The sequence below is a fragment of the Streptococcus sp. TATVAM-FAB8 genome (assembly GCF_046592795.1).
Lineage (GTDB): Bacteria > Bacillota > Bacilli > Lactobacillales > Streptococcaceae > Streptococcus > Streptococcus ruminicola.
Genome location: NZ_JAWVPQ010000015.1, coordinates 1 through 42,661 on the forward strand (window position 1 = coordinate 1; position 42,661 = coordinate 42,661).

Annotated in this window: 45 protein-coding genes and 1 riboswitch; of the genes, 41 read left to right on the forward strand and 4 right to left on the reverse strand. The window is 36.8% G+C overall.

Annotated elements, in window-relative coordinates:
* Nucleotides 1-815: Rgg/GadR/MutR family transcriptional regulator (locus SFC32_RS07630; protein WP_411216646.1), on the reverse strand; the 815-nt coding region annotated here is incomplete at its 3' end.
* Nucleotides 816-951: 136 nt separating this feature from the next.
* Nucleotides 952-1,041, forward strand: a riboswitch (TPP riboswitch).
* A gap of 168 nt (nucleotides 1,042-1,209) precedes the next feature.
* Between SFC32_RS07630 and thiW the strand changes: the two genes are divergently transcribed.
* The 10 genes from thiW to tpx all read left to right on the forward strand — a co-directional run bounded on the left by thiW (nucleotide 1,210) and on the right by tpx (nucleotide 8,805).
* Nucleotides 1,210-1,791 carry an energy coupling factor transporter S component ThiW gene (gene thiW / locus SFC32_RS07635; RefSeq protein WP_014334806.1) on the forward strand — a complete coding sequence of 194 codons (582 nt, stop codon included), beginning with the start codon at nucleotides 1,210-1,212 and terminating at the stop codon, nucleotides 1,789-1,791.
* Nucleotides 1,788-2,501, forward strand: a complete 714-nt coding sequence (locus tag SFC32_RS07640; RefSeq protein ID WP_411049663.1) for a class I SAM-dependent DNA methyltransferase — start codon at nucleotides 1,788-1,790, stop codon at nucleotides 2,499-2,501. The genes thiW and SFC32_RS07640 overlap by 4 nt, the downstream gene beginning before the upstream one ends.
* Nucleotides 2,455-3,144 (forward strand): HAD family hydrolase, encoded by a 690-nt coding sequence (locus SFC32_RS07645; protein ID WP_411049662.1) that lies wholly within the window; start codon nucleotides 2,455-2,457, stop codon nucleotides 3,142-3,144. Before SFC32_RS07640 ends, SFC32_RS07645 begins: the two co-directional genes overlap by 47 nt.
* Nucleotides 3,137-3,817, forward strand: a complete 681-nt coding sequence (tenA, locus tag SFC32_RS07650) for a thiaminase II (protein WP_411049661.1) — start codon at nucleotides 3,137-3,139, stop codon at nucleotides 3,815-3,817. The genes SFC32_RS07645 and tenA overlap by 8 nt, the downstream gene beginning before the upstream one ends.
* Entirely contained in the window at nucleotides 3,810-4,607 is a 798-nt protein-coding gene (thiD, locus tag SFC32_RS07655) for a bifunctional hydroxymethylpyrimidine kinase/phosphomethylpyrimidine kinase (protein WP_411049660.1), read from the forward strand. Before tenA ends, thiD begins: the two co-directional genes overlap by 8 nt.
* Nucleotides 4,608-5,405: a hydroxyethylthiazole kinase gene (thiM, locus tag SFC32_RS07660; protein WP_411049659.1), complete on the forward strand. Its 798-nt coding sequence runs from the start codon at nucleotides 4,608-4,610 to the stop codon at nucleotides 5,403-5,405.
* The gene (thiE, locus tag SFC32_RS07665; RefSeq protein ID WP_074602024.1) at nucleotides 5,398-6,030 is read left to right on the forward strand and encodes a thiamine phosphate synthase; all 633 of its coding nucleotides are present in this window, start codon (nucleotides 5,398-5,400) and stop codon (nucleotides 6,028-6,030) included. The genes thiM and thiE overlap by 8 nt, the downstream gene beginning before the upstream one ends.
* 111 nt (nucleotides 6,031-6,141) lie before the next feature.
* A complete protein-coding gene (locus tag SFC32_RS07670) occupies nucleotides 6,142-7,422 on the forward strand; it encodes an O-acetylhomoserine aminocarboxypropyltransferase/cysteine synthase family protein (protein WP_411049658.1) in 1,281 nt (426 codons plus the stop codon).
* A 116-nt stretch (nucleotides 7,423-7,538) separates the two neighbouring features.
* Entirely contained in the window at nucleotides 7,539-8,198 is a 660-nt protein-coding gene (locus SFC32_RS07675) for a DNA alkylation repair protein (protein ID WP_411049657.1), read from the forward strand.
* A 115-nt stretch (nucleotides 8,199-8,313) separates the two neighbouring features.
* Nucleotides 8,314-8,805 (forward strand): thiol peroxidase, encoded by a 492-nt coding sequence (gene tpx, locus SFC32_RS07680; RefSeq protein ID WP_411049656.1) that lies wholly within the window; start codon nucleotides 8,314-8,316, stop codon nucleotides 8,803-8,805.
* Between the two features lie 44 nt (nucleotides 8,806-8,849).
* On the opposite strand, the gene SFC32_RS07685 is transcribed toward tpx, so the two are convergent.
* On the reverse strand, nucleotides 8,850-9,398 hold the full coding sequence (locus tag SFC32_RS07685; protein ID WP_074964617.1) for a TetR/AcrR family transcriptional regulator: 549 nt from the start codon (nucleotides 9,396-9,398) through the stop codon (nucleotides 8,850-8,852).
* 145 nt (nucleotides 9,399-9,543) lie between these two features.
* Here SFC32_RS07685 and SFC32_RS07690 point away from each other — a divergent pair, with 145 nt between their 5' ends.
* The 25 genes from SFC32_RS07690 (at nucleotide 9,544) to SFC32_RS07810 (ending at nucleotide 34,723) form a co-directional block, all read left to right on the forward strand.
* Complete coding sequence (locus SFC32_RS07690) at nucleotides 9,544-10,245, forward strand: ABC transporter ATP-binding protein (RefSeq protein ID WP_074563760.1); 702 nt, start codon at nucleotides 9,544-9,546, stop codon at nucleotides 10,243-10,245.
* 10 nt (nucleotides 10,246-10,255) lie between these two features.
* On the forward strand, nucleotides 10,256-12,892 hold the full coding sequence (locus SFC32_RS07695) for an FtsX-like permease family protein (RefSeq protein ID WP_411049655.1): 2,637 nt from the start codon (nucleotides 10,256-10,258) through the stop codon (nucleotides 12,890-12,892).
* 112 nt (nucleotides 12,893-13,004) lie between these two features.
* Entirely contained in the window at nucleotides 13,005-13,601 is a 597-nt protein-coding gene (locus tag SFC32_RS07700) for a restriction endonuclease subunit S (RefSeq protein WP_411049654.1), read from the forward strand.
* Between the two features lie 71 nt (nucleotides 13,602-13,672).
* Complete coding sequence (locus SFC32_RS07705; RefSeq protein ID WP_039696847.1) at nucleotides 13,673-15,010, forward strand: DUF2130 domain-containing protein; 1,338 nt, start codon at nucleotides 13,673-13,675, stop codon at nucleotides 15,008-15,010.
* 87 nt (nucleotides 15,011-15,097) lie between these two features.
* Nucleotides 15,098-15,337, forward strand: a complete 240-nt coding sequence (locus SFC32_RS07710; RefSeq protein ID WP_411049653.1) for a DUF1858 domain-containing protein — start codon at nucleotides 15,098-15,100, stop codon at nucleotides 15,335-15,337.
* On the forward strand, nucleotides 15,330-16,691 hold the full coding sequence (locus SFC32_RS07715; protein WP_411049652.1) for a DUF438 domain-containing protein: 1,362 nt from the start codon (nucleotides 15,330-15,332) through the stop codon (nucleotides 16,689-16,691). The genes SFC32_RS07710 and SFC32_RS07715 overlap by 8 nt, the downstream gene beginning before the upstream one ends.
* A 74-nt stretch (nucleotides 16,692-16,765) precedes the next feature.
* Complete coding sequence (gene truB / locus SFC32_RS07720; protein ID WP_411049651.1) at nucleotides 16,766-17,647, forward strand: tRNA pseudouridine(55) synthase TruB; 882 nt, start codon at nucleotides 16,766-16,768, stop codon at nucleotides 17,645-17,647.
* 13 nt (nucleotides 17,648-17,660) lie between these two features.
* Entirely contained in the window at nucleotides 17,661-18,593 is a 933-nt protein-coding gene (locus tag SFC32_RS07725) for a bifunctional riboflavin kinase/FAD synthetase (protein WP_411049665.1), read from the forward strand.
* A 42-nt stretch (nucleotides 18,594-18,635) separates the two neighbouring features.
* The gene (locus SFC32_RS07730) at nucleotides 18,636-19,040 is read left to right on the forward strand and encodes a Spx/MgsR family RNA polymerase-binding regulatory protein (protein ID WP_006532216.1); all 405 of its coding nucleotides are present in this window, start codon (nucleotides 18,636-18,638) and stop codon (nucleotides 19,038-19,040) included.
* Between the two features lie 81 nt (nucleotides 19,041-19,121).
* Nucleotides 19,122-19,397, forward strand: coding sequence for a UPF0223 family protein (locus SFC32_RS07735; RefSeq protein WP_006532215.1), 276 nt, complete (start codon nucleotides 19,122-19,124; stop codon nucleotides 19,395-19,397).
* Nucleotides 19,387-20,151 carry an inositol monophosphatase family protein gene (locus SFC32_RS07740; RefSeq protein ID WP_158913893.1) on the forward strand — a complete coding sequence of 255 codons (765 nt, stop codon included), beginning with the start codon at nucleotides 19,387-19,389 and terminating at the stop codon, nucleotides 20,149-20,151. Before SFC32_RS07735 ends, SFC32_RS07740 begins: the two co-directional genes overlap by 11 nt.
* A 97-nt stretch (nucleotides 20,152-20,248) precedes the next feature.
* Nucleotides 20,249-21,073: a ZIP family metal transporter gene (locus SFC32_RS07745; protein WP_411049650.1), complete on the forward strand. Its 825-nt coding sequence runs from the start codon at nucleotides 20,249-20,251 to the stop codon at nucleotides 21,071-21,073.
* A 118-nt stretch (nucleotides 21,074-21,191) separates the two neighbouring features.
* The gene (locus SFC32_RS07750) at nucleotides 21,192-21,518 is read left to right on the forward strand and encodes a putative quinol monooxygenase (protein WP_166044208.1); all 327 of its coding nucleotides are present in this window, start codon (nucleotides 21,192-21,194) and stop codon (nucleotides 21,516-21,518) included.
* Nucleotides 21,519-21,564: 46 nt separating this feature from the next.
* Nucleotides 21,565-21,897: a thioredoxin domain-containing protein gene (locus tag SFC32_RS07755; RefSeq protein ID WP_411049649.1), complete on the forward strand. Its 333-nt coding sequence runs from the start codon at nucleotides 21,565-21,567 to the stop codon at nucleotides 21,895-21,897.
* Nucleotides 21,898-21,910: 13 nt separating this feature from the next.
* Nucleotides 21,911-23,266 carry a glutathione-disulfide reductase gene (gorA, locus tag SFC32_RS07760; protein ID WP_411049648.1) on the forward strand — a complete coding sequence of 452 codons (1,356 nt, stop codon included), beginning with the start codon at nucleotides 21,911-21,913 and terminating at the stop codon, nucleotides 23,264-23,266.
* Nucleotides 23,267-23,397: 131 nt separating this feature from the next.
* On the forward strand, nucleotides 23,398-24,708 hold the full coding sequence (locus tag SFC32_RS07765) for an RsmF rRNA methyltransferase first C-terminal domain-containing protein (RefSeq protein ID WP_411049647.1): 1,311 nt from the start codon (nucleotides 23,398-23,400) through the stop codon (nucleotides 24,706-24,708).
* Nucleotides 24,709-24,851: 143 nt separating this feature from the next.
* A complete protein-coding gene (locus tag SFC32_RS07770) occupies nucleotides 24,852-25,718 on the forward strand; it encodes a phosphate ABC transporter substrate-binding protein PstS (RefSeq protein WP_411049646.1) in 867 nt (288 codons plus the stop codon).
* Nucleotides 25,719-25,727: 9 nt separating this feature from the next.
* Nucleotides 25,728-26,645 (forward strand): phosphate ABC transporter permease subunit PstC, encoded by a 918-nt coding sequence (gene pstC / locus SFC32_RS07775; RefSeq protein ID WP_039696856.1) that lies wholly within the window; start codon nucleotides 25,728-25,730, stop codon nucleotides 26,643-26,645.
* Nucleotides 26,635-27,522: a phosphate ABC transporter permease PstA gene (pstA, locus tag SFC32_RS07780; protein WP_039696857.1), complete on the forward strand. Its 888-nt coding sequence runs from the start codon at nucleotides 26,635-26,637 to the stop codon at nucleotides 27,520-27,522. Before pstC ends, pstA begins: the two co-directional genes overlap by 11 nt.
* A gap of 10 nt (nucleotides 27,523-27,532) precedes the next feature.
* On the forward strand, nucleotides 27,533-28,336 hold the full coding sequence (pstB, locus tag SFC32_RS07785; RefSeq protein ID WP_039696858.1) for a phosphate ABC transporter ATP-binding protein PstB: 804 nt from the start codon (nucleotides 27,533-27,535) through the stop codon (nucleotides 28,334-28,336).
* Between the two features lie 11 nt (nucleotides 28,337-28,347).
* A complete protein-coding gene (pstB, locus tag SFC32_RS07790; RefSeq protein WP_039696859.1) occupies nucleotides 28,348-29,106 on the forward strand; it encodes a phosphate ABC transporter ATP-binding protein PstB in 759 nt (252 codons plus the stop codon).
* A 30-nt stretch (nucleotides 29,107-29,136) separates the two neighbouring features.
* The gene (gene phoU, locus SFC32_RS07795) at nucleotides 29,137-29,790 is read left to right on the forward strand and encodes a phosphate signaling complex protein PhoU (RefSeq protein ID WP_039696860.1); all 654 of its coding nucleotides are present in this window, start codon (nucleotides 29,137-29,139) and stop codon (nucleotides 29,788-29,790) included.
* A gap of 230 nt (nucleotides 29,791-30,020) precedes the next feature.
* Entirely contained in the window at nucleotides 30,021-32,564 is a 2,544-nt protein-coding gene (locus SFC32_RS07800) for a M1 family metallopeptidase (protein WP_411049645.1), read from the forward strand.
* Between the two features lie 166 nt (nucleotides 32,565-32,730).
* Nucleotides 32,731-33,405: a response regulator transcription factor gene (locus tag SFC32_RS07805; protein ID WP_074563738.1), complete on the forward strand. Its 675-nt coding sequence runs from the start codon at nucleotides 32,731-32,733 to the stop codon at nucleotides 33,403-33,405.
* Complete coding sequence (locus SFC32_RS07810) at nucleotides 33,395-34,723, forward strand: sensor histidine kinase (RefSeq protein ID WP_411049644.1); 1,329 nt, start codon at nucleotides 33,395-33,397, stop codon at nucleotides 34,721-34,723. The genes SFC32_RS07805 and SFC32_RS07810 overlap by 11 nt, the downstream gene beginning before the upstream one ends.
* Nucleotides 34,724-34,808: 85 nt before the next feature.
* Here the strand turns inward: SFC32_RS07810 and rpsT are convergent, their stop codons facing one another.
* Complete coding sequence (gene rpsT / locus SFC32_RS07815) at nucleotides 34,809-35,060, reverse strand: 30S ribosomal protein S20 (RefSeq protein ID WP_004231769.1); 252 nt, start codon at nucleotides 35,058-35,060, stop codon at nucleotides 34,809-34,811.
* 75 nt (nucleotides 35,061-35,135) lie between these two features.
* The gene (gene coaA / locus SFC32_RS07820; protein ID WP_411049643.1) at nucleotides 35,136-36,056 is read right to left on the reverse strand and encodes a type I pantothenate kinase; all 921 of its coding nucleotides are present in this window, start codon (nucleotides 36,054-36,056) and stop codon (nucleotides 35,136-35,138) included.
* Nucleotides 36,057-36,187: 131 nt separating this feature from the next.
* Between coaA and SFC32_RS07825 the strand changes: the two genes are divergently transcribed.
* The 6 genes from SFC32_RS07825 to SFC32_RS07850 all read left to right on the forward strand — a co-directional run.
* The gene (locus SFC32_RS07825) at nucleotides 36,188-36,778 is read left to right on the forward strand and encodes a class I SAM-dependent methyltransferase (protein ID WP_205399000.1); all 591 of its coding nucleotides are present in this window, start codon (nucleotides 36,188-36,190) and stop codon (nucleotides 36,776-36,778) included.
* A 504-nt stretch (nucleotides 36,779-37,282) separates the two neighbouring features.
* On the forward strand, nucleotides 37,283-37,948 hold the full coding sequence (deoC, locus tag SFC32_RS07830) for a deoxyribose-phosphate aldolase (protein WP_411049642.1): 666 nt from the start codon (nucleotides 37,283-37,285) through the stop codon (nucleotides 37,946-37,948).
* A gap of 193 nt (nucleotides 37,949-38,141) precedes the next feature.
* A complete protein-coding gene (locus tag SFC32_RS07835) occupies nucleotides 38,142-39,206 on the forward strand; it encodes a BMP family protein (protein WP_039696865.1) in 1,065 nt (354 codons plus the stop codon).
* Nucleotides 39,207-39,353: 147 nt separating this feature from the next.
* Nucleotides 39,354-40,898 carry an ABC transporter ATP-binding protein gene (locus tag SFC32_RS07840; protein WP_039696866.1) on the forward strand — a complete coding sequence of 515 codons (1,545 nt, stop codon included), beginning with the start codon at nucleotides 39,354-39,356 and terminating at the stop codon, nucleotides 40,896-40,898.
* Complete coding sequence (locus tag SFC32_RS07845; protein ID WP_074564775.1) at nucleotides 40,891-41,943, forward strand: ABC transporter permease; 1,053 nt, start codon at nucleotides 40,891-40,893, stop codon at nucleotides 41,941-41,943. Before SFC32_RS07840 ends, SFC32_RS07845 begins: the two co-directional genes overlap by 8 nt.
* Nucleotide 41,944: 1 nt before the next feature.
* Nucleotides 41,945-42,661 (forward strand): ABC transporter permease (locus SFC32_RS07850; RefSeq protein ID WP_411216647.1); only part of this gene is annotated, 717 nt, incomplete at its 3' end.

Below are 42,661 nucleotides of genomic sequence, written 5' to 3' on the forward strand. Positions count from 1 at the left end.
TCGGCAGCTGATTGGCAATCTAAAATCTTTAAAATTTGGATTGCATCATTCATTTGTTTCAATCCATCTTGTTTATGCCCTTGCTTGTAATCAAACAAGCCCTTTGCCCATAAATAAATCGTACGGTAATATGCTTCGCTTTCTTTGTAAAAATGATTTTGGATTTGTTTGTTAAAATAATTAGCATTAATAAAATCATTTTCATCAATGCAAAGCATAAAACCATTTAGTAACATTGTATGAATAATTTTTCGGTTTTCACCTAGTTCTCCTAAAAAATCAGTTTTTCGGAGACACTCTCTAGCATACATTGTAAATAGTTCAGGAGATAACAGAGTAGAACAAATCGAAAAGAGAGATAGTTCATGGTTTCCCCAGATTTCAGTATTAAAAAGATAATTATAAAGGAACGTTTCTTCTTCAGATGTTAGTTCTGTTGTTTCATCAAAGGCTTTCATGTGAGCTTTGATGATTATGGTGTAAAGCATTTTTGTATCTCTATTATTCTGCTTATTTTGCTCACTTTCATATAATTTCTGTAAACCACCTTGATCAAGCTTTTCTTCTAAAGAATAGATTTTTTCTTGTAATTCTACTAAATCACTTTTCAAAAATCCTCTAGTTAGATAAAGAAATTCATTAATTTCAATATGTGCGTTTTCAAGAGCTATCAATAATTTTTGAGCAGAAAGGTCATGTTTCCCACTTTCAAATTTTGAAAGCATCGAAGGTGAGAAGTATCCACCAGTAGCATTTGCTAGCGAAATATGTCTTGCTTCTCTTAATTCTTTGAAGGCCTGTCCTAAATATTTCATGTATTACTCCAGTTTATTAAGAATTCTTTTGAACAAATTATACCTCTTTTTATCAATTCACTGCAAAAATTGTGTCATTTTTCTGAAAATTATTGCGCTTTCAAGTTGAATGTGTTATAGTTATTCTGTAAATTTAATAAGACATTTGGGGTGCGTAAAAGCTGAGATTATACCCATTGAACCTGATGCAGTTAGAACTGACGAAGGGAAATGTGTGAGCAACAAAAAGCTGTTTTTTTGTTGTGCAAAAATCGATATAAGATAGTTCTTTTGTAAAGTCAAAAGAGCTGTTTCGCAGTTTTTAAATAGATAAACTCCATTTGAGATTTTTCAAATGGAGTCTTTTTATTTCTGTGAGCTTTTGGTGCATGTTAGTGTCAGGAAAGGAATTTTTATGGCGAATAATCGTGTACACCGTTTAACTGTTTTGGCTATCATGATTGCTTTGGATTTTTTGCTAACACCGCTGTTTCGGATTGAAGGCATGGCATTTATGTCCAGTGTGATGAATATCATTGCGGCAACTTTCATGACGCCTATTTATGCTGTAGCTATGGCATTAATTGTTGCTATTATGCGGATTTTAACTCAAGCTGGTGTGGCTAGTGTAGCTCCATTAGCTATTATTGGATCTGTCCCAGGAGCTTTTTTAGCCACTTATTTTTACCGTTTAACGAAAAAGCCTGTCATGGCATGGTTCGGAGAGTTTCTTGGAACAGGGATTATTGGTTCGCTACTTTCTGCACCAGTTATGGTTTGGTTTTGGACCATGTCAGCTCATGGGGATGACGAGTTACTTGCAAAAGCAAGTCAGGCACAATCTTTGGTCTTTTTTACCCCACGATTTGTTTTGGCGACTTTGATTGGAGGCTTTTTGGCAATGGCTGTGCTTCGTGGCTTGAAGTATTCAACACATTTCATGAATTTGAAAAAATTATATGCCTTAGAAAGTCTCAAGGAGGATGGATTACAATGACAGATGCAAAAATGTTTGACGGTTACGCAGACACGTATGACCAATGGTTTATGACAAATAGTAATGTCTTCGCCAGTGAATTAAAACTGTTGCACCGAGCTTTACATGATATTGAAAAAGAAACCATTCTATCAATTGGATGCGGCAGTGGTCTTTTTGAATCAGCTTTGCATAGACAATACGGCATTCAGGTTAAATACGGTGTTGAGCCGTCAAATGATATGGCGACAATTGCTAGAAAACGTGGCATGACAGTCAAGATTGGGGATGCAGAGAGTGCTACACTTGCAAAAGAAGCCTATGATGTGATTTATTTAAACGGTTGTTCGAGTTATATCAAGGATTTATCGTCAGCTTACCAGAATTGCCATCGCGCCTTGAAAAAGGGAGGTCATTTGATTTTGCTGGATGTTCCAGTGGAGAGTGCTTATGGTATTTTGTATAAATTTGCTGCTCATGTTGGTGGTTATAATAAAGAAATTTTTCATAAAATTGCCCCAACTTTTCCTTATCCAATCGAGTTAGTCCGCTCTGCTGTTTTCCATTCTCCTCTTGAAAAAGAAGCGATTTTAAGAGATGAACTTGGCATGACAAATATTCGATATTTCCAAACCCTTACAGCTCAGCCTATCTATACTAATGATTTTGTGGAGGAACCGATTGATGGGTATGACAAAGGAGGCTATGTTGCCCTTGTTGCCCAAAAGTAAAAGTGTTATTTTTCTTGATTTAGACGGGGTTATTTTTGCTTCTTATGGTTTGTGGGATGAGGTGATTGAGAAAGTCTTGGCTTTAGCCAATATTTCCTATACTCAAACGATAAAAAAACACCTCTGGCGTTTAAATATGATTGAGTCGCAAGCTTATTTATCAGCTTTATTTGCCAAAGAAAACTTGACTTATCCAGAAAAGAAAACTCAGCAGCTACTAGAAGAGGCTTATCAAAAGGTTTCACTCGTGCCGCAAGCTGTAGAGACCTTAGCCGATTTAGCTGAAGAAGATTTTTTGATTTATGCAGTCACATCAAATTATGATGATTTAGCCAAAATCGGTTTAGAATCGGCAGGAGTATTGCAATACTTTTCTGGTATTTATTCTTGTATTGCGCTAGGATTTCCTGATAAAACAGAAGATTTTTATCAAGCGGTACTTGAAACTGAAGCCTTATTTGACAAGACGATTTTTTATCTAGAAGATAGCACGCGCCATTTAAAAACAGCTCAAAAATTTGGCATTCAAGGTGTCTATCTGTCAAATACTGAAAACCCGCAAGACAATCAAGAGCAGGCATTTCGCACCATTCGTCACTTAAAGGAATTCACAACAATAGTAAAGGAAGAAATGAATGATTAATGAAATGAAAGAACGTAGTCAAATCTTCATTGATAAGATTTTAGCAGATGATTTTATCAAGCAAATGATGGCGGGCAATTTGTCTGATGAGGCAATTTGCCATTACTTAAAAGCGGATGCTATTTATTTGGAAAAATTCGCTGATATTTATGCTCAGCTATTTGCCAAAATTTCCGATAAAGCAAGCAAAGACTTCTTTTTAGGTCAGATTGACTTTATTTTTAATCATGAGGTTGGAGCTCACCATATTTTAGCTGAGGCAGCTGGAAGAGATTATCATGATATTATTGCTGATAAGGCTTGGTATCCAAGTTCTGACCATTACATTAAGCACATGTACTATCAGCTAAGTCAAGATAATCCAGCTTACATCTTGGCAGCCATGCTTCCATGTCCGTGGATTTATCAGCAGGTTGCTAAAAAAGCACTTGAGACTGGTAAGGTTGCAAGTGATAATCCATTTAAAGCATGGTTTGAGTTTTACGCAGCTGACGAAGCAACAGCTTGTTTACCGACGTATTTTGACCTACTAAAGCGATTTAGTAGTCAACTACCAGAAGAAAAAAGAAAAGAAATGATTCGTGTCTTTTTGGAAAGTTGTCAGCATGAACGCAATTTTTTCCAAATGGCAATTGATCAGGAAGAGTGGCCAGAGGAGGTAAGAAATGTCTAAATTACAAGTAGCTCTAACAATTGCTGGAACTGATCCAAGTGGTGGGGCGGGTATCATGGCTGATTTAAAGAGCTTTCAAGCGCGTGGGGTTTATGGTATGGCGGTTGTTACCAGTGTAGTTGCACAAAATACCCAAGGTGTTCAAGCTATTTGTAACCTTGATCAAATGATTCTTGATGAGCAGCTAAAAAGTGTCTTTTCTGATATTAAGCCAGATGCGATTAAGACAGGGATGCTGGCGGAAGTTGAAACCATTGAGCGCGTGAGTCAGTATTTGAATACTATGTCATGTCCTTACGTCCTTGATCCTGTCATGGTAGCAACAAGTGGCGATCGTTTGATTAGCCAAGAAGCAGTAGAGGCTCTTAAAGAAAAATTGCTTCCTTTGGCAACCATTATCACACCAAACTTACCAGAAGCTGAAGTACTTTTTGGACAAGAATTAAAAGACGAAGATGCCATTTTCAAAGCTGGAAAGTCTATTCAAGCTAAATACGGTGTTAAAAATGTTGTCATCAAGGGTGGCCATTTACAAAATGAAGCTAAAGACTTTCTCTTTTTAGAAAATGGTCAAGTGCAGATATTTACCTCTGAACGAATTCCAACCAAACACACACACGGAACAGGTTGTACCTATGCAGCAGTCATCACGGCAGAATTAGCCAAAGGTCGTTCTGTTCAAGAAGCAGTTGGAACAGCTAAGCGTTTTATCACCGAAGCTATCAGAACTGCTCCAGAACTTGGTCATGGAAATGGTCCAGTTAATCACGTCACATACAAAGGAGATTAAATGACTTATTTAGATGACTTACGAGAAAATAATCCTTTGACCATTTGTTTAACAAATCATGTGGTCAAAAATTTCTCAGCAAACGGACTTTTAGCTCTAGGAGCTTCCCCTGCTATGAGTGAGTATCAACCAGATTTGGAAGATTTTTTACCAAACGCTAGTGGTCTTTTGGTTAATATTGGTACTTTGCAAGAAGGAAGTTGGCAACTTTATAAAGATGCCTTGAATATTGCTGAGAAGCATTCGGTGCCAACTGTTTTGGATCCAGTTGCTGCTGGTGCTGGCCCTTATCGTAAGAAAGTTGCGTCTGATTTACTAAACCATCACAAGGTTTCACTTTTACGGGGAAATGCTGGGGAAATTGCTGCTTTGATTGGACAAAATGTCAAAAGTAAAGGCGTTGATTCTGCTGATGTTGATGATATTGGACACCTCGCTTGGTTAGCCAATCAAAAACTTGAAATTCCTGTCGTCATCACAGGAAAAACAGATGCAATTGCAGTCAATGGTCACGTTAAACTTCTTAAAAATGGCAGTTCCTTAATGCCTCTTGTTACTGGAACAGGCTGCTTACTTGGAGCTGTACTAGCAGCATTTATCGGACTGGCTAAAGAAGGTGACTTACTTGCTTGCTTAGAAGAAGCAGTCTCAGTCTATAATATTGCAGGTGAGCTAGCAGAAGCTGCATCAGGCAATGGTTTACCTGGAAGTTTTCAGATAGCTTTTTTAGATGCTCTTTGCAAAATCACAAATCAAGATGTTGAGCGATTGAAGAGAGTTGAGGTGTATTGTGAATAAAGAACAATTACAGGTCTATTTTATTTGTGGCACGCCAAATTGCCCCAAAGGGAAATTTTTGGATATCTTAGAAGCAGCTTTTAAATCGGGAGTAACTTGCTTTCAGTTTCGCGAAAAAGGTCAAGGTGCACTTTCTGGGCAAGAAAAAAAGGAACTTGCTTTAAAAGTTAAAGAACTTTGTCGTAAGTATCACGTTTTATTTTTCATCAATGATGATATTGATTTGGCTTTAGAAATTGGTGTTGATGGTGTTCATCTAGGTCAAGATGATATGCCAGTTCGTGAGGCTAGAAAGTTGTTTCCAGATAAGTTGATTGGTCTATCGGTTGGAAATGCTAAAGAATATCATTTATCAGCTATTGATGTTGTTGATTACATTGGTGTAGGGCCTATTTTTCCAACTTCTTCAAAATCTGATGCTGGCCAAGTAATCGGATTAAATGGTCTGAGAGAAATGCGTGAATTGGATAAAGACATTCCAATTGTGGCAATTGGTGGCATTACATTTGGTGATGTAGCTGCTATTCGGCAATCTGGAGCAGATGGTGTTGCTATAATTTCAGCCATTGCTCAGTCCAAAGAAGTTGAACTTGATACGCAACGATTTGCCAGAGCATTTGACTAGGGTATAGTTTGAAACTATACCTAGTCTTTTTTAATAAGTATTAGTCAATATTTTTAAAAGAGTGTAAAATTGTATGTACATTCAGAAATTTTAATGATTGGAGTACATGCCATGACACGAAAATATAACTTTGAAACTCTACAATTGCATGCTGGTCAAACTGTTGACTCAGTTACTAAATCTCGCGCTGTTCCAATTTACCAAACAACATCATATGTTTTTGATAATGCTCAAGAAGGTGAAGATTTATTTGGTTTGAAAAAACCAGGAAATATCTATTCACGTATCGGGAATCCAACGGTAGAAGTTTTTGAAAATCGTATTGCTGCCCTTGAAAATGGGGTTGGAGCAGTCGCAACATCATCTGGTATGGCAGCAATTACTTATGCTGTTCTTGGGCTTGCTCACGCTGGCGACCATGTGGTGGCAGCGACAACTCTTTACGGTGGAACATTTAACTTACTCAAAGAAACTCTTCCGCGTTATGGCGTGACAACAACATTTGTTGATGTTGCCAATCTTGAAGAAGTTGAAGCAGCTATCAAGGATAATACAAAACTTGTTTTGATTGAAACGCTTGGAAATCCTGTTATCAATATTCCTGATATCGAAAAAATTGCTGATATTGCGCATGCTCACAAGATTCCATTGGTAACTGATAATACCTTTGGTACACCATATCTAATCAATGTTTTCTCACACGGTGTTGATATTGCCGTTCATTCAGCGACAAAATTTATCGGTGGACACGGAACAACTATTGCAGGTGTAGTTGTGGATTCAGGAAACTTCGATTGGGAAGCATCTGGTAAATTCCCACAATTTGTAGATGAAGACCCATCATATCACAATATCAGCTACACTCGTGATATCGGAGCTGCAGCCTTTATCACAGCCCTTCGTGTGCAATTATTGCGTGACACTGGTGCAGCTTTGTCACCATTTAGTGCTTTCTTACTTTTGCAAGGTCTTGAAACATTGTCACTTCGTATTGACCGCCATATTGAAAACACTAAGAAAATCGTTGACTTTTTGGCCAATCATCCAAAAGTTGAAAAAGTCAACTATCCAAGCTTGCCATCGAGTCCATATTATGACTTGGCTCAAAAATATTTCCCTAAAGGTGCTGGTTCAATCTTTACTTTCCACATCAAGGGAGGGCAAGAAGAAGCGCATAAATTTATCGATAACCTTGAAATCTTCTCTGATTTAGCAAACGTTGCGGATGCCAAATCTCTTGTTGTTCACCCAGCGACAACAACTCACCAACAACTTTCTGAAGAAGATTTGAAAGCTTGTGGAGTAACTCGAAATCAAATTCGTGTATCTGTTGGTCTTGAAAATGCTGATGACTTGATTGAAGATTTGCGTCTAGCTTTGGAAAAAATCTAATCAAACAATCGTGTTGATGTTCATAGGGTAAAAGCAAGCAGTCTGTATGCCAAACAGACTGCTTTTTGATAGAATGAAAGTGAAAAATAGCTTAGTTACTCCAAGGAGGAAGAAAGTTGTCAAAGCTTGAAGAAATGACTCGATTATTTGAAGAAAACGCTGATTCGGCAAAAGCGCAAGTTATGTCTGCCTACATGAAAAATCGATTTTCTTTTTATGGTATTCAAACACCAAAACGCCGAGCGCTTTACAAATCATTTTTAGTCAATGAGAAAAAATCAGAAAAGCTTGATTGGGCTTTTTTAAAGCAGGTCTGGCAAGATGACCACCGTGAGTGTCAGTATTTGGTTCTTGATTACTTGCGTACGATGCAAAGATTTCTGACTTATGATGATATTGAAAAGCTTGAATATTTTGCAAGAAGCAAACAGTGGTGGGATAGTATTGACATACTAGCCGTTGTTATTGGTCGCATTGGATTAACGGATGAGAGAGTTGATAAGGTGATGAAAGCGTGGGCACATGATGATAATATCTGGCTATGTAGACTAGCCATTCTTCACCAGCTTGGTAGAAAAGATCAGACTAAGATTGATTTACTCCAAGAGATTCTTCTGAGAAATCTAGGTTCAAAGGAATTTTTTATCAATAAAGCCATAGGTTGGGCTTTACGTGATTTGTCAAAAACTAACGCTGCTTGGGTTAGACAGTTTATCATGACAAACAAAGAACACTTATCACCACTTTCAGTTAGAGAGGCAAGCAAGTATCTTTAACTTTCAAGCATATTCTTCGTTTAAAAAGAGATTTTTCGGTAAAATGAAAGGAGAGTAAAAGGCTTTCTTTTCTTGCAAATAACAAAAAAACTCTCATAAATGGAAGGAATAAACGATGACAACTTTTCTTGGAAATCCCGTAACTTTAATTGGTAAACAACTAAAAATTGGTGAAACAGCACCAGATTTTTCATTGCGAGCATCTGATTTAAGTATTAAAAGCTTGTCTGATTTTGCTGGAAAGAAAAAAGTAATTAGCGTTGTGCCATCAATTGATACAGGTATTTGTTCAACACAGACACGTACGTTTAATAAAGAACTTTCAGCTATGTCTGATACCGTGGTAATTACGATTTCAGCAGACTTGCCATTTGCTCAAGCACGCTGGTGTGGTGTTGAAGGTCTTGCTCAAGCGGTTATGTTGTCTGATTACTATGACAATGAATTTGGGAAGACTTATGGTCTTTTAATGGCAGAATGGCATCTTCTAGCGCGTGCTGTGCTTGTTTTAAATAAGGATAATCAATTGGTTTATGCTGAATACTTGGAAAATGTTAACTCAGATCCAGATTATCAAGCGGCTCTTGCTGCCGTAAACTCACTATAGTTAAAAAATCTCACTTAAGCTAAAGTGAGATTTTCTTAGTATTATCATACCATTTTATCAAGCGAAGCAACTTTAAGGATTATATCAGTGACTTCTTCAGAACTTTCAAATCCACCATTACTTACCCAAAGAGAGATAATACTCTCAATGGAAGATAAATAAACTTCAAGCGCATATTGATAAGGAATTTCATAATAGCTCACGAGAATATCTTTGAAATCAGGGATAGTCAAAAGAAAGCTGTAAATAAAATCTTTGATAGTTTTAGAAAAATCGGAAGAAGATGATTTTGAAATGGCATAAATAAACTCAAAATTCTTACGGATGTAGTCCAGACACTGGATGATAACAGTCCGACTATCAGAAAAAAGAGAGTCGTCATTTAGAATAGCTAATAACTCATCAAGTGTTTCATTTTTTAGTTGGTCCATCATGTCACATTTATCAACATAATGAAGGTAGAATGTTCCGCGATTAATGCCAGCAGTTTTGGTTAAATCTGAGACACTAATCTCCTCAAATCGTTTTTCCAACAAGAGTTTAGCTAAAGCTTGTTTAAGATAGTTCTTGGTTTCTGTTTGTCTCTTTGCCATAAAAATCAGCTCCTTTCTTAGTCCTGGTCTAAAATGAACAGATTGTCTATTTTTGTCCTTGTTTAATAATTTATCAAATTATATAATATAGTCCAAATTAAATCAACAAGATGTCTAATTAAGAAAAAATAAAGAGGTGAATTTCATGGCTTATATTGAAATGAAGCATTCTTATAAACGTTATCAAGCAGGTGAAACTGAAATTGTGGCTAATAATGATATTAATTTTGCCATTGAAAAAGGAGAATTGGTCATTATTTTAGGGGCATCGGGAGCTGGAAAATCAACTGTCTTAAATATTCTCGGTGGTATGGACACGAACGATGAAGGGCAAGTTTTGATTGACGGGGTTGATATTGCTAAATACAATGCAAAAGAATTAACAACTTATCGTCGTAACGACGTTGGTTTTGTCTTTCAATTTTACAATTTGGTACCTAATTTGACCGCCAAAGAAAATGTGGAGCTAGCATCAGAAATTGTCAGCGATGCAAGAGATGCTGAGCAGACTTTGATTGATGTGGGACTTGGAAAACGTCTTAATAACTTCCCAGCACAGCTATCTGGTGGTGAACAGCAGCGTGTGTCAATTGCGCGTGCGGTAGCCAAAAATCCCAAATTATTGCTTTGCGATGAGCCGACTGGTGCCCTTGATTATCAAACCGGAAAACAAGTTCTAAAAATTTTGCAAGATATGTCACGTCATAAAGGTTCAACCGTGATTATTGTTACACACAACTCAGCTCTTGCTCCAATTGCTGACAGAGTGATTCATATGCATGATGCCACGGTAAGTAGTATCGAAGTGAATGAGCATCCTCAAGATATCGAAACACTAGAATATTGAGGTGGTGGCTATGTCAAAAAAGACTTATTGGAAAGATATCAGAAAATCAATCGGAAGTTCAAAAGGTCGTTTTTTATCTATCATGCTTTTGATGATGCTTGGAGCTTTTGCCTTTGTCGCCTTGAAAGTAACAGGACCTGACATGCAAAGGACAGCAAGTGTTTATCTTAAAAAGCAAAATACCATGGACTTGTCAGTCATTGCAAGCTACGGTTTTAGTGATAATGACCAAAAAGAGCTGGCAACAATCAAAGACAGCAAAGTTGATTATGGCTATCTGACGGATGTGACAATTAAAAATACCGATGATGCTATTCGTGTGTTTTCAAATAGCAAACACATTTCAAAATATGAGTTAGTTTCAGGTGTTTATCCCAAAGCTACTGATGAGATTGCCTTAGCTTCAACCATGCAAAAGAAATACCACCTTGGTGATAAGATCAGCTTTATCCAATCTGACGAACAAGGCATTTTGAAAAAAACAACATTCAAAGTTGTTGGCTTTGTCAATTCCTCAGAGATTCTTTCAAAATCTAGCCTTGGAACATCAAGTGCTGGAAACGGAGTATTGAAATACTATGCCGTCGTTCCAGAATCAGCCTTTGACAGTGACTTTTACACGATTGCTAGAATTCGTTATGATGATTTAAAAAATCTAAATCCATTTTCAGAGACTTATAAGAAAAAATTAGCTAAAAAAGAAAATGCGCTAGAGGATTTGCTTTCTGATAATCCTAGCCAACGTCTAGCACAATTAAAATCAGAAACGCAAACTTCACTTGATGCTAATCAAGCAAAGGTCGATGCAGCTAAATCTCAACTGGAAGCGCAAAAAGCCATGCTCGCACAATTACCAAGTGAGCAACAATTGGCAGCACAAGACTCAATCAAGCAAGCGCAAGCTCAAATTGCTGAGAGTGAAAAGCAGGTTAGTGACGCTAAAACGAAGCTTGATTCTATGAAAGAGCCGACTTATACAACGTATACTCGCTCAACTTTGCCAGGTGGTGGAGGTTATCAAACCTACATTTCAAGTACCTCAAGTATTGGCAGCATCGGCAATGTCTTTCCTGTTGTCTTATATGTTGTTGCTGCTTTAGTGACTTTCACAACAATGACGCGGTTTGTAGATGAAGAGCGTACTAATTCAGGAGTGTTAAAAGCTCTTGGTTACAGTAACAGTGATGTTATTATGAAATTTGTTATCTATGGTTTTGTTGCTAGCATGACAGGAACCATCTTGGGAATTTTTGCGGGGCATTACATTTTGTCGCGAGTCATTGCTGAGATTGTTACAGGTGATACAACTTTAGGAAGTACGACTTATTATTTCTATTGGTCGTATACTTTGATTGCAATTGTATTTGCTCTTGTTAGTGCGGTTTTACCAGCCTTTATTATTGCTAGAAAAGAGCTTAGTGAGAAACCTTCTCAGCTTTTGTTGCCAAAACCACCAGTCAAAGGTTCAAAAATTTTCTTAGAACGTATCGGTTTTATTTGGCGCCGTTTGTCATTTACACATAAGGTTACTGCCCGAAATATTTTCCGATACAAGCAGCGCATGCTGATGACCATATTTGGTGTTGCCGGTTCGGTTGCCCTTTTATTTGCTGGACTAGGCATTCAATCGTCATTAGGAAAAATCATTGATAATCAATTTTCACGTTTGATGCCTTATGACATGATTGTGGTCACTAGTGATGATAGCAGTAGCCAAAAAGAGTTGACGTCTGTTTTAGATTCTAAAAAAGTATCCAAATACCAAAGCATATATTTATCACATGTCACAGAAAGTATTTCTGGATTGACAGATAAGCAAGACATTTCAATTTTGGTTAGTCAAGGTAAAAATTTTGAAGACTTTATTCATTTGAAAGATGCTAAAACAGCACAAGACTTGACCTTAACGGATGATGGTGTTGTCATATCAGAAAAACTAGCAAGCTTGTATCATGTTAATGCAGGTGATTCTTTTGACTTGAAAGATGAAAATGGTAAAAAACATGTTCTTAAAGTTTCAGCAGTTGCTGAGATGAATGTTGGTCATTATCTCTTTATGTCACAAAAAGCTTATGAAAAACTCTTCGATGAAGAGGTTAAAGATAATGCTTACCTTGTCACACTTAAAAATCATTCTAGTAAGAATATCGAAGATATGTCTACAAGATTATTAGCCATGGATAGTGTATCAGCTGTTAGCCAAAATGCTTCACTGATTAAGAATGTTAACTCAGTCGTTGTCTCTCTTAATGGCGCAATGACGATTCTAATCATCATATCCATTTTACTTGCTGTAGTTATTCTTTATAATTTGACTAATATTAATGTAGCTGAACGTATTCGAGAATTATCAACGATTAAGGTTCTTGGATTTTATGATAATGAAGTGACCATGTACATTTATCGTGAAACCATTAGCTTATCATTAATTGGTATTGTAGTAGGATTGATTGGCGGAAAATATTTACATCAACTGATTATGAATATGATTGGTTCAGATTCAATTAAGTTTGGGACTGAAGTTGGCTTACCAATATACGTCATTCCAATTATCGTTGTTATTGGAATACTATTCTTGTTAGGTTGGCTTGTTAATCATATCCTAAAAACAGTTGATATGCTAGAAGCTTTGAAATCAGTTGATTGAGTTCTTAGAAAAAAATCGAATAAATAGTAAAGGAGCAGTAGGTCCACTGCTCTTTTAACTTGTTTAATGTTCAGATTAGTATTATAATACTAACATATAAGGAGAGATAGCTATGAGTGAATTGATTGAGAAATATGAAGCAAATCCGATTGCCAAAGTTTCTTTAAGTGATGTAACAGATCATTTTAAGGGAAAGGCCGTTTCAAAATTAGGAGATACTGGAAATGTATCAGTTGTTAACTTAAGTGATATGACTGAGACTGATATTGATTACGACCATTTGAAAAAGATTGATGCTGAACAAGACAGTGTCTCACGTTACCTTTTAGAAGATGGAGATGTTTTAATTGCCTCAAAAGGAACAGTAAAAAAAGTTGCTGTTTTTCATGACCAAGATAGGGCAATCATTGCATCAGCTAACATCACCGTGTTAAGACCGACTGCTGACATTTCAGGAACTTATATCAAATTATTCTTAGAATCTGAATTAGGTCAAGAACTTCTTGAGACAACTAATACCGGAAAAAATGTGATGAATTTGAATACGAAAAAGATTGTTAGTATTCAAATACCAAAACTTCAGCCACTCAAACAAGCTTTTCTCATTCAACGATATGAACAAGGTTTGAAAGATTACAAGCGAAAAATTACTAGAGCAAACCAAGAATGGCAACATATTCGTGATGATGTTGCTAAGAACCTATTCTAGATATATAGAAGAAGTCCTCGAGACTTCTTTTTGTTATAATAGGAGTAATTATAAAATCAAGCGAGGAAATTATGAATAACATTAAGTGTCCCCATTGTGGAACAGTCTTTACCATTAATGAAACAGAATACAGTCAATTGCTAGCTCAAGTCAGAAGTAGCGAATTCGACAAAGAAATTCATGAGCGTTTAGAAAAAGAAAAGGCACTTTTAGAAGAAAAATCAAAAAATGATTTGCAAGTTCAAGCTAGTGCTAAAGATAAAGAAATTGCAGATTTGACTACGCAATTAGAGCAGCTAAAACAAAGTTTAGAGCTTGACAATCAGCGCCAACTAGCTAAGAAAGACCAAGAAATTCTCGAGTTAAAATCTAGCTTAGAAAATTTCCAATCAAATAAAGATTTGGAACTAACAAAAGCTTTAACGGAAAAAGATAAAGAAGTAGCTGAGCTTAAAAATCAACTCGAACGTTTATCACTTGAAAATAAAACAAGTCTGGTAGAAGCAGTTGCTAGCGTTGAAAAAGAACGTGATGATGTTAAGTCAAAATTAGCTCTCCAAGAAAAAGAAGCTGAATTATCTCTTGCATCTGTTAAAAGAGATTACGAAGCTCAATTGAAAGCTGCCAATGAACAAGTTGAATTCTACAAAAACTTTAAAGCTCAGCAATCAACTAAAGCAATTGGTGAAAGTCTAGAAGTATATGCCGAGACAGAATTTAATAAAGTGCGTGCCTATGCTTTCCCAAATGCAACCTTCGGCAAAGATAATGAAGTATCAAGCCGTGGCTCAAAAGGGGACTTCATTTATCGTGAAACTGATGAAAATGGTATTGAAATACTATCTATCATGTTTGAGATGAAAAACGAAGCCGATGAGACAAAAACTAAACACAAAAACAAAGATTTTTACAAAGAATTAGATAAAGATCGACGTGAAAAAAATTGTGAGTATGCGGTTTTAGTTACCATGTTAGAAGCTGACAATGATTACTTCAACACAGGAATTGTCGATGTTAGCCATGAATATGAAAAGATGTACGTGGTTCGTCCGCAATTATTCATCCAATTGATTGGTATTTTGCGAAATGCTGCGCTTAATTCTCTTAAGTACAAACAAGAATTAGCCTTGGTTCGTGAACAGAATATCGATATTACACATTTTGAAGATGACCTTGAAACCTTTAAAAATGCCTTTGCGAAAAACTATAATTCAGCAAGTAATAACTTCAAAAAAGCCATTGATGAAATCGACAAATCAATCCGTCGTATGGAAGAAGTGAAACGTTTCTTAACGACAAGCGAAAACCAACTTCGACTTGCTAACAATAAACTTGACGACGTTTCAGTCAAAAAATTAACTCGAAAAAATCCAACAATGCGAGCAAAATTTGAAGCGTTGAAAGATTAAAAATGATGTCAGATTTTATGACAGATGAAGTCAGTTTAAAATTCTTGTGCTATAATGAACCTATCCCTAATAAAAGAGGTTATTATAATGAACAATATTATAGATTTAACAAAACCAGTAGCTGAGGTTGTAAAAGATCATCCTGAGATTAAAGCTATTTTGGTTGATTTAGGTTTTAAACCTTTAGCACAAGTAACTATGCTAAATACCGTTGGCAAAGTGACTTCTCTGAAAGCAGGAGCAAAACTGGCTAATGTCTCACTTGATAAAATTCAAAAAGTACTTGAATTTAACGGTTATGAAGTGATTGGAGGCAACAATGACTGAAAATCGTATTGAAGTACTAAAAGATATTTTGTTGCGTTTGCATCACGGTGCGGATGCTGATTCTGTTCAGGAAGATTTCAATCAAACCTTTAAAGGAGTTTCTGCGCTTGAGATTTCAATGATGGAGCATGAGTTAATGGGAGATGATACAGGTATAACCTTTGAAGATGTTATGGGCTTGTGCAACGTCCATGCTAACCTTTTTAAAGGAGCTGTGTCAGATGTTGATGTCCCAGATACAGAGCAAGAAGGTCACCCTGTTTATGTGTTTAAACAAGAAAATCTCGCTTTACGCTCAGCTATGTTGCGCATTCGCCGTATTATTGAAAACTATGAGAAACCTGAAAATGCAGACTTTCGTGATGATTTGTTACGTGGTTTGAAATTTCAAATGGGGCTGTTAGGACAATTTGATAATCATTACAAACGTAAAGAAGAGCTCTTTTTCCCATTGATGGAACAGCATGGTCATGATGCTCCGCCACGCGTCATGTGGGGTGTGGATGATGATATTCGTGAGCTCTTTAAAAAAGCACAAGCAGCAGTGGGTAAGTTGCCAGAAATCTCAATTTCAGAAGTTTCACAATCCTTTGAAACTTTTGCTCATGAATTCGAAGAAATGATTTTCAAAGAAGAAGCTATTTTGCTGATGATTCTTCTTGAAGCTCTTACCCAAGATGATTGGTTAGCAATTGCTGATGAAAGTGACGCGTACGGTTATGCCATTATTAAACCAACCACTAAATGGCAACCAAAACGTGAGTCATTTGACAGCGAGAAACCAGAATCTGCTTCTGTAACAGTTAATTCTGATGACTCTTGTCAAACTAATGCTGAATCAAATGATAGTCAATTGACGAAAGTTATCGATACGCCAGAAGGACAGTTCACCATTAGCTTTACACCTAAAAAAGAAAAGCCAGCTGTTGATCGCACAACTGCTCAGCCATTTGGTAACGGGTATTTGTCAGTAGAACAAGCTAACCTGATTTTAAATCATCTCCCTTTGGAAATAAGCTTTGTTAATAAAGACGATATTTTCCAATACTTTAATGACAATACTGTTCCAGAAAAAATGGTGTTTAAACGTACACCAAGTCAAATTGGACGTAATGTTGAACTTTGCCACCCACCAAAAGTGTTAGATAAAGTCAAAAAAGTCTTTAAATTACTTCGCTCTGGCGAACGCGATAAAGTGGTTATGTGGTTTAAATCTGAAAAAATGGGCAAATTCATCCACATTACCTATGCAGCCGTTCGTGATGAAAACGGTGAATTCCAAGGTGTTTTAGAATACGTCCAAGACATTCAAGAATTCTTAGATATTGATACAGATGTTAACCGTGACATCTAGAAAGAATGAACAAGTTAAAGCAATACAAAGTTTTAACTTGTTTTTTATTGATGAAAACAGGTATAATATTATTTATGATTAACGGAATTATTAATTTGAAAAAGGAAGCTGGGATGACAAGCCATGATGCTGTCTTTAAGCTTCGTAAAATTTTACATGAAAAGAAAATCGGTCACGGTGGTACGCTAGATCCAGATGTTGTTGGAGTCTTACCAATTGCTGTCGGAAAAGCAACTCGTGTGATTGAATATATGACTGAAGCTGGAAAAGTATATCGTGGGCAGATTTGCCTAGGATTTTCAACAACAACTGAAGATGCCAGTGGTGAAGTTGTTGAGAAGACTCCAGTTTCAACAGAGCTGACAGAAGATACCATTGACCAAGCTATGGCGAGTTTTGTTGGTGAAATTACTCAGATTCCACCAATGTACTCAGCTGTTAAGGTTGACGGGAAACGTTTATACGAATATGCTCGCGCTGGACAAGCCGTTGAACGTCCTAAGCGTCATGTGACAATCTATGATTTTAAACGCACTAGCCCGTTAGAATTCAAAGATGATTGTTGTTATTTTGACTTTGAAGTTGCTTGTAGTAAAGGAACTTACATTAGAACCTTGTCAGTCGATTTAGGAAAATCACTTGGTTTTGCCAGTCATATGTCTTATTTGGAGCGCCAAGCTTCAGCTGGTCTTCAATTGGAAGATGCATTGACTTTGTCTGAAATCACTGAAAAAGTTGCGCAAGATGATTTTTCATTTCTTTTGCCAATCGAGTATGGCGTTATGGATTTGCCACGTGTAGATTTGACAGAAGATCAAGTTACAGAGATTTCATTTGGGCGTAAAATTGCTTTAGATAGAACTGAAGAACAATTAGCTGCTTTCTATCAAGATAAAGTTGTTGCTATTCTAATTCCACGTGATGACCTATACAAACCAAATAAAGTGTTTATATAATGGAATGGAAAAAATGAATATTCAACATATAAAAGATGCTCGAGATATCAATCGTACTCGAGACAGTGTTTTAGTATTAGGCTACTTTGATGGCCTGCATAAAGGCCACAAAGCCCTGTTTGACCAAGCTAGATCAATCGCAAAACGCAATCAGCTAGACTTAACTGTTTTGACTTTTAATGAATCACCACGTCTAGCTCTTGCTCGTTTTACACCAGAATTATTATTGAATTTAACGGCGCCAGAAAAGCGTTATGAAAAATTTGCTGAGTACGGCGTTGATGATCTTTACTTGATTGATTTTACGTCGGCTTTTTCGAAAGTTTCGTCAGAGGAATTTCTTAATACTTATATCAAAGCTTTACGAGCAAAAACTATTGTCGTTGGTTTTGATTATAAGTTTGGACACGATAGAAAAGACGCAGCTCATTTATCAGAAATTTTTGATGGTGATGTTATTGTAGTTCCTGAAGTTCAAGATAACGGAGAGAAGATTAGTTCTTCACGTATCCGACAAGAAATTCTATCAGGAAATGTTTCTGAGGTGAATCGTCTTCTGGGCTATGAATTTTCAACTAAAGGGATTGTTGTTCATGGCGATGCTAGAGGTCGCACGATAGGATTCCCGACAGCAAATCTTGCCGTTTTAGACCGTGTTTATCTTCCAGGTGATGGTGTTTACGTGACAGATATTATTGTTTCGGGAAAACGCTACCGCTCAATGACAAGTATCGGAAAAAATGTGACTTTTGGTGGCCAAGATTTACGACTGGAAGCAAATATTTTCGATTTTGAAAACGATATCTATGGCGAAACGGTCGAAATTATCTGGTTAGATAAAATTCGAGGCATGATTAAGTTCGCTGGAGCCGATGAATTGGTTGAACAGCTAAAATCTGATAAAAAAATTGCCCAAAATTGGGGAAAAAATAGAAAACTTTTTTAAAATTTTGTATAATTAAGTTAAGAAGATTAGAGAGGTGGTTTTATGATTACTTTATTTTTGTCACCAAGTTGTACAAGCTGCCGAAAAGCACGAGCTTGGCTTAATGAACACGATGTTAAATTTCAAGAACACAATATCATTACCAGTCCTCTTAGTCGCGATGAATTAATGGCTATCTTGGCCTTCACAGAAAATGGAACAGAAGATATTATCTCAACTCGTTCAAAAGTTTTCCAAAAGTTAGATATTGATCTTGACGAGTTATCTGTTTCAGAATTGATTGATTTAATTGCGAAGAATCCTGGTTTGCTTCGTCGTCCAATCATTTTGGATAACAAACGCATGCAAATTGGGTTTAATGAAGATGAAATTCGTGCATTTTTACCACGTGATTACCGTAAACAAGAATTGCGTGATGCAACGATAAAAGCAGAAATTGAAGGATAGAAAGGAATAACTCTTCAACAGGTTGATGTCTGTTGAGCTATGGAAAACGATTCGTTTTCTTAAGAGTTTGGGCATCTTTGTATGAAAAACTACAGCTATCCACTTGATTTGTCTTGGAGCACTGAAGAGATAGCATCAGTGCTTCATTTTTTGAATCAGGTTGAGGCCGCATATGAAAAGAAAGTTGCTGTTAGCGATTTGTTAGATAGCTACGCAACCTTTAAGACAATTGTGAAAAGTAAAGCACAGGAAAAACAAATTGATCGCGAATTTCAACAAAGCAGTGGCTATTCAACTTATCAAGCCGTAAAAGCTGCTAAAGCAAAGGAGAAAGGATACATTTCCCTTGGAAAATAAGTTTCAATTTGCTAAAGACATTATTCGTGACGCAGGTGACTTTATTAAGTCTAATATGGTTAAGGGTCTTGAAATCGAAGAAAAGACACGTTTTGATGATTTGGTAACGAATCTAGATAAAGCAACTCAGGAATTACTAATCACCAAAATTAAGCAAGCTTATCCAAGTGACCATATCTTAGCGGAAGAAAATGGCGTACACCATGATATTACCGATGGAAATGTCTGGGTACTTGACCCGATTGATGGTACTGTCAATTTTGTGGCGCAAGGTACGCATTTTGCTGTTATGATTGCTTATTATGAAAATGGTGTCGGTCAGTTTGGTTTGATTTATGATGTGATGAACGATACCTTGTATAGTGGTGGTGGTCAATTTGATGTTTATATGAACGATCAAAAATTACCACCATTTCAAGATCGACCAATGAACCGATTCTTGGTAGGCTGCAATGCTAATATGTTTGCGTATAACTACCATGGACTCCATGATATGATTGAGCATACTTTAGGAGTTCGTGTTTATGGCGGTGCTGGAATCAGTATGGCAGCAGTTATGGCTGGACAATTATTGGCTTACTTTTCTTACATTCAGCCTTGGGACTATGCAGCCGCTAAGGTGATGGGAGAAAAACTTGGTTATGTCTTATTAACTATTGATGGTGAAGAACCAGATTTCACACATCGTCAAAAAGTCATGTTTGTTCCGAAAGCAAAATTATCAACGATACAAACTTATTTATCTCAAACCTAGTATTTTTACTAGGTTTTTCTTTTACACCTATGGTAAAATAAGAATGAATTTACAGAAAACGTTTTTATTGGAAATACACATATAAGGAGATTTGTTTATGATGAATTGGCTAATGACACAAAATGTTGTCTTTTTAGCCTTGTTAGCAGGCCTTTTTACTTGGGGATGTACCATTCTTGGATCTGCCGTTGTTTTTTTCTTTACTAAAGTTAGCCGAAAATTGCTAGATATTATGATGGGATTTGCCGCAGGTGTCATGATTGCAGCTTCTTTTTGGTCCTTGCTTGACCCAGCCCTTGCTTATGCTAAAGCAGATTATGGTAATCTAGCCTGGGTACCCGCAGCAGTTGGATTTTTACTCGGTGGCTTTAGTCTCCGATTGATTGACGCCCTTGTTCCTCACTTGCACTTAGGGTTAGATGTTTCTGAAGCTGAAGGGGTTCAACCAAAGAAAAAACTCTCAAAAACGGCTCTTCTCTTCTTAGCGATTACTATTCATAATTTTCCAGAAGGTCTAGCGGTCGGTGTTACTTTTGGAGCTTTGGCTTCTGGTAATATGACTAGTTCGGCGCTTATTGGTGCACTAGGACTTGCTATTGGGATTGGTTTACAAAATATTCCTGAAGGGGCTGCTTTGTCAATTCCGATTCGAGCTGATGGGAGTTCTCGTTTTCGAGCTTTCTTTCTTGGCGCAATGTCAGCCATTGTTGAACCAATTGGGGCTGTTTTAGGAGCAGCACTAGTGATTATTATGCTACAAATCATACCTTATGCCCTTGCTTATGCAGCTGGTGCCATGATGTTTGTGGTTGTCGAAGAGTTGATTCCTGAATCACAGACAAATGGAAATACTGACGTGGCCACTCTTGGATTAATGGTTGGTTTTGTTATCATGATGGTAATGGATGTAGCGCTGGGCTAATAACTTCATATTTAAAAAAGAGATTGAGATAAAATACCTCAGTCTTTTTTTGTGTGCAAATTATTTGAAACAGTTTTCAAAATTTATTAAAATGGACAAAAAAGAAAAAGGTGACCTTATGGCAATTACAGTTAATTTGTATTATAAAGGTGCAAACGGCAGTGCTAGACGATTTGTAGAAGAAATGGAAAAATCTGGTATAGCAGATGCTATTCGTGCTGAAAAAGGTAATTTACGCTATGACTATTTCTTTCCGGCTAAAGAAACTGAGACAGTTTTATTGATTGATAGTTGGGAAAATCAAGAAGCCCTTGATATTCACCATGCTTCACCAATGATGACTACTTTAGCGAAATTGCGCGATAAATATGATTTGCATATGACAGTTGAACGTTATATTTCAGATAATAGTGACGTTGATGACAGTGCTTTTATTCGCCATTAATTTATCAATTACATCGATTATTAAGTTTTCTACAGGAGGTATTCAGATGACATCATTTGCATCATTTTTTACAGAAATTACTGCACAAGAAGTTAAAAAGTGTTTAGAAGTAGCAGAAGGTTTTATTCTCTTTATTGGTCGCCCTAGTTGTCCATATTGTCGCCGCTTTGAACCGAAGTTAACTCAAGTTGCTAAAGATAATCAACTTACTGTTTACTTTGTAAATAGTGAAGCAGCCGATTCTGATATTCAAGACTTAAGAACAGCATATAATGTTCCAACAGTACCAGGATTATTAGTTGCCAAAGCTGGTCATGTTAAAGTGGTGTGTGATTCGTCGTTGTCAGAAGAAGCAATTTTAGATTTTATCAAGAATTAGATTAGGAGAATATATGGACGTTAAGCAATATGACTATATTGTTATTGGTGGTGGTTCTGGTGGGATTGCTTCAGCTAATCGCGCAGCTATGCATGGTGCTAAGGTGATTCTTTTTGAAGCGAAAGAAGTTGGTGGTACCTGTGTCAATTTAGGATGTGTTCCTAAAAAAGTGATGTGGTACGGGGCTCAAGTCGCTGAGACGATTCAGACATACGCTAGCGAATATGGTTTTCACACGGCTGATACTACCTTTGATTTCAAAACTTTAAAAGCTAATCGCGAGGCTTATATTGACCGTATTCATGGTTCTTATGAACGCGGATTTGATAACAATGGTGTTGAGCGTGTTTATGACTATGCTAATTTTGTTGATTCTCATACGGTTGAAGTTGCTGGTCAATACTATACAGCTCCGCATATTTTGATTGCGACTGGTGGTCATGCTCTTTATCCTGATATTCCAGGTGCTGAATACGGCATGATTTCAGATGACTTTTTTGCCTTAGATAGTCTTCCAAATAGCGTTGCTGTTGTTGGAGCTGGCTACATTGCTGTTGAACTTGCCGGAGTCTTACATGCACTCGGTTCAAAGACGGATCTTTTTGTTCGTAATGAACGACCACTTCGTACGTTTGATAAAGAAATTGTTGAAACCCTTGTTAAATACATGACCGAAAGTGGTCCACAATTACATACGCACTCAATTCCAAAAGAAGTTATAAAAAATGCCGATGACTCTTTGACGTTAATTTTAGAAAATGGCGAATCTTACACGGTAGACGCTATCATTTGGGCAATTGGCCGTAAAGCAAATGTGAGTGGATTCGGACTTGAAAAAACAGGAGTAGAATTAACCAAAGAAGGTTTCATTAAAACAGATGCCTATGAAAACACCTCTGTTGACGGTATTTATGCTCTAGGAGATGTTAATGGCAAACTTGAATTAACGCCAGTAGCAGTTAAGGCAGGAAGACAATTATCAGAGCGTCTTTTTAACAACAAACCAAATGCAAAAATGGATTATAAAGACGTTGCCACAGTCATTTTTAGCCATCCAGCGATTGGTTCTATTGGCTATTCGGAAGAAAAAGCTACTGAAGTATTTGGATCAGATAAGATTAAAGTTTATCGCTCAACTTTTACGCCCATGTATACTGCTCTAGGTAATCATCGCCAACCAAGTAAAATGAAATTGGTTACTCTAGGTGAGGATGAGAAAATTATTGGTTTGCACGGTATAGGCTACGGTGTTGATGAAATGATTCAAGGCTTCTCAGTTGCTATCAAAATGGGAGCTACTAAAGAGGATTTTGATAATACGGTAGCCATTCATCCAACAGGAGCCGAAGAATTTGTAACAATGAGATAGATTTAAAATTTTTATAAACAAACAAAGCAGTTCGGATAAGAACTGCTTTTTATTGGTTAAATTGCTTATTAAATCAGTCATATGCTTGTCTTAAAGTTGTAATTAACATGTGAAATTGTTATCATATAAGTATGAAATTACCTGATAAATTTATTGAAAAATACCGTAATCTTCTTGGACAAGAAGCAGATGATTTCTTTGCTACATTTGATCAAGAAGCCATTTCTGGATTTCGTGTAAATCCTCTGAAAAATGCTCAGCATGTTTTTGAAGATCCTATTCCAAATACCCCTTGGGGTCATTATGGAAAAGTTTCTGGTAAGTCTGCTGAACATGTTTCTGGTCTGGTCTATTCTCAAGAACCTGCTGCTCAAATGGTTGCTCAAGTTGCAGCACCGGGTGATCACATGCGCGTGCTTGATTTAGCAGCAGCACCGGGTGGTAAATCCACTCACCTTCTTTCTTACATGAATAATACTGGCGTTTTGGTCAGTAATGAAATTTCCAACAAACGCAGTAAAATTCTGGTTGAGAATGTGGAACGCTTCGGAGCTAAAAATGTTGTCGTAACCAATGAAAGCTCAGACAGATTAGCCAAAGTTTTCAAAGAATACTTTGATTTGATTGTTTTTGATGGACCTTGTTCTGGAGAGGGCATGTTTCGTAAGGACCCTCAAGCTACTCAGTATTGGCATGAAGGGTACCCTGCAGAGTGCGCGAGTCTTCAAAAAGAGATTTTAGAAGAAGCGATGAAAATGCTAGCGCCTGGTGGCACACTTGTTTACTCAACATGTACATGGTCCCCAGAGGAAAATGAAGGTGTTGTTAACTGGCTATTGTCAGAATACGACTATCTTGAGCTTCTTCCGATTGAAAAAATCAATGGAATGGCTGAAGGAATTGACATGCCAGAGGTTGCTCGCATGTATCCACACCGTTTTAAAGGTGAAGGACAATTTGTTGCTAAGCTACATGATACGAGGGAACCAGCTCACCGTAAAGTTAAGCCAGTTAAATCTAATCTAACAAAAGATCAGCTTAATCTTTGGCAAGATTTCGCCAAAAAACATCTAAAAATTGAGCTAAATGGGCTCCTACAAACCTTTGGTGATAACCTTTATTTGTTGCCAGAAGGATTGCCTGATTTAGGTAAATTAAAAATTGCTCGCAATGGACTTCATCTAGGAACATTTAAGAAAAATCGTTTCGAACCATCTTTTGCATTGGGCTTAGCCCTTTCACCAAATGACGTAGAACAGTTTGTAGAAATTGATATAGAACAGTTCAAGGTTTATGTTACAGGAAATGTCATAAACTTAGAAAATCCATTAAAAAATGGTTGGTATTTAGTTTCTGTAAACGGCAACGGCATAGGTTTTGCAAAAGTTACTGGGAATATTCTGAAAAATTACTTTCCAAAAGGACTTCGCTTTAATCCTTAAACTGTTATAGGTACAATTTTTGAATGTGATGGCCTGAAAACCACTTTTCAAGCTTTCAGTGATATGTTACTATTTGCATGTGAGGTGTTTGTAACACTTCATGTCAATTACTTTTTATTTTCAAAAAGAAGTAGGAATCGCAAATGAAAAAAATGAAAATTCTTAGCTTTTTATTGCTAGCTACCTCAGTAGCCTTTGTATTATCTGGTTGTTCAAGCTGGATTGACAAGGGTCAGTCGATTACCAGCGTAGGATCGACAGCTTTGCAACCACTTGTTGAAGCTGCCGCTGATGAGTTCGGATCGACGAATATTGGTAAGACAGTCAATGTTCAAGGTGGTGGATCTGGTACAGGTCTTTCACAAGTTCAGTCAGGGGCTGTTCAAATAGGTAATAGCGATCTTTTCGCAGAAGAAAAAGAAGGTATCAATGCTGATAAGTTGGTGGATCACCAAGTAGCAGTAGCAGGTCTTGCGGTTATTGTTAACAAAAAGGTATCTGTTAACAATCTAACCACTGAGCAATTACACCAAATCTTCACTGGTAAAATTACAAACTGGAAAGAAGTTGGTGGACCAGACTTAGCTATTTCTATTATTAACCGTGCAGCAAGTTCTGGGTCGCGTGCGACATTTGATAGCATCATCATGAAAGGTGATTCAGCTATTCAAAGTCAAGAACAAGACTCAAACGGTATGGTTAAGTCAATCGTATCGCAAACTCCAGGAGCTATTTCTTATCTTGCTTTTGCTTACGTTGATAGTTCTGTTAAGACAATTCGTCTAAACGGTTATAAACCAACAGTTGAAAATGTAACCAAAAATAATTGGCCACTTTGGTCATATGAACATATGTACACTAAAGGTAAACCAACTGGTTTGACTAAAGAATTTTTGGATTTCGTTATGAGTGATGAGATTCAAAAAGGTGTCGTTGAACATATGGGTTACATTTCAGTTAACGAAATGAAAGTTACCAAATCAGCTGATGGCACTGTTACAGCAAAATAAGGAGATACTATGAGAAATCAAGATCTTGAGAAACAGTTAACAACGCCTTCAAAAAATTCTCGCCTTGAGAAGTTCGGAAAAGGCATCACATTCTTTTGTTTAGTACTAATTGTTTTCATCGTGGCAATGATTTTAATCTTCGTTGCCCAAAAAGGATTATCAACTTTCTTCGTCGATGGTGTTAATCCAATCACATTCCTCTTTGGAAGTAAGTGGGATCCAAGTTCAGGATCATTCGGAGCTCTTCCAATGATTTTGGGATCATTTATTGTAACTATTTTGTCTGCCTTGGTAGCAACTCCGATTGCTATTGGTGCGGCAGTCTTTATGACAGAAATTTCTCCAAAATATGGAGCCAAAATTCTTCAACCAGCTATTGAATTATTAACAGGTATTCCATCTGTTGTTTATGGATTCATTGGTTTGCAAGTTATCGTTCCATTTACACGTTCTATCTTTGGTGGAACTGGGTTCGGTATCTTATCTGGTGTCTGCGTTTTGTTTGTTATGATTTTACCAACGGTAACCTTCATGACAATCGATAGTTTAAAAGCAGTGCCAAGACATTATAAAGAAGCTAGTTTAGCGATGGGAGCCACTCGTTGGCAAACAATCTGGCGCGTTATTTTAAATGCTGCTAGACCTGGTATTTTTACCGCTGTTATTTTTGGTATGGCACGTGCCTTTGGTGAAGCCTTAGCTATCCAAATGGTTGTTGGTAACTCAGCCGTTGTTCCAACCTCTCTAACAACTCCAGCAGCAACCCTAACATCCGTTCTTACAATGGGAATCGGTAATACCGTTATGGGAACTGTTCAAAATAATGTTCTTTGGTCACTAGCGTTGGTTCTACTCATTATGAGTTTAGGATTCAACATGCTTGTTAAATTTATTACAAGAGAAAGAAAGAGAAACTATGCACGCTAAGAAATTTGATAAGTTAGCAACAGGAATTCTCTATACAATTGCTGGAATTATTGTTGCGATTTTGGCATCATTACTACTATATATCTTGGTAAATGGATTACCTCATGTTAACTGGTCATTCTTGACTGGTAAATCATCATCGTATGAAGCAGGTGGTGGTATTGGGATTCAATTGTATAACTCCCTCTTTCTTTTGGTAATCACATTGGTTATTTCTATCCCTTTATCAATGGGAGCAGGAATTTATTTGTCTGAATACGCGAAAAAAGGCCGCTTTACAAACTTCATCAGAACATGTATTGAAATTCTTTCATCTTTACCATCTGTTGTTGTCGGTTTGTTTGGTTATCTGATTTTCGTTGTTCAATTCCAATATGGATTCTCAATTATCTCAGGTGCTCTTGCACTTACTGTTTTCAACCTTCCTCAAATGACACGTAATGTTGAAGATGGTCTTCGTAATGTTCACCACACACAACGTGAAGCAGGTCTTGCGCTTGGTTTGTCACGTTGGGAAACAGTAGTTCATGTGGTCATTCCAGAAGCTCTTCCAAGTATTGTGACTGGTATCGTTCTTGCTTCAGGTCGTATTTTCGGTGAAGCAGCAGCGCTTATCTACACAGCTGGTCAATCAGCACCAGCTCTCGATTGGTCAAACTGGAATCCGCTAAGTATTACAAGTCCGATTTCAATTTTCCGTCAAGCCGAAACTTTGGCTGTTCACATTTGGAAAGTTAATAGTGAAGGAACGATTCCTGATGCGACTCAAGTATCGCAAGGAAGTGCTGCAGTTCTCTTGATTTTCATCTTAATTTTCAACCTCTCAGCACGTTATATCGGTAAAAAACTTCACGCCAAATTAACGTCAGCAAAATAAAGGAGAAGAGATGACAAAGTATAACTGGAATGAAAGACATATTATTACTTTTCCTGAAGAAAAATTAGCCCTAGCTACAAAAGATCTTCATGTTTACTATGGTCAAAAAGAAGCTATCAAGGGAATTGATATGCAGTTTGAAAAAAATAAAATCACTGCTCTTATCGGACCTTCAGGATGTGGTAAATCAACTTTTCTTCGTAGCCTAAATCGTATGAACGATACCATTGATATTGCGAAAGTCACTGGACAAATTTTGTACGAAGGTATTGATGTTAATGCCAAAAACATTAACGTTTACGAAATGCGTAAGCACATCGGAATGGTTTTTCAACGACCAAATCCATTTGCTAAATCAATTTATAAAAATATTACATTTGCCTATGAGCGTGCAGGTGTCAAAGATAAACAATTTTTAGATGAAATTGTTGAAACTTCTTTAAAACAAGCTGCTCTCTGGGATCAAGTAAAAGATGATTTGCACAAATCAGCCTTTACACTTTCAGGTGGTCAGCAACAACGTTTGTGTATTGCTCGTGCTATCGCAGTGAAACCAGATATCCTTTTAATGGACGAACCTGCATCAGCCCTTGACCCAGTTGCGACAATGCAACTGGAAGATACGATGTTTGAGTTGAAAAAAGATTACACAATCATCATTGTTACTCATAACATGCAACAAGCTGCACGTGCTAGTGATTATACAGCCTTCTTCTATTTGGGGGATTTAATCGAATACGATAAAACCAATAATATTTTCCAAAATGCCAAATTGCAATCAACTAGCGATTATGTGTCAGGACACTTTGGTTAGAAAGGCAAGACATGACAGAACCTATTTTAAAAGTAAGAGACTTATCTGTTTACTATAATAAGAAAAAAGCGCTCAATAATGTCTCTATGGATTTCTATCCTAATGAAATCACAGCACTTATTGGTCCATCTGGTTCAGGAAAATCAACTCTTCTACGTTCAATTAACCGAATGGGAGATTTGAATCCAGAGGTGACTTTAACAGGCTCAATCGTTTATAATGGACACAACATCTATAGTCCACGAACAGATACGGTTGAACTTCGTAAAGAAATTGGAATGGTTTTCCAACAACCGAATCCATTTCCAATGTCAATCTATGAAAATGTTGTTTATGGCTTACGTCTAAAAGGGATTAAGGACAAACAAGTTTTAGATGAAGCAGTTGAAAGTTCTTTGATTGGAGCTTCAATCTGGGATGAAGTAAAAGACCGTTTGCATGATTCAGCGCTTGGTCTATCTGGTGGTCAGCAGCAACGTGTTTGTGTCGCGCGTGTTTTAGCAACAAGTCCAAAAATCATTTTGCTTGATGAACCAACATCGGCTCTTGATCCAATCTCAGCTGGTAAGGTTGAAGATACTCTTTATGGTTTGAAAGATAAATACACAATGCTTCTTGTAACACGTTCAATGCAACAAGCTTCACGTATTTCAGACCGTACAGGATTCTTCCTAGATGGTAAACTTATTGAATACGGAAAAACTCATGAAATGTTCATGAATCCTAAATGCAAAGAAACCGAAGATTATATCACTGGTAAATTTGGTTAGTTTTGGGAACACTCAAAAGGAGATGATATTATGTTAAGATCAAAATTTGATGATGAATTAGAAAAATTGCATAACCAATTCTACGCTATGGGTACTGAAGTGTTGTCACAAATTAACAAAACAGTTCGTGCTTTCATCAGCCATGACCGTGAATTGGCAAAAGAAGTTATTGAAGGTGATGAAATTGTCAATAACTTTGAAACAAAACTTGAAAAGAAATCTCTTGAGATTATTGCCCTTCAACAACCTGTATCACAAGATTTGCGTACAGTTATCACTGTTTTGAAAGCTTCAAGTGATGTTGAACGTATGGGTGACCATGCAGCATCTATCGCAAAAGCCACTATTCGTGTTAAAGGCGAAGAACGTTTGCCAGAAGTAGAAGCAGAAATCAAAAAAATGGGTAAAGCTGTTCGCAACATGGTCGAAGAAGCGCTTGACGTTTACGTAACTGGTGATGAAGAACGTGCTTATGAAGTTGCAGCTTCTGACGAAGTGATTGATAATTACTTTAAAGAAATTCAAAATATGGCTGTTGAATCAATCCGCCAACAACCAGATACAGTATTTGCTGGTAAAGAATATCTTCAAGTCATCACTTATTTAGAACGTATCGGTGACTATGCTCGTAACCTTTGTGAATGGGTTATTTACCTTAAAACAGGAAAAATCATTGAATTATAAACAAAAAGAAGGCTGCCACTAACAGGCAGCCTTCTTTTGTTCACAAGATTTTTAAAACTGACATATATCATATTTTGTGATATAATGATGAAGTTTGAAAGTATTGTGTGTCAATTCTGACATTTGCAAAAAATGAAAACAATACTTGGTAGCAAACTTAAAATTTAAAAGATTAGGTGATATGGGGCAAACAATACGTTGGTCCTCATTCTACGTTTTAAAGGAGTTATATGAAAACTGTAGAACATTTTATTGAAAAGTTTGTTCCTGAAAATTATAATATTTTCCTTGATATTAACCGTCAAGCTAAAACTTTTTCAGGTAACGTTGCCATTAGTGGTGAAGCTTTAGATAATGTTATTTCATTCCACCAAAAAGATTTAACAGTTGCTTCTGTTTTGTTAGATAATCAAAATCTTGAGTTTAAGATTGATAACGACAATGAAGCTGTTCATGTTGAGTTGCCAGAAACAGGAACAATGACACTTGTCGTTGAGTTTTCAGGTAATATCACTGATAACATGACTGGTATTTACCCATCATATTACACTGTTGATGGTGTTAAAAAAGAAGTCATTTCAACTCAATTTGAAAGTCACTTTGCGCGTGAAGCATTCCCATGTATCGATGAGCCAGAAGCAAAAGCAACATTTGATTTGAGTATCAAATTTGACCAAACTGAAGGCGAAATCGTACTTTCAAACATGCCTGAAGTTGATGCTGAACGTCGTAAGGAAACTGGTCTTTGGACATTTGACACAACACCTCGCATGTCATCATACTTGCTAGCTTTTGCTCTTGGTGATTTGCAAGGTAAAACAGCTAAAACTAAAAATGGTACAGAAGTAGGAGTCTTCTCAACAAAAGCGCATGCTCTTAAAGCATTAGATTTCTCACTTGATATCGCTGTTCGTGTTATTGATTTTTATGAAGAGTACTTCGGTGTTAAATACCCAATTCCATTGTCATACCATGTTGCTCTTCCTGACTTCTCAGCTGGAGCTATGGAAAACTGGGGCTTGGTAACATACCGTGAAGTTTATCTTCTAGTTGATGACAATTCAACTGTTAAGAGCCGTCAAAGTGTTGCACTTGTTGTTGCTCACGAGTTAGCTCACCAATGGTTCGGTAACCTTGTTACAATGAAATGGTGGGATGATTTATGGTTGAATGAATCGTTTGCCAACATGATGGAATACGTTTCTGTTGATGCTATTGAACCATCATGGAACATCTTTGAAGATTTCCAAACAGGTGGTCTTCCATTGGCTCTTAAACGCGATGCTACTGATGGTGTTCAATCAGTTCACGTTGAAGTCAAACACCCTGATGAAATCAATACTTTGTTTGACCCAGCTATCGTTTACGCCAAAGGTAGCCGCTTGATGCACATGCTTCGTCGTTGGTTAGGAGATGACGATTTCCGTGCAGGTCTTAAAATTTACTTTGAAAAACACCAATATAGCAATACAATCGGTCGTGACCTTTGGGATGCTTTATCAGAAGCATCAGGAAAAGATGTTGCTGCCTTCATGGATGCATGGTTAGAACAACCAGGATATCCAGTGGTTACTGCTGAAGTGGTTGATGATACACTCATTCTTAGCCAAAAACAATTCTTCATCGGTGAAAGCGTTGATGAAAACCGTATTTGGCCAATTCCACTTAATAGTAATTGGAAAGGACTTCCAGATACTCTAACAGAAACTCGTCTTGAAATTCCTAATTACAGCAAGCTTGCTGCTGAAAACGAAGGTGCTTTCCGTCTAAATACAGAAAATACTGCTCACTATATTACAAACTACAAAGGTGACTTGTTAAATACAGTTCTTGAACAATTGACTGAACTTGATACTGTTTCAAAACTTCAAGTTATCCAAGAACGTCGTTTACTTGCTGAAAGTGGTGAAATTTCTTACGCTGAGTTAGTTCCACTTTTGACAAAACTTTCTGATGAAACATCATACTTAGTAGCGGAAGCTATTTCTCAAGTTGTTGAAGGTTTGGATATCTTCTTAGAGGAAGGAAGTCAAGCACAAGCACAATTTAAAGCCTTGATTAGCCGTTTGATGCAAAAGAACTACGATCGTCTAGGATTTGAACCAAAAGCTGGTGAATCAGACGAAGATGAAATGGTTCGTCAAAACACTATTTCATTAATGTTGTATGCTGATAACGAAGATGCTGTCACAAAAGCGGAGGCTATTTTCCACCAACACAAAGACAATATCGAAGCGATTCCAGCCTCAATTCGTATGTCAGTTCTTGCTAACCAAATCAAACACGCTGAAACTGAAGAATTAGTATCTCTATACCTTGACACTTACGTGAAAACTAATGATGGTAACTTCAAACGTCAATTAGCATCAGCATTGTCAAATACAAAAGAAAATGCAACAGTTGAACGTGTCTTGGCTGAATTGAAGAACAAAGACGTTGTTAAACCTCAAGACTTGGCAATGAGCTGGTACCGACCATTCCTTGATAAACCATTCTCTCAAGGGGCATTTTGGACTTGGGCTCGTGAAAACTGGGATTGGATTAAAGCCGCACTTGGTGGCGATATGAGTTTTGATAAATTTGTTATCTACCCAGCCAACTCATTCAAGACAACTGAACGTCTTGAAGAATACAAAGCGTTCTTTGAACCACAATTAAATGATATGGCCATCAGTCGTAACATCACAATGGGTATCAAAGAAATCTCTGCTCGTCTTGATTTGATTAGCACAAGTAAAGTTGCTGTCGAAGAAGCTCTTGCAGCTGTAAAATAGTAGAAAATATAAAGGGCGTTTGAGTGAAAACTCAGACGTTTTTTGTGTTTTTAGGAAATCTTAAGCTGCTTACGATATGCTTTTGATAAACTGAAATTATTGTATTAAATACTTAGACTTAAGGGTTAAGTCATGATATAATAAGACGAATAAGGGAGCAAGATATATGATTAAGATTTTATTAGTAGAAGATGATTTGAGTTTATCGAATTCAATCTTTGATTTTTTAGATGATTTTGCAGATGTTATGCAAGTCTTTGATGGTGAAGAAGGGCTTTATGAGGCAGAAAGTGGTGTTTATGACCTCATTTTGCTTGATCTGATGTTGCCAGAAAAAGATGGTTTCCAAGTTCTGAAAGAATTACGTGAACAAGGTATTACGACACCTGTCTTAATTATGACAGCCAAAGAAAGCCTTGATGATAAAGGACACGGTTTTGAACTTGGTGCTGATGATTATTTGACAAAACCATTTTATCTTGAAGAGTTGAAGATGCGTATTCAAGCGCTTTTGAAACGCTCTGGAAAATTCAATGATAATACTCTTTCTTACCACGAATTAACAGCTGATACATCAACTAACACAACAACTGTTAACGGTGAAAAGGTGGAGTTACTAGGTAAAGAATTTGATTTATTGGTTTATTTCTTGCAAAACCAAAATGTTATTTTGCCAAAATCACAAATTTTTGACCGTATTTGGGGATTTGATAGCGATACTACAATTTCAGTTGTTGAAGTTTATGTTTCTAAGATTCGCAAAAAATTAAAAGGAACAAATTTTGCTAAAAATCTACAAACACTTCGTAGTGTAGGGTATATTCTAAAAGATGCTGAATAACATACACAAAAAATTATCAACAGGAACGTTTTCTAATTTTTTCCATTTCTTCATTGTATTTACAGGAATTTTCATCATTATGACTACGATTATCTTGCAGATTATGCGTTATGGTCTATATTCTTCTGTAGATACCACTTTAAAAAATGCAGCTGACAACGCAAGTGATTACGTCACACGAACAATGGAGCGTAGTGATTCCTTACAATCTAATAATAGTTTTAGTAATTCTGGAAAAGGAAAACCCAGCTCAAATGTGGCAAGTTTAAGTAATGTCAGTGTGCTATTGTACGATACAAATGGGAAAATCGTAAATGCAATTGATGCGTTTGTCCAGTTCGGGACATTAGCATCTAGTGTTGATGAAGACACTATTGGTGAGATTAAAGACGAGAAAATGACAACTATCTTTGGTCAAACCGAAAAATACCATGTTTTAACGGTTAGAGTGTATAGTAGTGACTATCCAACGATTGAATACGCGACTTTCTTAATCAGTGTTAGTCAGCTTGATGAGGCAAACGAACGTTATGTAACCATAACTGTTTCAGTCATGATTATTTTCTGGATGATTTCAATTTTAGCAAGTATTTACTTGGCAAATTGGATGCGTAAACCAATTTTAGAAAGTTATGAAAAACAAAAGCGTTTTGTTGAAAATGCTAGTCACGAATTAAGAACGCCGTTAGCGGTGCTTCAAAACCGACTTGAAAGTCTTTTTAGACGACCGAATGCAACAATTCTTGATAACAGTGAAAGTATTGCAGCGAGTCTTGACGAAGTTCGTAATATGCGTATTTTAACAACCAATCTTTTGAACCTTGCTAGGCGAGATGATGGATTGAAAGTTGAATTAGAAGAAATCCAACCTTCAATCTTTAATGAAATTTTTGAGAATTACAACATGATTGCCGAAGAAAATGGTAAAACTTTTGTTGCTCATAATTCTGCGAATCGTCCGATAAAAACTGATCGCACCTTGCTTAAACAATTGATGACAATCTTGTTTGATAATGCGATTAAGTACACTGATGACGACGGTTTTATTGAATTTACAGTTAAAACAACAGAACGCCAGACTATTCTAACCGTCGCTGATAATGGGCCGGGTATTAGTGATGCTGATAAAGCGAAAATTTTTGATCGCTTTTATCGCGTTGATAAGGCAAGGACACGTCAAAAAGGTGGCTTTGGACTTGGTCTATCCTTAGCTAAACAAATTGTTGATGCCTTAAAAGGTGATATTCAAGTTAAGGATAATCATCCAAAAGGAACTATCTTTGAAGTTCGTTTTAACCGACATAATTTTGGTAAATAAAAAAAGGATGCTTTAAGCATCCTTTTTAGTTTGTAAGAGTGTTCATTAGAAAAAGAAAAACTCCATTTGGAGTTTTCATTGGATATTATTTAGCCAATTTAGCAGCAAGACGTGCTTTATCGCGGCTAGCTTTGTTTTTGTGAATCAAACCTTTTGATTCAGCTTTATCGATGCTTGCAGAAGCAGCACGGAAAAGCTCTTCAGATGGGTTAGCTTCAAATGCTTTGATAGCAGAACGCATAGCTGATTTTTGTGCTGAATTTTTTTCGTTTTGTTTAACGTTAAGTTCAGCGCGTTTGATAGCTGATTTAATATTTGCCAATGTTTTCACCTCCAAATTAATCTAACTATATTATTATATAGAATTTATTGCGTTTTGGCAAGTCTTAATCACTGTTTCAGGAAAATTTACTTATTTTTTCAAGTAAATGTGATCGATTTTGTGATTATCAGTTTTGTGTAAAATTAATTCTGCCCTATTTCGAGTGGGTTCAATATATTTTTCTAGGTTTACAAGATTGACAGTTTTCCAAACCATTTTGGCAAACTCTAACGCGTCTTTGTGTGGCATTTTAACAAATCTATTATAGTAGTTCGTCTTGTCTGTCTTAGCAAGTTCTAGTAAGCTGTCAAAACGTTCTAGGTACCATTTTTCAATTAAATTATTTTCAGCATCAATATAGATGGAAAAATCAAAGTAGCCAGTCATATAGATACGTTTATTTTTTTGATTCTGAAAAACGTTGATACCTTCGACGATTAAGAAATCAGGTGCTTCGATAACTTGTTCTTGATTGGGAACTATATCGTAAACTTCGTGTGAGTATACAGGAATGCGAGCTGTCATTCCATTTTTGACAGTGTCAAGAAAGTTTAAAAGAAGTTCCATATTATAACTTTCAGGAAATCCTTTACGGTCTAAGATATTTTGCTCTATCAAGACCTTATTGGGATAAATAAATCCATCGGTCGTCACCATTTCAACTTTGCTATCTTTAAATGTTCGAGATAGTAGAAGTTGTAGAAGACGACTGGTCGTTGATTTCCCAACAGCTACAGAACCAGAGATTCCGATAATAAAAGGTCGTTTACTCGCATCTTTTTTTAAAAAGATGCTTTTTGAAAACGAAAGGTTTTCTTGAGCATTTTTGTAAATTTGAATCAAACTGATTAAAGGAAGATAAACTTCAACAACATCCTGGATGCTGATGTTATCATTTAAACTTTTAATCGATTCAAGCTCCTCAGCTGTGAGAAGCGGCTGAGTTTTTCGATGCAATTCCTGCCAAGTCTCGCGAGAAATAAGATCAAAATTAATAAATTCGTTAGTCATACGAAACTCCTTAAAGAGGTTATGTACCTTATTATAGCATTTTAAGCTTTAGTTGAAAACAGTTACAATGCTTGATATGATAGAAGAGTATGATAAAATAGAAGTGCATTATAAGAGAAAGTGATAGAAGAATGACTAAAATGTATTATGCAGAAAACCCTGATAGTGCTCACGACATTCATGAATTAAAAGTTACCTTGCTTGGGCAATCGTTTACTTTTTTAACTGATTCAGGCGTTTTTTCTAAAAAAATGGTAGATTATGGGAGTCAAGTCCTTTTAAATACCCTAGATTTCGAAAAAGGAAAGACACTGTTAGATCTTGGTTGTGGGTATGGTCCTTTAGGAATTTCACTAGCAAAAGTTCAAGGTGTTAAACCAACTATGGTTGATATCAATAATCGTGCAATTGATTTAGCGAAACAAAACGCACAAAAAAATGGTGTCGAAGCTGATATTTTCCAATCAAATATCTACGAGAAAGTCAATGGAACATTTGATTATATCATCAGTAATCCGCCAATTCGCGCAGGAAAACAAGTTGTCCATACAATTATTTCTGAAAGTATTAACTATTTAAAAGTTGGTGGCAATTTGACAATTGTTATTCAGAAAAAACAAGGTGCACCAAGTGCAAAAGCCAAAATGGAAGAAGTTTTTGGAAATGTTGAGATTTTAAAACGCGATAAAGGCTATTATATTTTACGCAGCGAAAAAAATTAATAAGTGAATAAAAAATCTTTATTGAATTAGTTATCATTTCTAGTTCGATAAGGATTTTTTTGTTGGATTCCTTTAATGACAAGCTTTGTGACAAATGTCATAGAATAATTATGACATGTTAGTCACTTTTTGAAGTATAATTATTCACATAAAAATCATAAAATACACTAATATAAAGCGATTACAAGACCAAAAGTCACTAATTTTACGGTCGCAAAATCTTGTTGTTTATAGTAAAATGATAGGAAAAAGTTCAGAAATACCGAATATGACATATGACACATATGTCATATTTAGTGCAAAAAGGTTGCTATAATAAGGTTTTTATATGGAAGTGAAACGAAATAAGCGTTTTAATGAATTTTCGGTTTTTGCCATTTTTACTCTTTATTAAAAAAATAGCAAAAAAGACTTACATTCTATCAAAAAAATGGTAGAATAGATAGAGTGTAATTATTAATGAAATGAAAATAACATTTTCAGGAAGGAATGGAAATTATATTAATGTCAATTAACAAATACATTGATCACACTTTATTGAAACCTGAAAGCACTCAAGATCAAATTGATAATCTTATTGCTGAAGCTAAAGAATACAACTTTGCTAGTGTCTGTGTTAACCCAACTTGGGTTTCTCATGCTGCAGAAGCCTTAAAAGATTCTGATGTAAAAGTATGTACTGTTATCGGATTCCCTCTAGGAGCTAACACAAGTCGTGTGAAAGCATTTGAAACAAAAGATGCTATCGAAAATGGTGCTGATGAGATTGATATGGTAATTAATATCGGTCGCTTGAAAGCAAAAGAGTATGATTTTGTTGAAAATGATATTCGTGCTGTTGTTGAAGCAAGTGGTGATAAATTGGTTAAAGTTATCATCGAAACTTGTCTCTTGACTGATGAAGAAAAAGTAAAAGCTTGTCAATTGTCAGTAGCCGCTGGAGCTGATTACGTTAAAACATCTACTGGTTTCTCAACTGCAGGAGCAAATGTACATGATGTTGCTCTTATGCGAAAAACAGTCGGTCCTAACATTGGTGTAAAAGCTGCTGGTGGTGCACGTTCATATGCTGACGCTGAAGCATTTGTCAATGCAGGTGCAACACGTATTGGAGCGTCTTCTGGTGTTGCAATCGTTAATGGTGAAACAGCTGCAGAAGGTAGCTACTAATCATTAATTAGAAGAACTTCAAACGATAACTTATTTTTGATTGTGGACGGTCGTGACGACGGTCAGGTGGTAACATTGCCACAGTTTTGTAGACTTTTTGGAGTCTATTTTCAGAGTGTTCATTAAGCCATTTGGCTTGATAGATTTTAGCAACAAAAGTTGCTTATAAGTTTTTTAGGAGGGTTCATTTTTCATGAACAAGAAAATTGTTGGTCTTGGACTTGCTGCAGTAGCAACATTAGCGCTTGGCGCATGTAGTCGTTCAAATTCATCTAGCTCTAGCTCAAACTCAAGCGTAAAAGCTGCAATCGTTACTGATACAGGTGGTGTTGATGATAAATCATTCAACCAATCTGCTTGGGAAGGTATGCAAGCTTGGGGTAAAGAAAACAAATTGAAAAAAGATACTGACTACACTTACTTCCAATCTGATAGTGAGTCAGACTATGCAACAAACCTTGACTCAGCTGTTTCAAATGGTTACAACCTTGTTTTTGCAATTGGTTACAACCTTCACGATGCAGTTGATGAAGCTGCTCCACAAAACGAAGATACAAACTATGTTATCATCGATGATGTTGTTGCAGACCACAAAAATGTTGAAAGTGTATTGTTCGCAGATAACGAAGGTGCTTACCTTGCAGGTATCGCAGCTGCAATGCAATCTAAAACAAAACACGTTGGTTTTGTAGGAGGTGTCGAATCTGATACAATCACTCGCTTTGAAACTGGATTCAAAGAAGGTGTTGCTTCAGTAGATAGCTCAATCAAAGTTGACGTTCAATATGCTGGTTCATACTCTGATTCAGCTAAAGGTAAAACAATCGCTGCAACAATGTATGCTAGCGGTGCTGATGTTATTTACCATGCTGCTGGTGGTTCAGGTACTGGTGTCTTCTCACAAGCTAAAGAAATCAATGAAAAATTACCAGCTGATAGCGATAAAAAAGTTTGGGTTGTTGGTGTAGACCGTGACCAAACTGAAGAAGGTAACTATACTTCATCTGATAAAGTGAAATCAAACTTTGTTTTGACTTCAACAATCAAAGAAGTAGGTCAAGTTGTTAAAGATATCGCTAACGGTCAACTTAAAGATGAAAAATTCGGTGGTAACCAAACTCGTACATACGGTCTTAAAGATGGTGGTGTAGATCTTGTTACTACAAACCTTCCAGATAACATCAAATCTGCTGTAGAAACTGCAAAAGAAAAAGTTATCAAAGGCGAAGTAAAAGTTGATGATGGCGTAAACAAATAATCGCTCTTTTGAAAAAAGCGACCAAATTGGTCGCCTTTTTTCAGGGGCTGAGGTAAAAAGTCATTTTTATCTCAGTTAAGTTCATTAAAGGTCTTTTAATGGGCTTAACTGACCTAAAAATTATTATTAGACTGAAAGGGATCACACATGACACATGAAAACGTCATAGAAATGCGTGAGATTACCAAGAAATTTGGTGATTTTGTCGCAAATGACCATATTAATTTAGAAGTCAGAAAAGGTGAAATCCACGCTCTCCTCGGAGAAAATGGTGCCGGTAAATCGACTTTGATGAATATGCTTGCTGGTCTTCTACAACCAACAAGTGGTCAAATCTTAGTAAAAGGTGAAGAGGCTACACTAGATTCACCATCTAAATCAGCTAAGATGGGTATCGGAATGGTTCACCAACACTTTATGTTGGTTGAAGCTTTTACAGTTGCTGAAAACATTATCTTAGGTAATGAAGTGACAAAAGGTCCTGGAATTCTTGACCTTAAAAAAGCAAGTAAAGAAATCAAAGAATTATCTGAAAAATACGGTTTAGCGGTTGATCCGTCTGCCAAAATCTCTGATATTTCAGTTGGTGCGCAACAACGTGTTGAAATCTTAAAAACACTTTACCGCGGAGCTGATATCATTATCTTTGATGAACCAACAGCTGTTTTGACACCTTCTGAAATTACTGAATTGCTTGATATTATGCGTAATTTGGTTAAAGAAGGCAAATCAATCATCTTAATCACTCACAAACTTGATGAAATTCGTGCCGTAGCAGACCGAGTTACAGTTATCCGTCACGGTAAATCAATTCAGACAGTTCCAGTTGCTGATTCAACAAGTAACGAATTGGCTGAAATGATGGTTGGTCGTGCTGTTTCATTTAAAACAGATAAAATTCCAGCTAATCCAAAAGACGTTGTTCTTTCAATCAAAGATTTGGTTGTTAACGAAAACCGTGGTGTTCCAGCTGTTAAAGAATTGTCATTGGATGTTCGTGCTGGTGAAATCGTTGGTATCGCTGGTATCGATGGAAATGGTCAAACAGAATTGGTTGAAGCATTGACTGGTTTGCGTAAAGTTGAATCAGGTAATTTCTTCATCAAAGGCGTTGATATGACTAACCAACGTCCACGTAAGATTACTGAATTGGGTGTTGGACACGTGCCAGAAGATCGTCACCGTGATGGTATGGTTCTTGATATGACAATTGCTGAAAACATTGCTCTTCAAACTTACTACAAAGAGCCATTCAGTAAACATGGTTTCATGAACTATCACAAGTTGAATGAACATGCTCGTCAATTGATGGCTGAATTCGACGTTCGTGCCGCAAGTGAATTAGTATCTGGTGGTGCTCTTTCAGGTGGTAACCAACAAAAAGCGGTTATCGCTCGTGAAATTGACCGCAATCCTGATTTGCTCATCGTAAGTCAACCAACGCGTGGACTTGATGTCGGTGCGATTGAATACATTCGTAAACGTTTGGTTGCCGAACGTGATAAAGGTAAAGCCGTTTTGGTTATTAGTTTTGAATTAGATGAAATCCTTGATGTTTCCGACCGTATTGCCGTTATTCATGATGGTAAAATTCAAGGTATCTTAGACGCTGCCACAACCAATAAACAAGAACTTGGTATTTTGATGGCTGGTGGAAAAGTGGAAAAGGAGGATTCTAATGTTAATGTCTAAGAAAACCCAAAAATGGGCTGTTCCATTGATTGCAGTATTCCTTGGAATGTTACTCGGAGCAATCCTTATGCTTTGCTTCGGATACAATCCTTTGTGGGCATATAATGATTTGCTTTACACTGCATTTGGTTCAGTAAAAAATATTGGTGAAATCTTCCGTGCAATGGGTCCACTTATCCTGATTGCCCTTGGTTTCTCAGTTGCTTCAAAAGCTGGTTTCTTTAACGTTGGCCTTCCTGGTCAAGCCTTAATGGGTTGGGTAATGTCAGTTTGGTTTGCTTTGTCATTCCCTGATTTACCAAAACCAGTTTCAGTAATTTGTACTGTTTTGGTTGGTCTTATTGCTGGTGGTATCGCTGGTGCCATTCCTGGTATTTTACGTGCTTTCCTTGGTACAAGTGAAGTTATCGTTACAATCATGATGAACTACATCATCTTGTACGGAACCCAATATCTTATCCAAGATGTATTCCCAGATAAAATCATGCGTACAACAGAAGCAACTATTAAAGTTTCTGAAAATGCATCATATCAAACAGAATGGCTATCTGCTCTAACAGATAACTCACGTATTAACATCGGTATTTTCATCGCCTTATTTGCTGTCTTTATCGTATGGTTCTTAATGCGTAAAACAACATTGGGATATGAAATTACTTCTGTAGGGATTAACCCCCATGCCGCTGAATACGCTGGTATGTCAGCTAAACATTTGATTGTAGTTTCAATGATTATCTCAGGTGCTCTTGCTGGCCTTGGTGGTACTGTTGAAGGTCTTGGGACATTCGGAAATGTCTACTCTCAAACAAGCTCATTAAGTATTGGATGGGACGGAATGGCCGTATCTCTACTTGCTGTTAATACAGCTCTCGGTATTCCATTTGCATCATTCTTATATGCCGTTCTTTCAATCGGTAAAACAGGTATGATTGGTATCCCATCAGAAGTTATCGATGTTGTGTCAGCCTTTATCATTTTCTTTGTCGGAGCTGATTACTTGATTCGTCAATTTATTAAAACTAAAAAAGAAGAAGGAGGAAAGTAAGATGAGTTTTTCAACAACGTTAGCCCTATTAGTTTCTTCCATGCTAATTTATTCTGCACCTTTGATTTTTACAAGTATCGGTGGAACATTCTCTGAACGTGGGGGTATTGTTAACGTCGGTCTTGAGGGAATCATGGTTATGGGTGCTTTCTCAGGTGTCTTGTTCAACCTCACTTATGCTGATGTTTTCGGACATGCGACACCTTGGGTTGCTTCAATTGTTGCTGGTTTAGTTGGTCTTTTGTACTCACTTATCCACGCAGTAGCAACTATTAACTTACGTGCTGACCACGTTGTATCTGGTACAGTATTGAACTTGATTGCACCATCGTTTGCGGTTTTCCAATGCCGTCACTTGTTTGGTAAAGGTCAAACAGATACAATTACTCAAACATTCGGTCGTTTTTCATTTCCTATTTTAAAAGATATTCCATTTATCGGAAAAATCTTCTTTAACAATACATCTTTGGTAGCATACGTAGCTATCTTGGTATCATTTATTTCGTGGTACATCATCTTCAAGACACGCTTTGGTCTTCGTCTTCGTTCAGTTGGTGAACACCCACAAGCAGCTGATACACTTGGTATTAACGTTTACCTTATGCGTTATGCAGGTGTTATGATTTCAGGTTTCCTTGGAGGAATCGGTGGTGCTGTTTATGCACAAACGATTTCAAACAACTTTGCGGTTACAACAATTGCAGGTCCAGGTTTCATC

What these genes read in the sequence shown, in the direction of transcription:
- thiW (WP_014334806.1), top strand. Translation starts at nt 1,210, where the DNA reads ATGGCGAATAATCGTGTACACCGTTTAACTGTTTTGGCTATCATGATT.
- SFC32_RS07640 (WP_411049663.1), top strand. Translation starts at nt 1,788, where the DNA reads ATGACAGATGCAAAAATGTTTGACGGTTACGCAGACACGTATGACCAA.
- SFC32_RS07645 (WP_411049662.1), top strand. Translation starts at nt 2,455, where the DNA reads ATGGGTATGACAAAGGAGGCTATGTTGCCCTTGTTGCCCAAAAGTAAA.
- tenA (WP_411049661.1), top strand. Translation starts at nt 3,137, where the DNA reads ATGATTAATGAAATGAAAGAACGTAGTCAAATCTTCATTGATAAGATT.
- thiD (WP_411049660.1), top strand. Translation starts at nt 3,810, where the DNA reads ATGTCTAAATTACAAGTAGCTCTAACAATTGCTGGAACTGATCCAAGT.
- thiM (WP_411049659.1), top strand. Translation starts at nt 4,608, where the DNA reads ATGACTTATTTAGATGACTTACGAGAAAATAATCCTTTGACCATTTGT.
- SFC32_RS07670 (WP_411049658.1), top strand. Translation starts at nt 6,142, where the DNA reads ATGACACGAAAATATAACTTTGAAACTCTACAATTGCATGCTGGTCAA.
- tpx (WP_411049656.1), top strand. Translation starts at nt 8,314, where the DNA reads ATGACAACTTTTCTTGGAAATCCCGTAACTTTAATTGGTAAACAACTA.
- SFC32_RS07685 (WP_074964617.1), bottom strand. Translation starts at nt 9,398, where the DNA reads ATGGCAAAGAGACAAACAGAAACCAAGAACTATCTTAAACAAGCTTTA.
- SFC32_RS07690 (WP_074563760.1), top strand. Translation starts at nt 9,544, where the DNA reads ATGGCTTATATTGAAATGAAGCATTCTTATAAACGTTATCAAGCAGGT.
- SFC32_RS07695 (WP_411049655.1), top strand. Translation starts at nt 10,256, where the DNA reads ATGTCAAAAAAGACTTATTGGAAAGATATCAGAAAATCAATCGGAAGT.
- SFC32_RS07700 (WP_411049654.1), top strand. Translation starts at nt 13,005, where the DNA reads ATGAGTGAATTGATTGAGAAATATGAAGCAAATCCGATTGCCAAAGTT.
- SFC32_RS07705 (WP_039696847.1), top strand. Translation starts at nt 13,673, where the DNA reads ATGAATAACATTAAGTGTCCCCATTGTGGAACAGTCTTTACCATTAAT.
- SFC32_RS07710 (WP_411049653.1), top strand. Translation starts at nt 15,098, where the DNA reads ATGAACAATATTATAGATTTAACAAAACCAGTAGCTGAGGTTGTAAAA.
- SFC32_RS07715 (WP_411049652.1), top strand. Translation starts at nt 15,330, where the DNA reads ATGACTGAAAATCGTATTGAAGTACTAAAAGATATTTTGTTGCGTTTG.
- truB (WP_411049651.1), top strand. Translation starts at nt 16,766, where the DNA reads ATGATTAACGGAATTATTAATTTGAAAAAGGAAGCTGGGATGACAAGC.
- SFC32_RS07725 (WP_411049665.1), top strand. Translation starts at nt 17,661, where the DNA reads ATGAATATTCAACATATAAAAGATGCTCGAGATATCAATCGTACTCGA.
- SFC32_RS07730 (WP_006532216.1), top strand. Translation starts at nt 18,636, where the DNA reads ATGATTACTTTATTTTTGTCACCAAGTTGTACAAGCTGCCGAAAAGCA.
- SFC32_RS07735 (WP_006532215.1), top strand. Translation starts at nt 19,122, where the DNA reads ATGAAAAACTACAGCTATCCACTTGATTTGTCTTGGAGCACTGAAGAG.
- SFC32_RS07745 (WP_411049650.1), top strand. Translation starts at nt 20,249, where the DNA reads ATGATGAATTGGCTAATGACACAAAATGTTGTCTTTTTAGCCTTGTTA.
- SFC32_RS07750 (WP_166044208.1), top strand. Translation starts at nt 21,192, where the DNA reads ATGGCAATTACAGTTAATTTGTATTATAAAGGTGCAAACGGCAGTGCT.
- SFC32_RS07755 (WP_411049649.1), top strand. Translation starts at nt 21,565, where the DNA reads ATGACATCATTTGCATCATTTTTTACAGAAATTACTGCACAAGAAGTT.
- gorA (WP_411049648.1), top strand. Translation starts at nt 21,911, where the DNA reads ATGGACGTTAAGCAATATGACTATATTGTTATTGGTGGTGGTTCTGGT.
- SFC32_RS07765 (WP_411049647.1), top strand. Translation starts at nt 23,398, where the DNA reads ATGAAATTACCTGATAAATTTATTGAAAAATACCGTAATCTTCTTGGA.
- SFC32_RS07770 (WP_411049646.1), top strand. Translation starts at nt 24,852, where the DNA reads ATGAAAAAAATGAAAATTCTTAGCTTTTTATTGCTAGCTACCTCAGTA.
- pstC (WP_039696856.1), top strand. Translation starts at nt 25,728, where the DNA reads ATGAGAAATCAAGATCTTGAGAAACAGTTAACAACGCCTTCAAAAAAT.
- pstA (WP_039696857.1), top strand. Translation starts at nt 26,635, where the DNA reads ATGCACGCTAAGAAATTTGATAAGTTAGCAACAGGAATTCTCTATACA.
- pstB (WP_039696858.1), top strand. Translation starts at nt 27,533, where the DNA reads ATGACAAAGTATAACTGGAATGAAAGACATATTATTACTTTTCCTGAA.
- pstB (WP_039696859.1), top strand. Translation starts at nt 28,348, where the DNA reads ATGACAGAACCTATTTTAAAAGTAAGAGACTTATCTGTTTACTATAAT.
- phoU (WP_039696860.1), top strand. Translation starts at nt 29,137, where the DNA reads ATGTTAAGATCAAAATTTGATGATGAATTAGAAAAATTGCATAACCAA.
- SFC32_RS07800 (WP_411049645.1), top strand. Translation starts at nt 30,021, where the DNA reads ATGAAAACTGTAGAACATTTTATTGAAAAGTTTGTTCCTGAAAATTAT.
- SFC32_RS07805 (WP_074563738.1), top strand. Translation starts at nt 32,731, where the DNA reads ATGATTAAGATTTTATTAGTAGAAGATGATTTGAGTTTATCGAATTCA.
- SFC32_RS07810 (WP_411049644.1), top strand. Translation starts at nt 33,395, where the DNA reads ATGCTGAATAACATACACAAAAAATTATCAACAGGAACGTTTTCTAAT.
- coaA (WP_411049643.1), bottom strand. Translation starts at nt 36,056, where the DNA reads ATGACTAACGAATTTATTAATTTTGATCTTATTTCTCGCGAGACTTGG.
- SFC32_RS07825 (WP_205399000.1), top strand. Translation starts at nt 36,188, where the DNA reads ATGACTAAAATGTATTATGCAGAAAACCCTGATAGTGCTCACGACATT.
- deoC (WP_411049642.1), top strand. Translation starts at nt 37,283, where the DNA reads ATGTCAATTAACAAATACATTGATCACACTTTATTGAAACCTGAAAGC.
- SFC32_RS07835 (WP_039696865.1), top strand. Translation starts at nt 38,142, where the DNA reads ATGAACAAGAAAATTGTTGGTCTTGGACTTGCTGCAGTAGCAACATTA.
- SFC32_RS07840 (WP_039696866.1), top strand. Translation starts at nt 39,354, where the DNA reads ATGACACATGAAAACGTCATAGAAATGCGTGAGATTACCAAGAAATTT.
- SFC32_RS07845 (WP_074564775.1), top strand. Translation starts at nt 40,891, where the DNA reads ATGTCTAAGAAAACCCAAAAATGGGCTGTTCCATTGATTGCAGTATTC.